This window comes from Streptomyces sp. NPDC111802 (assembly GCF_055634335.1).
In genome coordinates this window covers 1-57,671 of the sequence record NZ_JBVKCZ010000015.1, presented here as the reverse complement: position 1 = coordinate 57,671, position 57,671 = coordinate 1, and the positions used below count along the sequence as shown (strand labels likewise).

At 70.9% G+C, this 57,671-nt stretch carries 42 protein-coding genes and 1 pseudogene (1 of these 43 running past the window's edge); 18 read left to right on the top strand and 25 right to left on the bottom strand.

Features of this window, described 5'->3' with window-relative positions:
* The 7 genes from ACZ7NC_RS18490 to ACZ7NC_RS18460 form a co-directional block, all read right to left on the bottom strand.
* Nucleotides 1-584 carry the 5' end (the start) of a glycoside hydrolase family 2 TIM barrel-domain containing protein gene (locus tag ACZ7NC_RS18490; RefSeq protein WP_471489488.1) on the bottom strand. Its footprint begins 2,314 nt before the window's first position, so 584 of the gene's 2,898 nt are visible here — the first part of the coding sequence; the start codon lies at nucleotides 582-584; the stop codon falls past the left edge of the window.
* Between the two features lie 12 nt (nucleotides 585-596).
* Nucleotides 597-1,490 carry a carbohydrate ABC transporter permease gene (locus tag ACZ7NC_RS18485; RefSeq protein ID WP_471489486.1) on the bottom strand — a complete coding sequence of 298 codons (894 nt, stop codon included), beginning with the start codon at nucleotides 1,488-1,490 and terminating at the stop codon, nucleotides 597-599.
* Entirely contained in the window at nucleotides 1,487-2,452 is a 966-nt protein-coding gene (locus ACZ7NC_RS18480) for a carbohydrate ABC transporter permease (protein ID WP_471489484.1), read from the bottom strand. The genes ACZ7NC_RS18485 and ACZ7NC_RS18480 overlap by 4 nt, the downstream gene beginning before the upstream one ends.
* A gap of 20 nt (nucleotides 2,453-2,472) precedes the next feature.
* Nucleotides 2,473-3,738: an ABC transporter substrate-binding protein gene (locus ACZ7NC_RS18475; RefSeq protein WP_471489482.1), complete on the bottom strand. Its 1,266-nt coding sequence runs from the start codon at nucleotides 3,736-3,738 to the stop codon at nucleotides 2,473-2,475.
* 231 nt (nucleotides 3,739-3,969) lie between these two features.
* Complete coding sequence (locus tag ACZ7NC_RS18470; protein ID WP_471489480.1) at nucleotides 3,970-5,829, bottom strand: glycoside hydrolase; 1,860 nt, start codon at nucleotides 5,827-5,829, stop codon at nucleotides 3,970-3,972.
* A gap of 11 nt (nucleotides 5,830-5,840) precedes the next feature.
* Nucleotides 5,841-7,088 (bottom strand): ROK family transcriptional regulator, encoded by a 1,248-nt coding sequence (locus ACZ7NC_RS18465; protein WP_471489478.1) that lies wholly within the window; start codon nucleotides 7,086-7,088, stop codon nucleotides 5,841-5,843.
* A 179-nt stretch (nucleotides 7,089-7,267) separates the two neighbouring features.
* The gene (locus tag ACZ7NC_RS18460; RefSeq protein ID WP_471489476.1) at nucleotides 7,268-8,521 is read right to left on the bottom strand and encodes an FAD-binding protein; all 1,254 of its coding nucleotides are present in this window, start codon (nucleotides 8,519-8,521) and stop codon (nucleotides 7,268-7,270) included.
* 107 nt (nucleotides 8,522-8,628) lie between these two features.
* Here ACZ7NC_RS18460 and ACZ7NC_RS18455 point away from each other — a divergent pair, with 107 nt between their 5' ends.
* The 6 genes from ACZ7NC_RS18455 (at nucleotide 8,629) to ACZ7NC_RS18430 (ending at nucleotide 16,200) form a co-directional block, all read left to right on the top strand.
* A complete protein-coding gene (locus ACZ7NC_RS18455) occupies nucleotides 8,629-9,636 on the top strand; it encodes a hydroxyacid dehydrogenase (protein WP_471489474.1) in 1,008 nt (335 codons plus the stop codon).
* Nucleotides 9,637-9,819: 183 nt separating this feature from the next.
* Complete coding sequence (locus ACZ7NC_RS18450) at nucleotides 9,820-11,139, top strand: radical SAM protein (protein WP_471489472.1); 1,320 nt, start codon at nucleotides 9,820-9,822, stop codon at nucleotides 11,137-11,139.
* A gap of 201 nt (nucleotides 11,140-11,340) precedes the next feature.
* A complete protein-coding gene (locus ACZ7NC_RS18445) occupies nucleotides 11,341-12,840 on the top strand; it encodes a cellulose binding domain-containing protein (protein ID WP_471489470.1) in 1,500 nt (499 codons plus the stop codon).
* 256 nt (nucleotides 12,841-13,096) lie between these two features.
* The gene (rsgA, locus tag ACZ7NC_RS18440) at nucleotides 13,097-14,188 is read left to right on the top strand and encodes a ribosome small subunit-dependent GTPase A (protein ID WP_471489468.1); all 1,092 of its coding nucleotides are present in this window, start codon (nucleotides 13,097-13,099) and stop codon (nucleotides 14,186-14,188) included.
* Between the two features lie 102 nt (nucleotides 14,189-14,290).
* Nucleotides 14,291-15,691: an AlkA N-terminal domain-containing protein gene (locus tag ACZ7NC_RS18435; RefSeq protein WP_471489720.1), complete on the top strand. Its 1,401-nt coding sequence runs from the start codon at nucleotides 14,291-14,293 to the stop codon at nucleotides 15,689-15,691.
* Between the two features lie 2 nt (nucleotides 15,692-15,693).
* Nucleotides 15,694-16,200 carry a methylated-DNA--[protein]-cysteine S-methyltransferase gene (locus ACZ7NC_RS18430; protein ID WP_471489466.1) on the top strand — a complete coding sequence of 169 codons (507 nt, stop codon included), beginning with the start codon at nucleotides 15,694-15,696 and terminating at the stop codon, nucleotides 16,198-16,200.
* Here ACZ7NC_RS18430 and ACZ7NC_RS18425 read toward each other — a convergent pair.
* The 4 genes and pseudogenes from ACZ7NC_RS18425 to ACZ7NC_RS18410 all read right to left on the bottom strand — a co-directional run.
* Nucleotides 16,197-16,568 (bottom strand): PPOX class F420-dependent oxidoreductase, encoded by a 372-nt coding sequence (locus ACZ7NC_RS18425; protein ID WP_471489464.1) that lies wholly within the window; start codon nucleotides 16,566-16,568, stop codon nucleotides 16,197-16,199. The two genes, ACZ7NC_RS18430 and ACZ7NC_RS18425, sit on opposite strands and share 4 nt — an antisense overlap.
* A gap of 61 nt (nucleotides 16,569-16,629) precedes the next feature.
* Complete coding sequence (locus ACZ7NC_RS18420; RefSeq protein WP_471489462.1) at nucleotides 16,630-18,960, bottom strand: glycosyl hydrolase family 95 catalytic domain-containing protein; 2,331 nt, start codon at nucleotides 18,958-18,960, stop codon at nucleotides 16,630-16,632.
* 133 nt (nucleotides 18,961-19,093) lie between these two features.
* Nucleotides 19,094-19,576, bottom strand: a complete 483-nt coding sequence (locus tag ACZ7NC_RS18415) for a DUF456 domain-containing protein (protein WP_471489460.1) — start codon at nucleotides 19,574-19,576, stop codon at nucleotides 19,094-19,096.
* Between the two features lie 91 nt (nucleotides 19,577-19,667).
* Nucleotides 19,668-20,024: pseudogene (locus tag ACZ7NC_RS18410) on the bottom strand (helix-turn-helix transcriptional regulator); the annotation flags it as partial.
* Between the two features lie 209 nt (nucleotides 20,025-20,233).
* Between ACZ7NC_RS18410 and ACZ7NC_RS18405 the strand changes: the two are divergent.
* Nucleotides 20,234-21,523, top strand: a complete 1,290-nt coding sequence (locus tag ACZ7NC_RS18405) for a PP2C family serine/threonine-protein phosphatase (RefSeq protein ID WP_471489458.1) — start codon at nucleotides 20,234-20,236, stop codon at nucleotides 21,521-21,523.
* Nucleotides 21,524-21,536: 13 nt separating this feature from the next.
* On the opposite strand, the gene ACZ7NC_RS18400 is transcribed toward ACZ7NC_RS18405, so the two are convergent.
* Nucleotides 21,537-22,862: a helix-turn-helix domain-containing protein gene (locus ACZ7NC_RS18400; RefSeq protein WP_471489456.1), complete on the bottom strand. Its 1,326-nt coding sequence runs from the start codon at nucleotides 22,860-22,862 to the stop codon at nucleotides 21,537-21,539.
* A 272-nt stretch (nucleotides 22,863-23,134) separates the two neighbouring features.
* Here ACZ7NC_RS18400 and ACZ7NC_RS18395 point away from each other — a divergent pair, with 272 nt between their 5' ends.
* Nucleotides 23,135-23,752, top strand: coding sequence for a hypothetical protein (locus tag ACZ7NC_RS18395; RefSeq protein WP_471489454.1), 618 nt, complete (start codon nucleotides 23,135-23,137; stop codon nucleotides 23,750-23,752).
* Nucleotides 23,753-24,467: 715 nt separating this feature from the next.
* Nucleotides 24,468-24,890: an ATP-binding protein gene (locus tag ACZ7NC_RS18390; protein WP_471489718.1), complete on the top strand. Its 423-nt coding sequence runs from the start codon at nucleotides 24,468-24,470 to the stop codon at nucleotides 24,888-24,890.
* An 85-nt stretch (nucleotides 24,891-24,975) separates the two neighbouring features.
* On the opposite strand, the gene ACZ7NC_RS18385 is transcribed toward ACZ7NC_RS18390, so the two are convergent.
* On the bottom strand, nucleotides 24,976-26,016 hold the full coding sequence (locus ACZ7NC_RS18385) for a DUF2637 domain-containing protein (protein WP_471489452.1): 1,041 nt from the start codon (nucleotides 26,014-26,016) through the stop codon (nucleotides 24,976-24,978).
* 305 nt (nucleotides 26,017-26,321) lie between these two features.
* The gene (locus ACZ7NC_RS18380; RefSeq protein WP_471489450.1) at nucleotides 26,322-27,173 is read right to left on the bottom strand and encodes a (2Fe-2S)-binding protein; all 852 of its coding nucleotides are present in this window, start codon (nucleotides 27,171-27,173) and stop codon (nucleotides 26,322-26,324) included.
* Between the two features lie 154 nt (nucleotides 27,174-27,327).
* Here ACZ7NC_RS18380 and ACZ7NC_RS18375 point away from each other — a divergent pair, with 154 nt between their 5' ends.
* Nucleotides 27,328-28,164 carry a GntR family transcriptional regulator gene (locus ACZ7NC_RS18375; protein ID WP_471489448.1) on the top strand — a complete coding sequence of 279 codons (837 nt, stop codon included), beginning with the start codon at nucleotides 27,328-27,330 and terminating at the stop codon, nucleotides 28,162-28,164.
* A 45-nt stretch (nucleotides 28,165-28,209) separates the two neighbouring features.
* On the opposite strand, the gene ACZ7NC_RS18370 is transcribed toward ACZ7NC_RS18375, so the two are convergent.
* Both ACZ7NC_RS18370 and ACZ7NC_RS18365 read right to left on the bottom strand, forming a co-directional pair.
* Nucleotides 28,210-29,001, bottom strand: coding sequence for a hypothetical protein (locus ACZ7NC_RS18370; RefSeq protein ID WP_471489446.1), 792 nt, complete (start codon nucleotides 28,999-29,001; stop codon nucleotides 28,210-28,212).
* 153 nt (nucleotides 29,002-29,154) lie between these two features.
* Nucleotides 29,155-30,828, bottom strand: a complete 1,674-nt coding sequence (locus ACZ7NC_RS18365) for a PucR family transcriptional regulator (RefSeq protein WP_471489444.1) — start codon at nucleotides 30,826-30,828, stop codon at nucleotides 29,155-29,157.
* Nucleotides 30,829-31,203: 375 nt separating this feature from the next.
* Here ACZ7NC_RS18365 and ACZ7NC_RS18360 point away from each other — a divergent pair, with 375 nt between their 5' ends.
* From ACZ7NC_RS18360 to ACZ7NC_RS18340, 5 genes are all read left to right on the top strand, one after another.
* On the top strand, nucleotides 31,204-32,094 hold the full coding sequence (locus tag ACZ7NC_RS18360; protein ID WP_471489442.1) for an FAD binding domain-containing protein: 891 nt from the start codon (nucleotides 31,204-31,206) through the stop codon (nucleotides 32,092-32,094).
* Nucleotides 32,094-32,678 (top strand): (2Fe-2S)-binding protein, encoded by a 585-nt coding sequence (locus ACZ7NC_RS18355; RefSeq protein ID WP_471489440.1) that lies wholly within the window; start codon nucleotides 32,094-32,096, stop codon nucleotides 32,676-32,678. Before ACZ7NC_RS18360 ends, ACZ7NC_RS18355 begins: the two co-directional genes overlap by 1 nt.
* 5 nt (nucleotides 32,679-32,683) lie before the next feature.
* Nucleotides 32,684-35,068, top strand: coding sequence for a xanthine dehydrogenase family protein molybdopterin-binding subunit (locus ACZ7NC_RS18350; protein WP_471489438.1), 2,385 nt, complete (start codon nucleotides 32,684-32,686; stop codon nucleotides 35,066-35,068).
* A 260-nt stretch (nucleotides 35,069-35,328) separates the two neighbouring features.
* Nucleotides 35,329-36,786 carry an NCS2 family permease gene (locus ACZ7NC_RS18345; RefSeq protein WP_471489436.1) on the top strand — a complete coding sequence of 486 codons (1,458 nt, stop codon included), beginning with the start codon at nucleotides 35,329-35,331 and terminating at the stop codon, nucleotides 36,784-36,786.
* Between the two features lie 59 nt (nucleotides 36,787-36,845).
* On the top strand, nucleotides 36,846-38,003 hold the full coding sequence (locus tag ACZ7NC_RS18340; RefSeq protein ID WP_471489434.1) for an XdhC family protein: 1,158 nt from the start codon (nucleotides 36,846-36,848) through the stop codon (nucleotides 38,001-38,003).
* A 9-nt stretch (nucleotides 38,004-38,012) separates the two neighbouring features.
* Here the strand turns inward: ACZ7NC_RS18340 and ACZ7NC_RS18335 are convergent, their stop codons facing one another.
* Genes ACZ7NC_RS18335 through ACZ7NC_RS18320 form a run of 4 tightly spaced genes read right to left on the bottom strand, consistent with a single transcriptional unit; the run spans nucleotide 38,013 to nucleotide 42,200 of the window.
* Nucleotides 38,013-39,041: a hypothetical protein gene (locus ACZ7NC_RS18335; RefSeq protein WP_471489432.1), complete on the bottom strand. Its 1,029-nt coding sequence runs from the start codon at nucleotides 39,039-39,041 to the stop codon at nucleotides 38,013-38,015.
* 1 nt (nucleotide 39,042) lies between these two features.
* Nucleotides 39,043-40,014: an AAA family ATPase gene (locus tag ACZ7NC_RS18330; protein WP_471489430.1), complete on the bottom strand. Its 972-nt coding sequence runs from the start codon at nucleotides 40,012-40,014 to the stop codon at nucleotides 39,043-39,045.
* Nucleotides 40,011-41,300: a toll/interleukin-1 receptor domain-containing protein gene (locus ACZ7NC_RS18325; RefSeq protein WP_471489428.1), complete on the bottom strand. Its 1,290-nt coding sequence runs from the start codon at nucleotides 41,298-41,300 to the stop codon at nucleotides 40,011-40,013. The genes ACZ7NC_RS18330 and ACZ7NC_RS18325 overlap by 4 nt, the downstream gene beginning before the upstream one ends.
* A gap of 12 nt (nucleotides 41,301-41,312) precedes the next feature.
* Nucleotides 41,313-42,200: a DUF4231 domain-containing protein gene (locus tag ACZ7NC_RS18320; protein ID WP_471489426.1), complete on the bottom strand. Its 888-nt coding sequence runs from the start codon at nucleotides 42,198-42,200 to the stop codon at nucleotides 41,313-41,315.
* Nucleotides 42,201-42,202: 2 nt separating this feature from the next.
* Here ACZ7NC_RS18320 and ACZ7NC_RS18315 point away from each other — a divergent pair, with 2 nt between their 5' ends.
* Nucleotides 42,203-47,074: a DNA/RNA helicase domain-containing protein gene (locus ACZ7NC_RS18315; protein WP_471489424.1), complete on the top strand. Its 4,872-nt coding sequence runs from the start codon at nucleotides 42,203-42,205 to the stop codon at nucleotides 47,072-47,074.
* A 5-nt stretch (nucleotides 47,075-47,079) separates the two neighbouring features.
* Here ACZ7NC_RS18315 and ACZ7NC_RS18310 read toward each other — a convergent pair whose 3' ends face one another.
* Nucleotides 47,080-47,523 (bottom strand): SRPBCC family protein, encoded by a 444-nt coding sequence (locus ACZ7NC_RS18310; RefSeq protein ID WP_471489422.1) that lies wholly within the window; start codon nucleotides 47,521-47,523, stop codon nucleotides 47,080-47,082.
* A 196-nt stretch (nucleotides 47,524-47,719) separates the two neighbouring features.
* Here ACZ7NC_RS18310 and ACZ7NC_RS18305 point away from each other — a divergent pair, with 196 nt between their 5' ends.
* Nucleotides 47,720-48,730, top strand: a complete 1,011-nt coding sequence (locus ACZ7NC_RS18305; RefSeq protein WP_471489420.1) for a DUF2278 family protein — start codon at nucleotides 47,720-47,722, stop codon at nucleotides 48,728-48,730.
* Between the two features lie 29 nt (nucleotides 48,731-48,759).
* Here ACZ7NC_RS18305 and ACZ7NC_RS18300 read toward each other — a convergent pair whose 3' ends face one another.
* Nucleotides 48,760-50,187: a family 43 glycosylhydrolase gene (locus ACZ7NC_RS18300; RefSeq protein ID WP_471489716.1), complete on the bottom strand. Its 1,428-nt coding sequence runs from the start codon at nucleotides 50,185-50,187 to the stop codon at nucleotides 48,760-48,762.
* 247 nt (nucleotides 50,188-50,434) lie between these two features.
* Here ACZ7NC_RS18300 and ACZ7NC_RS18295 point away from each other — a divergent pair, with 247 nt between their 5' ends.
* Complete coding sequence (locus ACZ7NC_RS18295; protein ID WP_471489418.1) at nucleotides 50,435-52,426, top strand: flavin monoamine oxidase family protein; 1,992 nt, start codon at nucleotides 50,435-50,437, stop codon at nucleotides 52,424-52,426.
* 96 nt (nucleotides 52,427-52,522) lie between these two features.
* Here ACZ7NC_RS18295 and ACZ7NC_RS18290 read toward each other — a convergent pair whose 3' ends face one another.
* From ACZ7NC_RS18290 to ACZ7NC_RS18280, 3 genes are all read right to left on the bottom strand, one after another.
* Nucleotides 52,523-55,216 (bottom strand): SpoIIE family protein phosphatase, encoded by a 2,694-nt coding sequence (locus ACZ7NC_RS18290; RefSeq protein WP_471489416.1) that lies wholly within the window; start codon nucleotides 55,214-55,216, stop codon nucleotides 52,523-52,525.
* Nucleotides 55,217-55,304: 88 nt separating this feature from the next.
* On the bottom strand, nucleotides 55,305-56,453 hold the full coding sequence (locus tag ACZ7NC_RS18285; RefSeq protein WP_471489414.1) for a PP2C family protein-serine/threonine phosphatase: 1,149 nt from the start codon (nucleotides 56,451-56,453) through the stop codon (nucleotides 55,305-55,307).
* Nucleotides 56,454-56,555: 102 nt separating this feature from the next.
* Nucleotides 56,556-57,335, bottom strand: a complete 780-nt coding sequence (locus ACZ7NC_RS18280) for an IclR family transcriptional regulator (protein ID WP_471489412.1) — start codon at nucleotides 57,333-57,335, stop codon at nucleotides 56,556-56,558.
* Between the last annotated feature and the right edge of the window lie 336 nt (nucleotides 57,336-57,671).

Here is a 57,671-nt window from a genome sequence, read left to right as displayed (position 1 = left end):
TCCAGGTAGGAGCCCGCCGACCACTGGTGCACCCGCACGGCGAGCACATTGCCGGACGGCTTCAGCAGCTGCCCGACCGCGAACTCGTGCGGCAGGCGCGAGCCCTTGAACTCACCGAGCTCCGTGCCGTTCAACCAGACACGGGCACAGGACTCGACGCCGTCGAAGCGCAGGACGGCGCCGCCGTCGTCCAGGGCCGGCCAGTCGGTCGGCAGGTCGAAGACCCGCAGGTGGTCGCCGGTCGGATTCTCCGTCGGGACATGCGGCGGGTCCACCGGGAAGGGGTAGAGGTGGTTGGTGTAGATGGGTGAGCCGAACGCGCCGTCGCCCTGGAGGACCCAGTGACCGGGGACCGTGACCTCGGCCCAGTCCCCGGCGTCGTACCCCTGAGCGGCGAACGAGTCGTCCTCGGCATCGGCGCTCGCCGACAGACGGAAGCGCCAGTCACCGTTCAGCGACAGGGACTTCGCGTCCGAGGCGGCGTACCAGGCGCGGGGCGGGAGGGCGCCGGTGCCGGGTGAGACGTCCTCGACGTAGGCGACGTGATCGACGTGATCGACGGAGCGGGTGGTGCGGAAAGACATCGGTCTCCTTGCTCAGCCCTTGATGCCGGTCTGTGCGATCCCCTGTACCAGCCAGCGCTGAAGGAACAGGAACACGAACAACAAGGGCAGGATAGAAATCGCGGTCGCCATGAAGATCTGGTGGAACACGACGGTCTGGCCGGTCGTGTACGAGGAGAGCGCGACCTGGACGGTCCACGCACCGGGGTCCTGGCCGATGACCAGCGGCCACAGGAACGAGTTCCAGCCGTTGATGAAGGTGATGGTGGCGATGGCCGCGAAGAAGTTCAGCGAGTTCGGCACCACGACACGCCAGTACGCGCCCCAGTAACCGAGCCCGTCCACGCGCGCCGCCTCCTCCAGCTCCTTGGGGAACCCCAGGAAGTACTGCCGGAAGAGGAAGCAGGTGAAACCACTGAAGAGGCCCGGGATGATGAGACCTCGGTAACTGTCGACCCAGCCGAGCGACGACACCAGCACGAAGCTGGGGACGAAGGTGACGGCGGTCGGGACCATGAGGGTGCCCAGCACGACGTAGAAGACCTTGTTGGCGTGCTTGTACGGGATGCGGGCCAGGCCGTAGCCGGCCAGGGAGCACACCAGCAGGACGCCGGCGGTGTGCAGGACGGCGACGACCGTGGAGTTCCACATCGACCGGGCGAAGGGGACCGAGGAGTCGTCGAACGGGGAGGTGATGTTGCCCCACTGGATGTCCGTGGGGAAGAGCGTCCAGTTCTCTCCGGTGATCTGCGCGTCCGTGGACAGCGCGTTGCGGACGAGGATGTAGAAGGGCACCAGGAAGAGCAGGGCGGCGATTGCGGTGGCGATGTACAGACCGGTGCTGCCCATCACTCCGCCCCCGCGCCGGGCGCGGTGGGTCCTGCTTGTCGGGGTGGTCTTGTGGATGTCGGGCGTGGTGGTGGTCACTTGGACTCCTCCCCCCTTCCGAAGCCCATGAGCTTGCCCTGGAACAGGGTCACGACACAGATCAGCACGGTCAGGATCACGGCACCCGCGCTGCCGGCGCCGTAGTCCTGGTTCTCGCCCAGGGCCTTGAGGTACAGCTCGACCAGGGGCGGGCGGCCCCAGGTCGTCTTGTCCAGCAGGTTGTAGAACTCGTCGAAGGCCTGGTAGGCGGCGACGAGCAGCAGCAGGATCACCGCGGTCGAGGTGGCCCGCAGCTGCGGCAGCGTGATGTACCGGAAGGTCTGCCAGCCCGACTTGGCGCCGTCGATGGCGGCGGCCTCGTACAGCTCCTGCGGGATGTTCTGCAGCGCCGCAAGGAACAGGATCATGTAGAAGCCGGACTGGAGCCACAGGCGGGCGGTGACGATGACAAGCCAGTACCAGGGCGGGTTGGGGTCGGCCAGCCAGGCGATGTTCTCGATCCCGAACCAGCCGAGGACCGTGTTCATCAGGCCGAAGCGGACGCCGCTGAAGATGGACATCTTCCAGATCAGCGCCGCGGCGACATAGCTGACCGCGGTCGGCAGGAAGAAGACCGAGCGGAAGAACCCCCGCAGGAACCTGAGCCGGTTCACCAGCAGGGCGAGGCCCAGCGACAGCGCCCAGGTGGTGGGCACGATGAACGCGGCGAAGACGGTGAAGGTGCCGAGCGAGCCGACGAAGTCGTCGTTCGTCAGCATGTGCGCGTAGTTGTCGAAGCCGATGAACTTCTCGGGCGTGACCGTGAACCGCGCCTCGAAGAAGCTGAGGTAGACGCTCCAGCCGATCGGGACGTAGATGAAGATCGCCAGCCCGACGAGGAAGGGGCCGGTGAAGAGCCAGAAGTTGAAGGTGCTGCTGCCCCGCAGTCCCCGCCGAGGCTTGGCCGGTGAGGCCTTCGCCGGGGCGGGGCTCGCGAGGTCGAGCTTGGTGGTCGTCGACATGTCGTGGTCCGTCCGCCGGCCTATCCGAAGAGCTTCTTGAGCTCGCGGTTCACCGCCGCGTCCGCCTTGTCGAGCGCCGCCTCCGGGTCACCGCCCTTGCGGACGGAGTTGGCGAAGACATCCTCCAGCGCGGTGATCATGGCCTGAGTCCAGCCGATGTTGTCGAAGTGGCCGAACTCGTTGAAGAGCTTGACGCCCTCGGCCGGCAGGCCCGACTTGAGCTTGTCGGCGCTCTCGGCGATCGAGGTGCGCGGCGGGATGTGGAAGCCGTAGGACGTGGCCCAGTCCTCCTGGTACTGCTTCTGGTCGATCCACAGCCACTTCACGTACTCCTTGGCCGCGTCGACGTTCTTGCCCTTGGCGTTGACGAACATCGACCAGCCGCCGTTGTAGACGGAGGGCTTGCCGTCGTCCGTGACCTTCGGGAACGGGAAGACGCCGATGTCGTCGCCGAGGGTCTGCTGGAACTGCGGCATCGCCCACATGCCGCAGAACTGCATGGCGCACAGGCCCTGGTTGAGCGCGGAGGGGTCCCAGTAGTCGGTCGGTGCGCCGAGGAGCAGGTCGCCGCTCGTGAACAGCGTGCGCATCTTCTTCAGGCCCTCGACTACGCCGTCCGTGTGGTAGGCGATCTGGTTCTTGTCGTCCAGGGTGTCGGCGCCGGCGGACCAGATCATCGGGTTGATGACGGCGTGCAGGTCGTTGCCGAGGTACAGCCCCTTGACCTTGCCGGTGGTGAGCTTCGCGGCCGCCTCGATCAGCTCGTCGAGGGTCTCCGGGACCTTGACGCCCGCCTTCTCGAAGAGCGACGGCCGGTAGAAGAAGAACTGCGGGTCGTCGATCATACGGACGCCGTATATCTTCCCGTCCACCGTGTGCGAGGCGATGTCGGCCGGGTTGAAGTCGTCCTTGACCGGCTCGATGATGTCGGTCAGGTCCGCGACCTGGCCGCTCTTGACCATCTGGATCTGCGGGTGGAACTCGAACAGGTCGGGCGCGTTGTCGGTGAGCAGCGTCGCGAAGAGCTTGTTCTCGAAGTCGGCGGCGGTGATCCACTGCGTGGTCACATTGGCGTCCTTGTACGCCTTGGCGTACTTCTTGACGGCCTGCTCGGTGCCCGCCTCGCCGTACGCGTGGAAGTACTGGTTCAGACCGACCCCCGAACCGGACCCGCCGCCACGGCCGTTGTTGCCGCCGCACGCGGCGAGACCGCCGGCGGCGGCCAGGCCCATCGCGGCTCGCAGTACGGTTCGGCGGTCCCAGTTGCTGTTGCTCAGTGCCGACATGGTGACGTCCTTGTCTCGAGTACGGCTGCGGCGATGCGCCATGGCTGATGCGGCTCAGCGCCAGATGGCTCAAATGAGGGTGCGGTGCGGGACGTTAACCTTCGGCTAAGGCTTCGGCAAGGGGTTGGACGAAGTCTGCACGAAGCGTTGTGCCACGTTCGGCATACCGGACATGAGGGGGTTGCGAGCTGACGCACCAGAGGCCCGCAACCCCCTTGCCGGAGGCGGGAGTTACTGCCGGAACCAGGCCTGGTTGGTGCCGCCGTTGCAGGTGTACACGCTCACCTTGCTGCCGTCGGCGGTGGCCTGCCCGCCGACGTCCAGGCACTTCCCGGAGGCCTCGCTGACGATCTGCCCGTTGGAGTTCAGCAGCCAGCGCTGACCGGCGTCACCGGTGAAGCCGGCGGAAGCCACCAGCCCCGAACCGCCCACCGTCAGATAGCCGTTGGCACCCTTGAGCGCACCCCGCTTGTCGTACGACCACGACTGCTCGACCCCGCCCGTGCAGGCGCCGATCGCCGCACCCGAGGCGTCCGCGGTCAGGCACTTGCCGGACTGCTCGCCCTGCCAGGCGCCGGTCACCGCCGAGGAGCCGCCGAACGGCTTCTGGTCGAGGACGTACGTCGTGATGGAGCGGGCCGGCAGTGACGCGGACACCGTGCCGCCCTTCACCGACGGCTTGGCGACGTTCGCCCAGTTCTCGTCGGCCGAGGTACGCACCGCCTTGGCAGCCCGCAGCGGCGACCTGCTGTTGAAGTGCAGGTTCAGGGCCGTGTCGGTGGTGTTGTGGTTGTTGACCACCACCACCCACTTGCCGTTCCGGTCGTAGGCCGAGGCCTCCACGCCGTCCGGCAGCCCCGTGACGTTGTGCATGACCGCGCCCGGCTTCACGAACTTGCTGTACTGGCCGAGCGCGTAGTACCGCTTGGTGAAGTACAGCGTCTGGTTGCCGTTCGTGGCGTAGTTCGGGTCGTAGTAGATCAGGCCGTCGTTCCAGCCCTGGTCGTTCTTCGCGAGCGGATCGGAGCCGATCATCTCCGACAGGGCGACCCACCAGTGGAACGCCGAGTCGTGCGCGGTCGCGAAGTCCTTGTGGATGATCCGCGACAGGCTCAGTCCGCCGTCGATCGTGGGGTCGTACTCCTGAGCCCAGCCCGTACCGCCCTTGCCGAAACAGCAGATCTCGGTGGACCAGGACGTCTTGCCGACCGACTTCGACGTCTCGTACACCTGCGCCCGGTCGGCGTCGGACGGGTTGTCGTAGGTGTGGTGGGCCAGCTTGTCGACGTACTGGGCGGTGCCCGGCTCGTTGATCCAGCGCGGGACCTCGTCGTTGAACTTCACCGTGCTGGTCGACTCGTCGGCGATGATGCCGGTCTTCTGCTTGCGGGCCTGAAGTTCGGCGCCCAGCGTCCGCACGATGTCGTCGCGCTGCGGCACGTCGACGAGCATGCCCTCCTGACCGCAGGAGTCGAAGCTGTTCGTCGGCTCGTTGAACGGGCTGATGTAGTCGATCTTCACGCCCTGCCCGGCGAAGTGACCGGTGACGTCCGCGACGTACTTCGCGAAGTCCCGCTCGTTCTCCGTCTTCAGATAGCCGCCGCAGCTCTTGCCGTTGGTCGTCCACCGGGCGGGCGCGCTGTTGACGAAGGCGATCAGGTCCTCGACGCCGTACTTGGCGGCGGCGTACAGGAACGTACGGCCCGCCTTGTCCTTGCTCCAGTCGTACGTCCCGTCGGCGCCCAGGAAGTCCTCGGGGGCGCGCGGGGCGTAGGTCACGCCGGTGCCGCCACCGCCGATGTTGTAGCGGTAGGCGCTCAGGTCCAGGCCGCCGGCGGAGAACAGCAGCCCCGCGACCCGGGCCTGGACCTTCGGGTCGAAGTTCTTCAGGTCGTTGACCCACCAGGCGCCGGAGGCCCCGATGTTGTCGATGGCCTGGGCGGCGTGCGGGGAGACCTCGGCCGCCGGGGTGGCGGCGGCGCCCGCGGGCGGGGCGGCTATGAGAGGGCCCGCGACAGCCAGCGCGGCCGCGGCCGTCAGCAGGACCGATCTGCGGGGGTGGGGGTACTTGCGGGGGAGAGTCACGTGCATCCCTTCCGTCGTCATGAAGGTGGTGCGGTACGGCTCCTTGCGGGGGTGGTGCGTTTTGCCGCGGTCCTCTGGCCCACGGACTGGAGCGCCCCTTCGAGCGCGAACGTCGCCGCGCCCAGGCACACCGGGTCCGTGGGGATGGGGGAGAGGACGATCCGGGTGGCGGCGAGCGGCCGCCTGAGCGCGTGCCGGGCGACGGCCTCGCGCACCTCGTGCAGCAGCGGCTCGCCGAGGGTCGCGGCGACCCAACTGCTCAGCACGACGACTTCGGGGTTGAAGAGGTTCACCAGATCGGCGATCCCGGCGCCCAGGTAACGGGCGGTGTCCCGGACCACCTTGAGCGCCACGGGATCGTGCGCCGCGACCCCGCGGGCCAGCGCGTCGATCGTCGCCGTCTGGTCCTCCGGGTGCAACAGGGGGCTGTCGGCGGCCAGTTCCCGCAGGTTCACCATGATCCCGGGCGCGCCGACATACGTCTCGACGCAGCCGTGGTTGCCGCAGTGGCACAGCCGCCCGTCCAGCACGAGCGTCGTATGGCCCCACTCGCCGGCGCTGTTGCTCACGCCCCGGTGCAGCCCGCCGCCGAGCACGAGCCCGGCGCCCACACCGGTGCCGAGGTTGACCACCACGGCGTCCCCGCGGCCGCGTGCGGCACCGAACCACAGCTCGGCCACCGCGCTGGCGCGCAGCGGGTTGTCCATGTAGAGGGGGTAGGCGACGTGCTCGGCGAGCAGGTCGAGCACCGGCACGTCGTGCCAGTCCCAGTTGGGGGCGTACTCGGAGACACCGGTGTCCCGGTCCACCTGACCCGGCACGCTCACGCCCACGCCGAGCACCCGCGCGCCCTCCACACCGGCCTGTGCGACCACCGAGCCGACGGCGGCGGCGACATGGCCGACGACCTGCTCGGGGCGGCTCTCGCCGGGGCGCATGCCCTCGTCGGCGCGGGCCAGGACGTTCAGCGCGAGATCGAAGAGCTCGACCCGGACGTAGGTCTCCGCGATGTCGACGCCGATCAGGGCGCCGCCGGAGGCGTTGACGGCCACGAGCCCGCGGGGGCGGCCGCCGGCCGAGTCCTCGAAGCCGACCTCCGTGATCATCCGGAGGTCGAGCAGCTCGCCCACGAGCGTGGCGACCGTGGCGAGGGAGAGACCGGTGGCGGCCGCCAGCTCCTGCCGGGAGGTGGGTGAGGCGGCGATGATCTGGCGCAGCACCTCGTAGCGGTTCGCTGTGCGGATGTCACGTGAGGTGCGCTTCACCGGAGGTGCCCCCGTCCCTTCAGTCCAGGCCGGGTCGTCGTCGGCACCGGCGCGGCGCAAGGCTATGGTGTGCGCGGACTTTCTACAAGGGGTTAGGAAAGGGGCTGTAGAAAGTCTTTCCGCTGGAAGCGCCTGGTGTGGGGGAACCGGCGGGTATCAGCCGCCGACCCACCGCTGCATCAGCCGCCGAGGATATCCCGCACAAACGCGTTGGCGAACTTCCCGGCCGGGTCCAGCTCCCGCGCCAGCGCCCGGAAGTCGGCCAGTCTCGGATACCGCCCGCGCACGACCTGGGCCGGCAGGGCGAACACCTTGCCCCAGTGCGGCCGTGGCGCGAAGGCGTCCAGCGCGTCCTCCAGCCGCCGCACCACCGGGAGTACGGCGGCGGTGTCCTCGATCCAGGTGAAGTGCAGAGCCACCGTGTCCCGTCCGTGGGCGGGGCTGAGCCACTGCGCGTCGGCCGCGACCAGGCGCACCTCGCAGGTCTGGAGCACCGGGGCGACCGTGCCCCGGATCCCGTCGATCGCGCGCAGCGCCGCCACGGCGTGCTCGCGCGGCAGCAGATACTCCGACTGGAGCTCGGCCCCGCTGCTCGGCGTGAACTCCGCCCGGAAGTGCGGCAGTCGCTCGTGCCACGGCCCCGGCACCCCGAACTGCTCGGTGCAGTTGACCGCGGGCATCCCCGGCACCGGGTGCAGCTTCTCCGTCGCGGGCGCGGCCCACGGGAAACCGGGCAGCGGCCGGTCGGTGCGCCGCTTGAGCCACACCTGCCGGAAGCCCGGCTCGCGCCAGTCGGTGAACAGACTCACGCTGTACGCCGACGACATCACCGTCTCGAACGACGCCAGGTCCAGCCCGTCCAGCGGGAGTTCGGTGAACACGTGCTGCTCGACCTCGAAGGACGGCTCCAGATCGAGGGTGAGCGCGGTGACGACGCCGAGGGCACCCAGCGAGGTGACGGCACCGCCGAACCGCCGGTCGTCCCGGCCGACGGTCACCACTGAACCGTCCGCCGTGACCAGCTCCACCTCCCGCACGGACGTGGCCAGCGAGCCGTTGCCGATCCCCGACCCGTGGGTGCCGGTGGCGACCGAGCCGGCCACCGAAATGTGCGGCAGGGAAGCCATGTTGGGCAGCGCGAGGCCGTGCGCGTACACCGCGCGGGCGAGTTCGGCGTACCGTACGCCGCCCGCGACCCGTACCGTACGGTCCGCGCGGTCCACCTCGATCACCGGCGGCAGGTCGGCGATCGACAGCAGGGCGCCCTCGGGGCCCGGCTCGGCGATCTCGTTGAAGGAATGCCCGCTGCCCAGCACCCGCACCTTCTCGCTGCCCGCGACCAGGGCGCTGATCGCCTCGACCGAGTACGGCCGGTGCAGTTCCTTGGCGGTGTAGGTGATGTTGCCCGCCCAGTTGGTGATCGTCTCGGTCATCCTTGCCGTCCTTCAAGGTGAATGCGTGTGCGTTGACCCTCTCATCCGCGGCGCCTAGCGTGGAGAGCGCTTTCCAATCACTTCTCGTCGGACCGGAGGCCACGTCCTTGACCCAGCGGCCGCTTGCCCTGTTCGCCATGTCCGCCCGGAACGTGCCGCAGGTCTTCCCGCCGGAGGTGCTGGCGAGACTGCGGGAGTCGGTGGACATCGACCCCGCCCTGGTGGCCGAGGACTTCACGGACCCGCGCCTCGCGGACACCCTCGCCCGCACCGAGATCCTCGTCACCGGCTGGGGCTGCCCCCGCCTCGACGCGGCCGCACTCGACGCCGCCCCCAAGCTGCGCGCGGTGCTGCACTCGGCCGGCTCGGTCAAGGGCCTCGCCACGCCCGAGCTGTGGCGGCGGGGCATCACGGTGAGCTCGGCGGCGGTGGCCAACGCCGTGCCGGTCGCCGAGTACACGCTCGCCATGATCCTGCTCGCCGGGAAGGACCTCTTCGCCGCCCGCGACCGCCTCCGCGCCGAACGCGCCTTCCCGGGCTGGGGGCTCGTCCCCGGCATCGGCAACCACGGCCGCCGGGTCGGCCTCATCGGGGCCTCGCGCATCGGACGCAGGGTGATCGAGCTGCTGCGCCCCTTCGACCTGGTCCCCGCCCTCGCCGACCCGTACGTCGACGAAGCGGGCGCCGCCGCTCTCGGCGTACCCCTCCTTCCGCTGGACGAGCTGCTGCGCACGTCGGACGTCGTGTCGATCCACGCCCCCGAGACCCCCGAGACCCGCCACCTCATCGGCGCCCGCGAGCTGGCCCTGATGCCCGACGGTGCGGTCCTGATCAACACCGCGCGCGGCGCCCTGATCGACCACGAGGCCCTGATCGCCGAGCTCCGCACGGCCCGTCTCTCCGCGATCCTCGACGTCACCGACCCCGAGCCCCTGCCCGCCGACTCCCCCCTGTACGACCTGCCGAACGCCTTCATCACACCCCACCTCGCGGGCTCCCAGGGCAACGAGGCGTCCCGCCTGGGCCTGGCGGTGACGGAGGAAGCCGAACGACTGGTGGCGGGCGAGGAACCGGCACACCCGGTCGACCCTGCGGCGCTGGGGCGGGAGGCCTAGGGGCAGGCGTCCTCCGGCGGCGCCCGTACGCCCGGTCGGCGCACCGGGCAGGGTGAATTCCGGCGCCCTGCGATCGTCCGGCGTGCGGCTGACACGGGGGCCCGGAGGGGACCCGATGCGGCTCGGGCTCAGGCAGGGGCATACCGTGAGGAGTCGTACGCCTGAGCCGGGAGGAGATTACGGATGGGCAGCCGCACCGCACTGGTCGAGGATCTGATGGAGCGATTCCCGCACGTTCCGCGGGAAGCCGTCTTCAAGGAGGATCTGCTCCGGGGCGGGGTGGCCTTCGACCCGTCCGCCCTCAGCGACAACGAGAACGGCGAGGTCAAGCCGAAGTCGTACTTCATCTTCTCCTTCGACCACGGCACCCTGCCCGAGCTGGGCGAGGCCGCGCTGCGCCGCCCGCCGGAGGAGATCATCCTCACCGGCGGCCCGTACGACCTGCGGCGCACCGTCGTCTCGGTGCGCGTGAACCCGTCGTCGCCCTATCGCGTGGCGGCCGACGAGGACGGGATGCTCGGCCTCTACCTCGACGGCAAGCGCATCGCCGACGTCGGTGTGCCGCCGATGCCGGAGTACTACCGGCACACCCTCGCGAGCGGGAAGTCGGTCATGGAGGTCGCCCCCACCATCCAGTGGGGCTACCTGATCTACCTCACCGTCTTCCGGGTCTGCCAGTACTTCGGCGCCAAGGAGGAGTGCCAGTACTGCGACATCAACCACAACTGGCGCCAACACAAGGCGGCGGGCCGGCCGTACACCGGAGTGAAGGACGTCGAGGAGGTCCTCGAGGCCCTGGAGATCATCGACCGGTACGACACGGCGAAGGCGTCCACCGCCTACACCCTCACCGGCGGCGCGATCACCAAGACGGTCGCCGGGCGCGACGAGGCCGACTTCTACGGCCACTACGCCAAGGCCATCGAGGAGCGCTTCCCGGGGCGCTGGATCGGCAAGGTCGTCGCCCAGGCGCTGCCGCGCGACGACGTCCAGCGCTTCAAGGACTACGGCGTGCAGATCTACCACCCCAACTACGAGGTGTGGGACCGCCGGCTGTTCGAGCTGTACTGCCCCGGCAAGGAGCGCTACGTCGGCCGCGACGAGTGGCACAAGCGCATCCTGGACTCCGCCGACATCTTCGGCGCCCGCAACGTCATCCCCAACTTCGTGGCGGGCGTGGAGATGGCGGAACCCTTCGGCTTCACGACGGTGGACGAGGCGATCGCCTCGACGACCGAGGGCCTGCGCTTCTTCATGTCCCACGGCATCACGCCGCGCTTCACCACCTGGTGCCCCGAGCCGACGACCCCGCTCGGCAAGGCCAACCCGCAGGGCGCGCCGCTGGAGTACCACATCCGGCTGCTCCAGGCCTATCGCCAGACGATGGAGGACTTCGGCCTGTCCTCGCCCCCCGGCTACGGCCCGCCCGGCCCCGGCCGCGCGGTGTTCTCCGTGAGCTCCTTCATGGACAGCCTGCCGGCCGAGGAGTCCACGACCGTTTAGGCGACGGTACGGGTGAGACAAACGGGCCCCGCGTCCGTACAAGTGACTGCGGTTGTGGGGCGCGTCGGTCTGTCATGACATTTGAATACGGCGCTTGTCAGTTGTGTCGGAAACGTGAAAGGCTCATGTCCTGCCGCGAGGTTCCCCCCAACTCCATTGCCAATATGGCGAGTTGACCTCGCATGTGGATGCAGGAGACTCATGCCCGACCTGCCGACTCCCCAGGACGCCACCGAGGCAGCGCTGTTCTCCGAGTGCTGGGATGCCGTGCTGTCGTACGCCGACCTGTGCACGGCCGGGTCCTCGGCCGCCAACCAGCTGGCCGCTGAGGCGTTTTCCGCCGGTATACGTGAGGCCCGTGAGGCCGAGGCCGGGGCCTTCCGCAGTGCCGGCCGCCGCCCGGCCCGGCTGCCCCGGATCCCCCTCCTCCTGACCGCCGTACGCACCACGGCGGCCGCCTGGGAGGAGAACGGCCAGGGCCACGACCTCGACCCCGACCTGCGCCTGTGGCTCAACTCCGAGAAGGCCGCCCGCTACACCGGACCCCCGCTGCAGCGCCCGCTCGCGCTGCGCGGACTGCGCGACATGCAGGAACCGGACGCCGCGCTGCTGTGGCTGGCCGAGGTGGAGGCGCTGCCACAGACCGTCGTGGCTCGCCGGCTCGGTCTCGACCCGGCCACCGTCACCGACGAACTCACCCAGGTCCGCGGCCTGTTCCGGGACCGCTGCCAGCGCAACCACCTCGACACTCCGATGGACGCGCGGTGCCGCAGCTACGCCCGCCTCCTCGACGCCGTCACCCGCTCGAACGGCGCCGACACCCCCGACGACCTCTCCCGCCACCTCGCCACCTGTGTCCAGTGCGCCGAGGCCGCCGCCTGTCTGCGGCTGTCCGGCGGCGGGCTGCCCGGCGCCCTCGCCGGCGGCGTGATCGGCTGGGGCGGCCTCGCCTATCTGGAGCGCCGCCGCCGGGCCTCCGAAGTGCGCCTCGGAGCCGGGCGCCCCGGCTCGGCGGACGCCGACGCGGGCCCGCCGGACCCCGGCGCGCACAAGGCGCGTGTCGTGCGCAGCGGCCTGCTCGTCGCGGCCGTCCTCGTCTCCGCACTCGCCCTCGCGGTGTCGATGATGCCGGGCGGCTCCACCGGCGAAGGCACCACGGCGGGCGGCGACCCGTCCGACCGTCAGCCGGTCGCCGACCCCGGTTTCTCCCTGCCGGTCACGGCCGCCACGCAGCCGTCCACGAACTCCCCAGCCCCGTCGAAGAGCGCCCCGAAGGGCGACGACTCGCCCGAGCCCGAGAACCCCGAGCCGGGACCCCAGGGCACCACGTCGACCACGGCCCGCGGGGAGGACCCGGAACCCGACCCGTCCACGAGCCAGTCGCCGACCTGCAGCGTCGACTACGACCTCGTCAACGAATGGCCCGACGGCTTCCAGGCCACCATCACCGTCACCTCCGAACAGGCCCTCGACGACTGGCGCGTCGCCTGGTCCTTCCCGGACGGCCAGCAGGTCGGCCAGATGTGGGACGCGAGCTTCGCCCAGAACGGCCCCCGGGTCAGTGCCAAGGCCGCCGACTACAACAGGACGGTCCCCGCGAACGGCACGCTCTCCTTCGGGTTCATCGCCTCCTGGGAGGGTGAGAACTCGGCGGGGTCCGACTTCACGTTGAACGGGCACGACTGCGCGACGGCCGACTGACCCTTGCTCACCGCCCGAAAACCGGTGGCGCGACATGGTGGGCCGACTCTAGAGTGACCGTTGTTCCGACGCGCCGCGTGCCGCGGTCGCCGATCGAGTGTGAAAAGGGAGGTGTCGACCGATGGCTGTCTTTGCGATGAGCACTGCCCGCATCCAGTTCGTCAAGTCCACCTCCGTGGCCGCCGGCTGACCTCACCTGATCTCTCCGCGTCATGTGTACGCGGCTGCCGGGGCCACCCTTGTGAAGGGTCACCCGTTGACTTCCACCTCTGTTTTCCCCGCGTTGGCTCCCTACGGCTGGGACACCGGCTGGGCCGACGCGTTCACCCCGTACGACGCCGAAGGGCTGCTGCCCGGACGGGTCGTGCGGGTCGACCGCGGGCAGTGCGACGTCGTCACCGCCGACGGTCCGGTACGCGCCGACACGGCGTTCGTCACCCCGCACGATCCGATGCGGGTCGTGTGCACCGGTGACTGGGTCGCCGTCGAACCGGCCGGGAACCCGCAGTACGTACGCGCGTATCTGCCGCGCCGTACCGCCTTCGTGCGTTCCACCTCCTCCAAGCGGTCCGAGGGGCAGATCCTCGCCGCCAACGTCGACCACGCCATCGTCGCCGTGTCACTGGCCGTGGAACTCGACCTCGGCCGCATCGAGCGGTTCCTCGCGCTGGCGTGGGAGTCGGGCGCGCAGCCGGTCGTGGTCCTCACCAAGGCCGACCTCGTGCCGGACGCGGTGACGCTCTCGTATCTCGTCCAGGACGTGGAGACCGCGGCGCCGGGTGTGCCGGTGCTGACCGCCAGCGCGACCCTGGGGGAGGGGCTCGATGTCCTCACCGCGGTCGTCGGTGGCGGTACCTCCGTGCTGCTCGGTCAGTCCGGAGCGGGCAAGTCCACACTGGCCAACGCGCTGCTCGGCGAGGAAGTGATGGAGGTCCAGGCCGCGCGCGACGTCGACGGCAAGGGCCGTCACACCACCACCACGCGCAACCTCCTCGTCCTGCCAGGCGGCGGTGTCCTCATCGACACACCGGGGCTGCGCGGCGTCGGGCTGTGGGACGCCGAGGCCGGTGTCGGCCAGGTCTTCGCGGAGATCGAGGAACTGGCCCAGCGGTGCCGCTTCCAAGACTGCGCGCACGAGAGCGAGCCGGGATGCGCGGTACTGGCCGCGATCGACGAGGGTTCGCTGCCACCGCGCCGGCTGGAGAGCTACCGCAAGCTGATGCGGGAGAACCAGTGGATCGTGGCCAAGACGGACGCGCGGCTCAGGGCCGAGATCAAGAAGGACTGGAAGCGGAAGGGGGCGGAGGGAAGGGCGGCGATGGAGGCGAAGCGGGGGCGTTCCAGGTGACGGTCCCATGGAAAGGTGTGGTCCGTGCGGTCCGTGTCGGACAGTGCCATGTCCGTTTTCCGCTAGCCCCACCCCGCGGCACGGCGGACACTGGACACCGTGATGGACGAGGACACCAGGTACGAGGCGGTACGCAGCCGTGATGCCCGTTTCGACGGCGAGTTCTTCTTCGCCGTCGAAACGACCGGCATCTACTGCCGCCCCAGCTGCCCGGCGGTCACCCCGAAGCGGCACAACGTGCGGTTCTTCCCGACGGCCGCCGCCGCGCAGGGCTCGGGTTTCCGGGCCTGCCGGCGGTGCCGGCCGGACGCCGTGCCCGGGTCGGCCGCGTGGAACGTGCGGGCCGACGTGGTCGGCCGTGCCGTGCGGCTGATCGGCGACGGGATCGTCGACCGGGAGGGCGTCGCCGGGCTCGCGACGCGGCTCGGGTACAGCGCCCGGCAGGTGCAGCGGCAGCTCACCGCCGAACTCGGCGCGGGCCCGGTCGCGCTCGCCCGCGCTCAGCGGGCGCATACCGCACGGGTGCTGCTCCAGACCACCGACCTGCCGATCACGGAGATCGCGTTCGCGGCCGGGTTCGCCAGTGTGCGGCAGTTCAACGACACGATCCGGGCGGTGTACGCCTCGACCCCGAGCGAGTTGCGCGCCGCCGCACCACGCGGCGGCCACCCCTCCCGGCGTACCGCCACCCCCTCGGCCGGGATCCCCCTGCGGCTCGCCCACCGCGGGTCCTATGAGGCCGGTGCCGTCTTCGACCTGCTGGAGTACGAGGCCGTACCCGGCATCGAGCAGGTCTCCGGTCCGGCCGGCCGGCGCACCTACCGCCGCACCCTGCGCCTGCCTCACGGAAGCGCCGTCGTCGCGGTCGAGGAGAGCGTGGGTGACATGGGGAAGGACACGCGTGCGGCCCACCCCGGCGGCTGGCTCGACGCCCGGCTTCATCTCACCGATCTGCGTGATCTGACCACCGCCGTACAGCGGCTTCGGCGGCTTTTCGACCTGGACGCCGATCCCTACGCCGTCGACGAGCGGCTGGGTGCCGACGCCCGGCTCGGTCCGCTCGTCGCCGCCCGGCCGGGGCTGCGCTCGCCCGGGGCCGCCGACGCGGAGGAACTCGCCGTACGGGTGCTGGTGGGGCCGGAGACGGCCGAGGAACTGGTGCGACGGTACGGGAAGGCGCTCGACGCGCCCTGCGACGGCCTCACCCATCTGTTCCCCGAGGCCGCCGTCCTCGCCGAGGCCGAGCCGCGCGGGCCCCTCGGCGCGCTCACCGCCGCCCTCGCCGACGGGGCCGTACGGCTGGACCCGGGCGCCGACCGGGACGAGGCACAGGGCGCGCTGCTTGCCCTGCCCGGCCTCGACGCCCGTACGGTCGCCGTCATCCGCACCCGTGCCCTCGGCGACCCGGACGTCGCCCCGCCCGGCGTCGACGCCCCCGACAGCTGGCGCCCCTGGCGCTCCTACGCTTGGCAACACCTGTGTGCAGCAGGGGAGTTGGAGTAATCATGATGGTCACGACCCCCGTCCACTGGACCGAGCTCGACAGCCCGCTCGGCCCCCTCCTCCTCACCGCCGACCCCGCGACCGGCGCCCTGACCTCCGTCTCCGTGCCCGGTCAGAAGGGCGGCCGTACCGTCCAGGACGGCTGGCGGCGCGACCCCGCGCTCTTCCGCGCGGCCGAGGAACAGTTCGCCGCCTACTTCGCCGGTGAACTGAAGGACTTCCAGCTGCCGTTGAGCACGGCCGGCAGTGAGTTCCGGGAGCGGGTCTGGGCCGCCCTCGACGACGTTCCCTACGGGTCCACCACGACGTACGGCGAGATCGCCGCGCGCATCGGCGCCTCCCGCCCGGCCGTGCGGGCCGTCGGCGGCGCCATCGGTGCCAACCCGCTGCTGATCGTGCGCCCCTGCCACCGGGTGATCGGGGCCGGCGGGGCACTGACCGGATACGCGGGCGGCCTCGACCGCAAGGTGCGACTGCTCACGCTGGAGGGCACGCTTCCGGTCGGTTAGCCCTCGTCGAGCCCCCAACTGCGCACCCACCGCGGATGGATGCGGATGACCTCCTCGCTGAAGTGCGGGCCCAGCCCGTGCGGGCCGGTGAGGAGTTCCGCGTCCCCGCGGATCTCGATCCCGCGCACCCGCCACGGCCGTACCCCGACGAGGTCGTCGACGACCAGAGCGACCTTGGGGTTCCCGCGCAGATTGCGCCACTTCTTGGTGGTGCCCATGGCGCGTCCGCCGATCAGGATCGTCCCGTCGTCCTGCGGGAAGAAGCCGACCGGGTTCGCCTGGGGCTGGCCCGCCGGGTCCACGGTGGCCAGCCGTCCCAGTCGCTGTGACGTCAGGTATGCGCGTTCGGCCTCGCTGAAACCGGTCATACGGCAAGCGAAGCACGCCCGCCCCGGCGCCGCATCGGGCGCTCGCCCTACTGCCCTGGGCCTACTCCGCCGGGAGCCCCCAACGCGGAGCCTCCCCGTTCGCCCGTACCGGCGCGATCGTCAGGTCCGGCCGTACGCCGCGGGGCGTGATCAGCGCCGAGTCGCCCTTGCGCAGAGGGATGCGGATCGCTCCGTCCCCGGCGTCCGAGCACCGCAGCGGTCGGCCCCGCCCGTCCCGCACCTCGAACGGCCCCGTGATGCCGTGCCGTACGACGCAGGGCGCGCCTGCCTCGCTGGTCAGCCGTACCCAGCGGGTGACGCCGCCCTCGCGGACCGCCGACAGCAGGAAGGCGCCCTGGGTGCGGAAGTCGTGCACCGTCACGTCCGCCCAGCCGGCCGGGAGAGCGGGGAAGACGCGGATCGTACCTCCCCAGGACTGGCAGACCATGTCGTGCAGGGACTGGGCCGCCGACAGTGGCGTCTCGATGACCGGGCCCGACTCCTTGTACATGGTGTTGGGCTGGACGAAGCGGGACATCAGCTCCCCCAGGTAGCGCAGCGCGTCCTCGCCCTTGCCGAGCAGCGCGGACATCGACGCCGCGCCCGTGAAGGTGTAGCCCTGCAGCGCGCCCTCGAAGCCCACCCAGTGGGCCAACGACCGCTCGATCAGGGCCCGTTCGTCGGGCGTGCGGCCGGTGAGCTCGTACAGCGGGTACACCGCGAGCAGATGCGAGTAGTGGCGGTGGGACTTCGCGAAGGGGATGTCCGCACCGATCATGAAGCCGTTCGAGTCGGTCGGGTAGGCCGCTCTCCGTGCCAGGACCTCGCGCCAGCGCGGCGCCAACGCGTCGTCGATGCCGAGGAGTTCGGCCGAGTCGAGCAGGGTGCGGCAACCCCACGTCAGCAGCATCAGGTCGTAGTTGCAGTCCCGTGAGTCGCCGCCGTACTCCGGGGAGAAGGTGGCCGGCAGATGCAGCTTGCCGTCCGGGCCGGGCTCCAGGAAGTGCAGGTAGTAGTTGATCGCCCTGCGCAGCAAGGGGTACAGGACGTCCCTGAGGATCGACTCGTCCATGGTGTGGCGGTAACTGAGCCAGACGTTGTGCAGCGCCCAGGTGAGGTTGCCGACCTCGGGGGTCGGCGGGTCCTGGCCGGGGACGCCGACGCCGTAGCCGGTCAGCGGGTCGGCGGCGCCGTTGACCAGGGTCGGGTCCGTGGTGCGCGGGATGCCGAGGGAGTCCGTGCGGTACGGGGCCGGAGTCTCCTTGGCCAGGTTGTCCCGGAACGCGCTCAACGACCGGGTGATCGCGTCGAGTTCGAGGTGGTTGGAGCCGTGGATCAGCCAGTACTCCAGCTGGGCGTTGAGGTTCCACCAGGTGTTCGGCCACGGGGTGGGCTCCAGCCAGGGGCCGCTGGTCGCCATCACGGGGGCGTCGCGGCGGGCGGCGGCAGCGGCCTTGTAGAGCTGGATCCAGTAGAAGCGCTGCATCCGGGCGTCGGGCAGGGAGAGGAAGCTCTTGCGGTAGTAGGCGTGCCACCAGGCCCGGTGTGTCGCCGCCAGCGCGGAGTAGGGGAGCGGGCTCGTGCGGCGTACGGCCTTCAGCGCCCGGTCCAGCGCCGTCGTCCCAGGGTGGGAGTGCGCGACATGGACGTACAGCGTCCGTGCCCCGCCCGTGCTCCGCTCCCGCCACGCCGTCACATGCTGCCCGCCCGCCAGCAGGGGCTGGACGGCCGCCGACACACCGTCGTGCTCGGCGACCTCGGCGGGCGGGTTGCCCCGGTAGCCGGCGGGGAGGGGCTTGAAGGCCGCCCGGGGGCTGATCGCCTCCGCGGGGTGGAAGACCCAGCGGAAGTCGCGTTCACCCGCGCTCGGGGTGACCTCGACGGCCAGGACCGAGCGGTCGTTGTGCACGAGGGCGCGCAGTGCGAGGGTGCCCCGGTCCGTGGTGAGGGTGCCGGTGAGCTCCGCGTCGCGCAGGCCGAGCCGCCAGTCCAGGCCGGTGATCGTGCCCACCGGCTCCAGCGTGAAGTGGCCGATGGGGAGGCGGGCCAGCCCGAAGAGCGAGCCGAACTCGGGACGGTGGTCCTGGACCTCGGAGTGCTGGACGTTGAAGCGCACGGCCCGCGTCCCGGCACCCGGCTCGGCGTAGATGCCGGAACCGAGGAATCCGTTGCCGAGGAAGGGGCCCTCGTACCAGGTGGCCGGCATGCGCCGCCAGACGAGGTCGGCGTCGTCGAGGACGGTGCGCCAGGGGTCGGGGCGGGCCGGGGCGTCGGTTTCCGGGGCGGTCGCGCTCGCCTGTGCGGGGAGTCCGCCGGGGAGTCCGCCGGCGAGGAGGGTCCCGCCGAGAGCTGATCCGGTGGCGAGCACGGTACGTCTGGACGGGCTGGGCATGGCGCCTCCCGGCGGCTGATTCAGCTGCGTGGCGATTCCCTGCGATTCATCGGAGCTATCCCGGGACGCAAGGTAGAGAATGCGTCATCGACCGTCAAGGGTGAGGCGAAGAGAAAGAGAGAGGCCCGATGTATCAGCCCCAGATCACCGCCCCCAACCACGCCCCCGCGATCAACTGGCAGGTGAACAGCTCCGCCAGCACGCTCGACCCGCCCGACCGCATCGCCGTCCGCAGCGCGGCCCGCGCCTCGCCGTGGCGGCCGAGGCGGAGGCGTTCCGCCAGGTAGACGCCGGCCAAGAAGCCGGGGATCGAGCCGAGCACGGGGATCAGGAAGAAGCCCAGGAAGGACCCCACACCGGCGTACACCGTCGTACGTCTGCCGGCCCAGTTCGGGCGCAGTCGGCGGGGCGGCAGCGCCCAGCGCACCACCTGGGAGACGAACAGCGCGACGGTGGCCCCCACGAGCACCCACCACGCGACGGGCTGCGGATCCTTCACCGCCCACCACATGACCCCGGCCCACACCAGCCACGACCCCGGCACGCCGGGCACCAGAACTCCGCACAGGCCGAGCAGGAGGACCAGACCGACCAGCAGGAGGTCCCATACTCCCATCTGACCAGACTGCCGGAGCCCGGGGGAACGCGCAGTTCAGCGAGCGCCCGGCAGCAGCGAGAGCGCCTCCAGATCGGTGTCGTCGGGGCCGCCCGCTCGCGTGCACCACCAGCGCGGCCCGACTCCGCGGTGTGCGGGATCAGCGGCACCGGGGCGAGCGTCCGGTCGGCGATCACCAGCCTGGCCGCGACCCGCTCCACCACCCGCACCCGCTCCGCACGGCCGAGGGCGGCGGATAGCGCACACCGCGATCGGCGGCCCGCTCCTCCGCGTCGGTCTCCGCCCCGGTGACGGCGACCGGGCCGCCGGTGACCAACGCGCACTCCTCCTCGCTCGCGTCGAGCTGCGACTGGAGGAAGCGCCGGGACGCCGCGGCCGCGCCGATCACCACCTCGACCAGGTCGTGCACGGCAGGTTCGGCGGCCCCCGTCCGGTACTCCTCGGCGAGCCCGTGCCGCTCCAGCCCAACCGGCCCGCACAACCGGCCCACCCAACCGGTCTCCGCACATCATCGCCGTGTTTTTGCCCGGCGTTCCTCTGGTGTTTCGCAAGGCTGTTCAAGGTGTCACCCGACGAGCCGTCAGAAGGTGGCCTGGCGGGGCCGGATTTTCCTGATGCCCCGTTTTCATCCGGGCCGTGCGGTGGACAATTGGGGGCATGAACCAGCAGGGGGGTAGGCCCACCGGCCGCGAGGACGACTGGTGGGGGCAGCTGTACGGAGACCTCACCGAGGACACGGGCCCGACGACGGCCCCCGACTCTCTGGACGACCGGTTCGCCTCGGCCGCGGGGGCGGTGAACCAGCGCTCGGTGACGGGCCCCCCGGTCCCGTCACCGAGGGCGGGAGCGGATCCCGTGGAGCGTGCGCCGGCGTTTCCGCCCGGTCTGCCGAAGCCGCCGGGATTCACGGTCGAGACACCCCCGGCTCGGGTCCCGGAGCAGCCGACCCCGGCAGCGCCCGCCCCCACACCCGCGACCCGCTCCCTCGACTACGTGGGCGACGGCCCTCCCACCTACGCCGCCGAACCCACCGCCCTGCCGCCCGCCGACCCGGACGACCTCGACGACCTGGTCGCCGACACCGTGCTCGACGGCGCCCACTACGGCACCTGCACCCTGCGGGCCGTCTCCCTGCGCGGCGACTCCGCCCGCTACCGGGGCGAACCGCGCCGCGACTCCCTCCTCACCGCCCGCTTCGGCACCGGCGACCACGCCCTGGTCCTGGTGGCGATGGCGACCGGCGCCCGAGCCACCCCGGGCGCGCACCGCGCCGCCGCCGAGGCCTGCCACTGGATCGGCCGGGCCGTCGGCCGCAGTCACGCGAGGCTCGCGGAGGACATAAGGGCCGCGCGGCGCGGCGACCTCAAGTCGGGCCTGCACCGCCTCACCGACCGCAGCCTCGGCAAACTCCGCGCCAGCGCCGCCGAACAGGGCATCGAACCCGAGGAGTACGCGGCGACCCTGCGCTGCCTCCTGCTCCCGGCCGACCCCGAGTGCCGTACGCGTGTCTTCTTCGGCGTCGGCGAGGGCGGACTCTTCCGCCTGCGGAACGGCGAATGGCAGGACATCGAGCCCCGAGTCACCGATGTCACCGGTGAACCCGTCGTCGGCTTCGGCTCCCTGCCGGCTGAGACCCCCGAGGGTGACCGCCTCACCATGGACCTCGGCATCACCACCCCGCCGAGTCCCTACGAGCCGGCTCCCGAACCGCCCCGCGAACCCTTCCGCTTCCGCGCCTCCGTCGCCCGCCCCGGCGACACCCTGCTGATGTGCACCGGCGGCCTCGCCGACCCCCTGCGCGGCGAACCCGGGCTCGCCGCCCACCTGACCGGCCGGTGGTCCGGCCTCGAACCGCCCGGTCTCGCCGAGTTCCTCGCCGACACCCAGGTCCGGGTGAAGGGGTACGCCGACGACCGTACGGCGGCCGCCGTGTGGGAGGCGCGGTGAGCTGCGAGCCTTCCTATTCCTCCCACGGCACCCAGGCGCGGGCCGAGGTGTCGTACGCGTAGTTCGGCAGGCCCTTGGTGCTCGTCGTACGGAACGGGCGGCCGTGGTCGTCGACGCGGACCGTGCCGCTGCGGCCCTGGGACGACCAGTCAAGTTCCAGGTACCAGGCGCAGTCGCAGGTCACCGTCCGCGCGTCGACCAGCAGCACCTCCGGGTCCTCGGCGGACACCCGGTACGGCAGGCGCATCGCCGGGATCGTGACGCCCGTGTCGTTGCCGTCGACCGGGCGGGCGATGGGCCGGTCCTTGTCGAGGTCGACCTCGAAGTAACGGGGCGTCAGAGCTCCGCCACACCCATGGTCCATGGCGTAGTTGGTGCCCTCCCTGGGCGCCGACCGGCCGACGACGCGCACGCGCAGTGCGTCCAGGACGACGGCCGTGGAGGACCGGCCCTGCACCGTGATCTCCACCAGGGTCTGCCGCCCGTGCACGGCGTTCTGCGTCGCCGCCCAGGTCGCGGCGTCCTGCGGGGCCGGGGGCGGCGGGACCTGCCGCGGCGGCTTGGCGATGACGTAGTCGTGACCGCAGCCGGCCTGCCAGACATGGGAGTCGGTGCTCCAGGTGAGGGGCACACCGGTCGGGGGCTGCTGCTGACCCGCTTCCTTCGAGGGCCGGTCGGCGGTTTCGCCGGGCTTCGCCGAGGACTTCTTCGACGCGCCGGCCGAGGGTGAGGGAGTGGTGGCGGACGGGCTCGGGGACTTGGCTGACTTCGGGCGCGAGGCGCCCGGCTCCGGCTCGGTCGTACGGGGCGGATCGACGGCCTGGACGGAGTCGCCGCCCTTGGGGCGGTCGTCCGGGAGGGCGGAGAGGCTGCCGAGCGTGGCGAGGAGAGCGGTGGCCACGGCCGCGGAGACCAGGAGGCGCCGACGGCGGTACCAGGGGTGACGGGGAGGGTCGGTCGGTGCCGGGTCCTCGACCGGGTTCTCGGCGGATTCCGTGGCCGGGTGCGGGAGGGCCCTGTCGGAGGGGGCGGCGTCGGCCGTGCCGGAGGCGGCCGCAGTGGCAACCGCCGTGCGCGAGCGCTGCCTTGCCGCCACCGCCAGGATCCAGCGGCGGTGCAGCTCCAGTCGCTCCTCCGGCGTCGCCCCGCACAGCGCGGCGAAGCGTTCCAGGCGGGCGAAGTCCACGGGTACCGCGTCGCCGGCGCAGTAGCGGTGCAGCGTGGAGGTGTTCATGTTCAGACGGCGGGCCAGCTGACCGTAGCTGCGGTCGGTGCGTTCCTTCAGGCGTCTGAGTAAGGCCGCGAACTCCTGGACGTCGTCGTCCTGTGCTTCCGACACTGTTCTCCCATGTCCGCCCCGTCCCGGGACGGCATCCCAGGGACTCCATATACCTGCACGTCAGAAGGGCTGGGATGGTTCCACCGTCGCGGATCGGGCGACGGCGCTTGCGGCCGCCCGCTGTGACGGCTGATGCTTCTGGTGTCGCACCGACCGGGGCCGGACGGACCAACCGGCGTCGATGACGGACCGACCGGCGCCGGTGACGGCCCACTTCCGTACGTTCACGCACTGATGCATTCAGGCACTCATCTCATCCACGGGGGACACCCATGCCCAAGCGCACCCGAGCCGGCGTGCTCGCCGCACTCGCCGTCGCAGGCCTCACCGCCGGCACCGCCCTCTGCGCCGCACCGGCCGGCGCCGCTACGAGGACACCCGCGCCGAAGTTCCTCGCGGCGTCCGAACTGCCGCCGCACCCCTCCTCCTCCTGGACCGCCGACAAGGTCACAGACGGCATCCCGGAGGAGATGCAGTACTGCTTCGGCGACGCGCTGCTCGCCCACGACTCCCGGTACCGCACCTTCCGCACCGACCTCGACACCGGCGCCCAGCAGCTCAACATCGTCGTCGGCGACAGCGCCAAGGCCAAGGCCCTCGCCACCCGGCTCGACAAGGAGGTCAAGCGCTGCGTCACGCGGATGGACACCGACCCGGACGTCGAGGCCGACTACAAGGGCTACGGCCGTCTGCCTGTCGAGGAGGGCGCCCGCGTCCACGGCTTCGCGACCCGCGCCTCGTGGGGCGCCATGGACATCCACCTCGTCTCGGTCGGCCGGGACGGCGGCACCGTCACGGTCGTGCAGTGGGGGCAGATGGGCGACTTCACGGACGCGCCGGTGAAGGCCTTCAAGAAGACGACCACCACCGCGGTCGACAAGCTCCACTGACCGACGCGCCTCACGACCACCGCGACAGCGGGGCCGCCCTCCCGCACGGGGGTCGGGCGGGCGGCCCCGCACCCGTCACGGCACCACCTGCCAACGGGAGCAGCACCGCCCAGGCGCCCGCGAGCGCCCTCGACGCCGAGAGCGCGAATTCCGGCCAGTTTCAGAGGTTGCGGGAAGGTGGCCGGAGGCGTGCCGCCGCTTCGCCGCGGGACACACCGGCGTCCAGTCCACGCACCACCCCACCGCTGCGTCCGGTACGGCAGGATCGGCAGCGCGCAATGAGCAGTCGATACGGTCCCCTGCGGTCATGGCGCCCGCAGCGGAGTCGGCCCGATGCCGTGCGGGACCGCACTGGTCGGCCGTCTCCCGCCGGGATCGGATGTTCGCCTCGCGTTCCCTCGCCGAGCGTGGCCCTTCGCTTCCTGAGCCGGGCCGTGGCCGGTGACGGACGCGGACCGGCCGCCGGGTACGGCGGCCTCCGGGCGGCCGGCGGGTGACGTTCCAGGTTTCATCCAACGCCGTGGACCGCCCCAACCGTGGCCGAACACCTGGTCGTTGACGATTCGACATGACTGCCGCCGTTCCTACTGGGAATGGTTCCCGTGAACGTGTTCGAGCCAGGAGGGGAACCGACATCGGCACGCGGGCGGGGGTCATGAAGAGGCATGCGCGAGGAGGCGGTCCCATAGTGGTCGGGGCCTCCTCGGTGGAGACAGTGGAGGACAGGGCCGCGAGCGCCGGGGATCACGCGCAGCCGCCTCAGCTCAGGCGCAGACTCGGGCGGGCGGACCTGCGGGCCGTACCGGAGGCACGCCGGGCACTGCGCGAGCTGTTACGGCACTGGGGGAGGCCCGGACGATCGGACATAGCCGAACTGCTCACCAGCGAGCTCGTCACCAACGCGCTCGTGCACACCGACCGGGAGGCCGTGCTCACGGCGACCGTCGGACCGGAGGGACTCCGGGTGGAGGTGCGGGACTTCGTGGCCCGGCTGCCCCGACCGCGCGTACCGAACGCCGACCACGGTACGAACGGCAGGGGCCTGGCCCTGGTCCAGTCCCTCGCGGACGCCTGGGGCGTGCGGACGCACGGGGTGGGGAAGGCGGTGTGGTTCGAGCTCGACGCGAACGCCGCGTGACGACGTACGCGGACGGCGTGTGACGACGGGAAGGGGCGCGACCCGAGTCCCGGGTCGCGCCCCTTCCCGTCGATGAGATGCGTGCTCAGCCGAACTGCTGCTCAAGGTCCTTGAGCTTGCGCTCCAGCGAGTCGAGCCGGGGCAGCGCCATTGTGTCGTCCTCCGCGGTGAGGTCGACCTTGACCGGGTCAGAACCGGTGCGTACGGGCTGCAACGACGGTCGTGTTCGCACGGGCAGCTGTTCCGCCGTGGATATGGCAGGCTCCGCGGTGACCTGCGCCGAGGCGCGCTCCAGGGCCTGCGGCTCGGCCTGCCGCCCGTTGCCGCGGCCGATGAGGCCGCGGTGGCCCCGGCTGAGGGCCTTCAGCTGGGCGCGCTCCATGCGCTGCTGGTCGCGCCGGCGCAGCCTGCTCTCGTCCTTCTGCCGCTTGTCCTCACGGACCTCGTCGACCGCCTCGTCCAGGCTGCGCACGCCCTCCAGAAGCATCAGCGACCAGGCCTTGTAGGTCTCGCGGGGCGCCCGCAGCCAGCGGACGATCCGGATCTGCGGGAGGGGCCTGGGCACCAGACCCTGCTCGCGCAGGGCGGCCCGGCGGGTCTGCTTCAGCGCCCGGTCGAACAGCACGGCCGCGGAGAGGGACATACCGGCGAAGAAGTGCGGGGCGCCGTCGTGGCCGAGGCCCCTGGGCGCGTGCACCCAGTTGAACCAGGCCGCGGCGGCCGCGAACGTCCATACGAGTATCCGGGAGCCGAGGGCCGCGTCACCGTGGCTGGCCTCGCGCACCGCGAGGACGGAGCAGAACATCGCGGCGCCGTCCAGACCGAACGGCACGAGGTACTGCCAGCCGTTGTGGAGGCCGAGGTTCTGTTCACCGAAGCCGACCAGGCCGTGGAAGGAGAGGGCGGCGGCCACGGCCGCACAGCAGAACAGCAGCACATAGGAGGCGGTGCCGTATATGGCCTCCTTGCGCCTACGGCGCTCTTCGCTGCGCTCCCACGAGTCGTCCGCGCCTGCGTCCTTCCCCGAGGTCTTCCCGCGCCGAAGCACCGCTATCGCCGCCAGCAGGCCCAGGAGCAGGACGGCGCCCGGAAGCAACCAGTTCAGCGATATGTCGGTCAATCTCATCTGGGGGTCCCTTGCATTGGGATAGGGCGTAACGCCCGCCATAGTGGCCCAATCCCGCTGGCCCTCAGGGGGTTTCGGGGCAAGAGGCCGCCAAGGAAGTGCAAGGGGATGCCCAGGGCGGCGTTCTGCTCGAACTGCCGCTTGAGGGGCGGGAGTTGAGTTCGAACAAGACTACCCGAGCGGGTGGTTCCACGGAAAGTTCCTGCGCGAAGTGAGGAATCTGTGAAACGCCTGTAACCGTAACGGGTGTCCCGCTCGCGGGTGATCTTACGGCACCAGGGGTTACGGCCGAGTCTGAGGGGGCCTCAACTCGCGGCGGCCAGAAGCTTGGTGACCCGATCGGCGTCGCAGGTGCGGGGACAGGTGGCGCAGGTGTCCGCGGGGCGCACCGTGTAGAACATGCAGCAGCTCGCCCGGTCCCGGGTGGGCAGCGACTCGCCGTTCGGTCCGGTCAGTTCACGGAAGGCGGCCGAGCCCACGTACGGCTTCGTCGCGCCCGGCAGGAGCAGTTCCAGTTCGCGCCGCGCACGGTCCTGCTCACCGTCGCCGAACAGGTGGGCGACGTACCACAGTCCCTCGATGACCTCGTCGGTCGCCATGCCCCACAGCGCGCGGCCGCGTCGGCGCATGCGCGGACCGAAACCGGTGAGGACGGGTTCGAGGTGCTCGGCGACGGCGCTGCGCACCTCGGCGCGCAGTGCCTCCTCGTCGGGGACCACCCGCGCACCGGGCAGGACGGCGGCGGGGTCGCCGGGAAGGCACGCGAAGCTGGTGGGGCGGGCGGCCAGGCGGCCCATGGCGAGGCCGGGGGCCGTGCGGTCGTACGAGACATGTGTCACGGGGAAGCGGGGGACGCGGCGGAGCAGGAACCACGGCACGGTGATCAGCAGACAGACGGGCCAGGCGTAGCGGTGCAGGCCGAAGCTCGCGACCACGTCCGGGCGGGCGGGGTGCCCGTAGTCGCGTCGTACCTGTGCGTCGTCCCAGTCCAGGAAGGCGTCGAGGCCGGCGCCGCCCTCTGCCAGGGCGGTCGTGGTGATCCATCCGGCGTGCCGGGGGAGCTGTTCCTGAGTGGTCGGCTGGGTGATGTCGAGCCCCGGGAGGACCTCGGTGAGACGGGTGTAGGCGTCGGCGAGGGCTATGGGGGGCACGGACATGTGGACCGCCGATCCGTAAGACTTAAAAGGCAAGGCTTACCTTACCCAAGATCGCTGCGGTTTGAACTGTCGCGTTCTGGGCCTATGGTGCTTGACGGGTGAGTAACAACCCGCCGTAATGACCCCAAGTACCGACACATCCGGAGGAGGACCCGTGAGTCAGGGTGCACAGGGCTCCGCGGTGTCGGGAAATCAGGGCGGCTCGGAGGTGCGCGCGGATGCGCTGCGGGTGCCGCCGCAGGGGCGTGGCGTGGAGGGGGAGCGGGCCGCTGAGGCCGGGCGGGGCCGGGTTGGCTCCTCCTTGCCCACCGCTCGGGGTGAGCACACGCACAGCGAGACGCCCATTCCGCGGCCGCGGCCGCTGGTGCAGCGGGCGTCGGTGCGGGGGCAGATCCTCGACGCGCTGCGGACCGCGCTGGTCACCGGTGAGCTGACGCCCGGGGCGGTGTATTCGGCGCCCGCGCTCGGGGAGCGGTTCGGGGTTTCCGCGACGCCGGTGCGTGAGGCGATGCAGCAGCTCGCGCTCGAGGGGGCCGTCGAGGTCGTGCCCAATCGGGGGTTCCGGGTGGTCGAGCGTGGAGCTCGGGAGCTGGCGGAGCTGGTCGAGGTCCGGGCGCTGATCGAGGTGCCGGTGATGTTGCGGCTCGCGCGTACGGTGGCTTCCGAACGGTGGGTGGAGATGCGGCCGTTGGCCGACGCGACGGTACGGGCGGCGTCGACCGGGTGCCGGGCGACGTACGCGGAATCGGACCGCACCTTCCATCGTGCGGTGCTGTCCCTCTGCGGCAACGAACAACTCGTCCAGATCGCCGACGATCTGCATCGCCGGGCGCAGTGGCCGCTGGTGAGCCCCGTGCGGGCGTCGGGGCGGGGGCATGCCGACCTGATCGCCGACGCGGCGGAGCACACGGCGCTGTTGGATGCGTTGATCGCCCGGGATCTGGATGTGGTGCGGTCGTTGGTGGGGGAGCACTTCGCCGGCGCGCACTGAGGCCCGTACGAGGGGCGGAGCCCCTGGGGCGAACCCTCCCCCCCGCTACGCCGTCGCTGCTCCCGCCGCCGGTGGCGTCGGTGTCAGTTGGCGGGCCAGCCAGGTGGGGACGCCGCCCAGGAGGCGGAACAGGCGGCGGGCCTCCTCGCGGAGGCGGGCCGCTTCCGGTTCGGTCTCCGCGTCGGCCAGGGACGCCAGCGCGGGGGCCGTACCCACCAGGTAGCCGAGTTCCTCCCGGATGCGCAGGGACTCGGCGAAACCATGGCGCGCCTCCGCCAACTCGCCGTCACGCAGAGCCAGTCCGGCCAGATGGCGCCAGGTGAAGGAGAGCAGGAGCGGGTCCGCATGGGCCGTCGCGCCCGCGTGAGCCCGACGGTAGGCCGCCCGGGCGGCCTGGGGAGAGCGGGCCAGGTTCTCCGCCAGGAGGCCCCGGCGGAAGTCGAGGAGGGCCCTGCCCGCCGCTCCCGGAGGGATCAGCGCCGCCGCCCGCCCCAGCGCCGCACGCGCCTCGTCGGCCCGGTCGCGCACTCCGTGCAGTGTGGCGGCGTAGGCAAGTTGCCCTCGTTCACAAGCGGCCGCGCCCCGCTCGTCGTCACCGTGGGCGAGCGCCTCGGCCGTGCGGAGGGCGTCCTCTGCCTCCTCCCAGCCCTGTTCGGTGTAGAGACAGCGCTCCACCAGCAGTGACGCCCGTTGCAGCGCGGCCGGTGCGGTGGTGACCGGCTGGAGCAGGGCCGCCGCGTCCGCCCAGCAGGCGCGTGAGCGCAGCCGCCATACCGCGGTCTGGAGTGGATCGTCACCGGCGGTCGTTCCGTTACCAGACATGGCGGTATACGCCACCTCGCCCTCCCCGAGCACGCCATCGAGCTGTTGAGTGGTTGCGGCATCTCAGCACGAATCGTCGCGCTCGGCCAAGAGGGTGGGTGAAGGATTTCACAAAGTCGTGGGACAGCGGCGGCACTTGGTGTCACCGGAGGCGGGGCCCCGATGAGGTCAACTCATCCGCAATGCCAAGAAGAAATCCAGCTTGTCCTCCAGCCGGGAGAGGTCCCGGCTCGTCAACTGCTCGATCCGCCCCACTCGGTAGCGCAGTGTGTTGACGTGCAGATGGAGCCGGGTCGCGCAGCGGGTCCAGGAGCCGTCGCAGTCCAGGAAAGCCTCAAGGGTGGGGATCAGCTCGGCCCGGTGGCGGCGGTCGTAGTCGCGAAGAGGGTCGAGGAGGCGGGCGGTGAAGGCGCGCCGCACGTCGTCGGGGACGAACGGCAGGAGCAGGACATGGGACGCCAGCTCCTGGTGGCCCGCCGCGCAGACCCTCCCCGGCCGCGCCGCCGCCACCCGGCGGGCATGCCGGGCCTCCTCCAGGGCACCGCGCAGCCCCTCCGCCGAGTGCACCGCCGCGCTGACGCCGACCGTCACCCGGCCGTCGCCGTCCAGTCCCGCGGCGAGCGGCTCGCGGACCGACTCCAGGAGCGCGTCGGCGAGGATGCCGGCCTCCGAGCCGTCGTGCTCCGCCGAGACCGCCGGCAACGGGACCAGGGCGATGGCCTCGTCGCCGGTGTGCGCCACCGCGATGCGGTCGGACGGCTCCGGGCCCGTCGCCAGCGGGTCGACGAGAATCTCCTCCAGCAGGGCCTGGGCGACCGGGCCCGCCTCGATGTCCCCCTCCTCCCATTCGACCCGGGCCACCACGACCTGCCAGTGCGGGGCCGCGCCCAGACCGGGCAGCAGGACCGGTGCGGCGACCCTCAGACGCGCGGCGATCTCGGCGGGTGCCGCGCCCGTCTGGACCAGTTCGAGGACCTCCTGCGCGAGACGGCGGCGCACCGTGCGCGCCGCGTCCCGGCGGTCCCGCTCCACGGCGATCAGCTGTGTGACGCCCTGGAGGAGGTCGAGCCGCTCCTCGGGCCAGTCGCTCGCGTCCGCCGCCACCGCGAGCAGCCAGTCCGACAGCACCGTCTCGCGCACATCCCGCGAGGCCTGCGGGGACCGGCCGCTGCTGCGGATCGGGAAGAGGGAGTACGTCGTGCCGCCGAGGGCCATCCGGTGCGGGCCGCGGCGGCCCGTCCGGGCGGCCGTCAGATGCTCCGCCGCCAGCTTCGCGTACACCTCGGCGGGCAGCGCCGGGCCACCCACCTTCGAGCCCGCGATGAGCCGGCCCGCCGGCGACAGCACCCACGCGCGCAGGTCCAGGTCCGAGCCCAGGAGGTCCAGGACCACGTCCGGGCCGCCGCCCGCGGGGCCCGAGGTCATCATCCGGCGGTGCCGGTCGACGACGGCCGCGAGGTCCCCGGCCCGCTCCCCGCTCACCTGCCGTACGACATGCTCGGTCACCGTCGCGAACGCCACCGACTCATGCACGGCGAACAGCGGCAGGCGGTGCCGGGCGCAGGCCACGACCAGATCCTCGGGGATGTCGCCCAGCTCGGCCTCACCGGCCGCCAGGGCCGCCACACCGGCCTGCGCGAGGATGCGCACGAAAGGGTCGGAGTCCGACGCGTTACGACGCCAGGCCAGTCCCGTGAGCACCAGCTCACCGCCCGAGAGGTAGCGGCTGGGGTCCCTGAGGTCGGTGGTCATCACACCACGCACGGTGCGATCCAGCTCGTCCTCGCCGCCGAGCAGCTTGAGGCCCAGCGCGTCCGTGTCCAGCAGTGCGCGCAGCCGCATTTCGTCGCCGCCGTTCTTTGTCTCGAAACCTACGATGAATCTTGAAGGGTCTGTCGGTGCGGCCCGTTCTGCGGGCCGATGAGCGGCGCCGGGGGCGGTGCTCGTCGTCTTTCGGACGGTGTCCCAGGTCACAGGGCCGTGCCCGAAGTTTCCAGAGAAAGACGTGGAGGTTACTGGTGACCTCCGTTCATACGAATCTACAAGATGCCCACCCTGGCCAGCCAACTCCTTCATGGTTTCCGTGACTGACCCTGGTGGAGCACAGCGCTGTGTACTGACGTCAATGCGCGTTAACAGCACATGAACGAGCCGGGCCCGCCGCACCTGATCTGGCTCAAACCGTACGACCCCACGAGACGAAGAAGAGAGCCGGTCATGGACTTCCTTCGCCCCGCCAGCTGGGAGGAGGCGCTCGCCGCGAAGGCCGAGCACCCCACCGCTGTGCCGATTGCGGGTGGCACCGATGTGATGGTCGAGATCAACTTCGACCACCGTCGGCCCGAGTACCTTCTCGACCTGAACCGCATCGGCGACCTCTACGAGTGGGAGGTCGGCGAGGAGACGGTGCGGCTCGGCGCCTCCGTCCCGTACACGAAGATCATGGAGAGCCTGCGCGCCGAGCTGCCCGGCCTCGCCCTCGCGTCGCACACGGTCGCCTCCCCGCAGATCCGCAACCGCGGCGGCGTCGGCGGCAACCTCGGTACCGCCTCCCCGGCCGGCGACGCCCACCCCGCCCTCCTCGCGGCCGGCGCCGAGGTCGAGGTCGAGTCGGTGCGCGGCAGCCGCCGTATCCCGATCGACGAGTTCTACACCGGCGTGAAGCGCAACGCGCTCGCCGCCGACGAGCTCATCAGGGCCGTACACATCAAGAAGGCCGACGGGCCGCAGCAGTACTCCAAGGTCGGCACACGGAACGCGATGGTCATCGCCGTGTGCGCCTTCGGGCTCGCGCTGCACCCCGAGACCCGGACCGTGCGGACCGGGATCGGCTCGGCCGCGCCCACACCCGTGCGGGCCAAGACCGCCGAGGAGTTCCTGAACGCGGCGCTCGAAGAGGGCGGCTTCTGGGACAACGGAAAGATCATCACCCCGTCGGTCGCCAAGCAGTTCGCCGAGCTGTGCTCGGGTGCCTGCAACCCGATCGACGACGTCCGGGGCACGGCGAGCTACCGCCGGCACGCGGTCGGCGTCATGGCCCGCCGCACGCTGACCTGGACCTGGGAGTCGTACCGCGGCGACCGCCGCCTCACGGAGGGAGTCGCGTAATGCGTGTCAACTTCACTGTCAACGGACGTCCGCAGGAAGCCGACGACGTGTGGGAGGGCGAGTCCCTGCTGTACGTGCTGAGGGAGCGCATGGGCCTGCCCGGCTCCAAGAACGCCTGTGAGCAGGGCGAGTGCGGTTCCTGCACCGTCCGGCTCGACGGGGTTCCGGTGTGTTCGTGTCTGGTCGCCGCCGGCCAGGTCGAGGGCCGCGAGGTCGTCACCGTCGAGGGCCTCGCGGACTTCGCCAAGCAGCGCGCGGAGCACGGCGGTTGCGCCTCCGGTGCCTGCGGTACCTCGCTGCAGGACGCCCAGCAGTGGGCGGCCAAGGGGCAGGACTCGCACACCGGCGAGGGCACCGAACTCTCCCCGATCCAGCAGGCGTTCATCGACGCCGGCGCCGTCCAGTGCGGCTTCTGCACACCGGGTCTGCTGGTCGCCGCCGACGAGATGCTGGAGAACAACCCCAACCCGACCGACGCGGACATCCGCGAGGCCCTGTCGGGCAACCTGTGCCGCTGCACGGGCTACGAGAAGATCATGGACGCGGTCCGCCTCGCGGCCGCCCGGCAGGGAGAGGCGGTCTGAGCAGCATGCCCACCAATGGCGCTCCTACGAAGATCACCCAGGGTTCCCAGACCAAGGGCGGCATCGGCGAGTCCACGCTCCGCCCGGACGGCACCCTCAAGGTCACCGGCGAGTTCGCGTACTCGTCCGACATGTGGCACGAGGACATGCTCTGGGGCCAGATCCTCCGGTCGACCGTCGCGCACGCCGAGATCGTGTCCATCGACACGAGCGAGGCGCTGGCCATGGCGGGTGTCTACGCCGTGATGACGTACGACGACCTGCCGACCGACGTGAAGAACTACGGCCTGGAGATCCAGGACACCCCGGTCCTCGCGCACGGCAAGGTACGGCACCACGGCGAGCCGGTCGCCATCGTCGCCGCCGACCACCCGGAGACCGCGCGCCGCGCCGCCGCCAAGATCAAGGTCGACTACCGCGAGCTGCCCGTCATCACCGACGAGGCCTCCGCGACCGCCCCGGACGCGATCCTCATCCACGAGGGCCGCGACGACCACCACAGCGGCCACGTCCCGCACCCGAACATCGTCCACCGCCAGCCGATCTTCCGCGGCGACGCGGCCGAGGCGGCGAAGCGGGCCGACGTCGTCGTCAAGGGCGAGTACACCTTCGGCATGCAGGACCAGGCCTTCCTCGGCCCGGAGTCCGGCCTCGCCGTGCCGGACGAGGACGGCGGCGTCCACCTCTACATCGCCACCCAGTGGCTGCACAGCGACCTGCGGCAGATCGCCCCGGTCCTCGGCCTGCCCGAGCGCAAGGTCCGGATGACGCTCTCCGGCGTCGGCGGTGCCTTCGGCGGCCGCGAGGACCTGTCGATGCAGATCCACGCCTGTCTGCTGGCGATGCGGACCGGGAAGCCGGTCAAGATCGTCTACAACCGCTTCGAGTCCTTCTTCGGACACGTCCACCGCCACCCGGCCAAGCTCTACTACGAGCACGGCGCCACCAAGGACGGCAAGCTCACCCATGTGAAGTGCCGCATCGTGCTGGACGGCGGCGCCTACGCCTCCGCGTCCCCCGCGGTCGTCGGCAACGCCTCCTCGCTCGCGATCGGCCCGTACGTGGTCGAGGACGTCGACATCGAGGCCATCGCCCTCTACACCAACAACCCGCCCTGCGGCGCCATGCGCGGCTTCGGCGCGGTCCAGGCGTGCTTCGCGTACGAGGCACAGATGGACAAGGTGGCGAAGCAACTGGGCATGGACCCGGTCGAGTTCCGGCAGCGCAACGCCATGGAGCAGGGCACCATCATGCCGACCGGGCAGCCGGTCGACTCCCCGGCGCCGGTCGCCGAACTGCTGCGCCGCGTCAAGGCGATGCCGATGCCGCCGGAGCGCCAGTGGGAGTCCAGCGAGGGCGCGGACGTACGGCAGCTGCCCGGCGGTCTGTCCAACACCACGCACGGTGAAGGCGTCGTGCGCGGTGTCGGCTACGCGGTCGGCATCAAGAACGTCGGCTTCTCCGAGGGCTTCGACGACTACTCCACCGCCAAGGTGCGCATGGAGGTCGTCGGCGGCGAGCCCGTCGCCACCGTGCACACGGCCATGGCGGAGGTCGGCCAGGGCGGTGTCACCGTCCACGCGCAGATCGCCCGCACCGAGCTGGGCGTCACACAGGTGACGATCCGCCCGGCGGACACCCAGGTGGGCAGCGCCGGTTCGACGTCCGCGTCGCGTCAGACGTACGTCACCGGCGGCGCCGTCAAGAACTCCTGCGAGCTGGTCCGGGAGAAGGTCCTGGAGATCGGGCGCCGCAAGTTCGGCTCCTACCACCCGGCCTGGGCCACCGCCGAGCTGATCCTGGAGGGCGGCAAGGTCGTCACCGACGGCGGCGAGGTGCTCGCCGGCCTGGTGGACGTGCTCGAGGGCGAGGCGGTCGAGATCGAGGCCGAGTGGCGGCACCGTCCGACCGAGGCCTTCGACCTGCGCACCGGCCAGGGCAACGGCCACGTCCAGTACTCCTTCGCCGCGCACCGCGCCGTCGTCGAGGTGGACACCGAGCTCGGCCTGGTGAAGGTGATCGAGCTGGCCTGCGCCCAGGACGTCGGCAAGGCGCTCAACCCGCTGTCCGTCATCGGCCAGATCCAGGGCGGTACGACCCAGGGTCTCGGTGTGGCGGTCATGGAGGAGATCATCGTCGACCCCAAGACCGCGAAGGTGCGCAACCCCTCCTTCACGGACTACCTCATCCCCACCATCCTCGACACGCCGACCATCCCCGTCGATGTGCTCGAACTCGCCGACGACCACGCCCCGTACGGGCTGCGGGGCATCGGCGAGGCCCCCACCCTGTCGTCGACCCCGGCCGTCCTCGCGGCGATCCGGAACGCGACCGGGCTGGAGCTGAACCGGACGCCGGTACGGCCGGAACACCTCACCGGCACGGCGTAAGGAATCCCGCAAGACCCTCCGGGCGGTGTGAGGGAACGTCACACACTCCACCGCACCGCCCGGAGTACTCGACGCGCCGCACCGCTCGCGGCAGGTCGGGACTCGCAAGTACCAGCAGCACAGATCCTGTTCGTTCGTCTCGGGCCGTCCCCCGGGTCGTGCGGCCGAAGCACCTTCCCAAATCCCGCAGCCGCGCACGTGGTTGACGACCGTCAGGTGGTCGAGGCGGGTGCCCCTATGAACCTTGGGAGTAGGCCCACATGACCCAGCAGTCACTGGAGCCGACGACCGCCGCAGAGGACGCGGGTCAAGGAACCCGCGTCCCGGCCGGCAGGTCGTGGCTCGACCGGTACTTCCACATATCCCATCGAGGCTCCACAGTCGCGCGCGAGGTGCGCGGCGGCGTCACGACCTTCATGGCGATGGCGTACATCCTTCTGCTCAACCCGCTGATCCTGTCCGGCAAGGACGCGGCGGGCGACACGGTCGCCCAGAAGGCGCTGATCACCGCGACCGCGTTCGCGGCGGCCTTCACCACGCTGCTGATGGGCTTCTTCGGCAAGGTGCCGCTCGCCCTCGCCGCCGGCCTCTCCGTCTCCGGCGTCCTCGCCTCGCAGGTCGCCCCGCAGATGACCTGGCCGCAGGCCATGGGCATGTGCGTGATGTACGGCGTGATCATCATGCTGCTGGTCGTCACCGGCCTGCGCGAGATGATCATGAACGCGATCCCGCTCGCGCTGAAGCACGCGATCACCATGGGCATCGGCCTGTTCGTCGCCCTGATCGGCTTCTACAAGGCCGGTTTCGTGCACCAGGGCGAGGCGACCCCGGTCACCCTCGGCCCGGCCGGCGAACTGGCCGGCTGGCCGGTGCTGCTCTTCGCGGTCACGCTCCTGGCGATCTTCATGCTCCAGGCGCGCGGCGTCCCCGGCGCGATCCTGATCGGCATCGTCGGCGGCACCGTACTCGCCGTCGCCCTGAACACGTTCGACGTCATCAACCCCAAGCAGTGGGCCAGTGGCGCTCCCGAACTGCACGGCAGCGCGGTGTCCATGCCCGACTTCTCGATCTTCGGCAACGTCGAGTTCGGCGGCTGGGGCGAGGTCGGCGCGATGACGGTCGGCATGATCGTGTTCACCCTGGTGCTCGCCGGGTTCTTCGACGCGATGGCGACGATCATCGGCGTCGGCACCGAGGCCAAGCTCGCCGACGACCAGGGCCGGATGCCGGGCCTGTCCAAGGCGCTGTTCATCGACGGCGCGGGCGGTGCGATCGGCGGAGTGTCCGGCGCGTCCGGCCAGACGGTGTTCGTCGAATCCGCGACCGGCGTCGGCGAGGGTGCCCGTACCGGTCTCTCCTCGGTCGTCACCGGCCTGTTCTTCGCGGCCTGTCTGTTCTTCACGCCGCTGACGGCGATCGTGCCGGGCGAGGTCGCGGCGGCGGCCCTGGTGGTGATCGGCGCCATGATGATGATGAACGCGCGGCACGTGGACTGGTCCGACCGGGCCACCGCGATCCCGGTGTTCCTCACCGTCGTGATCATGCCGTTCACGTACTCCATCACGGCCGGTGTCGCGGCCGGTGTCATCTCGTACGTCGCCATCAAGATCGCTCAGGGCAAGGCACGGGAGATCGGGGCGTTCATGTGGGCCCTGACAGGCATCTTCCTGGTCTATTTCGCCCTCAATCCCATTGAGAGCTGGATGGGCGTGCACTAGCCGGTGCGCCGGTCAGTGTGAACCGCCCTCCGCACAACCGCTGTTAAGGAGACCGACAGATGCTGGACATCGCCGAAGAGCTGCACCGGTGGGTCGAGCAGGGCCGTGACTTCGCCGTGGCCACCGTGGTGGCGGTCGGCGGCAGCGCACCCCGCCAGCCCGGCGCCGCGCTCGCGGTGGACGCCGACGGCACGGCGATCGGGTCGGTCTCCGGCGGCTGTGTGGAGGGCGCGGTGTACGAGCTGTGCCAACAGGCGCTCCAGGACGGCGAGACGGTCCTCGAACGCTTCGGGTACAGCGACGAGGACGCCTTCGCCGTCGGCCTGACGTGCGGGGGTGTCATCGACATCCTGGTCACCCCGGTACGTTCCACCGACCCGGCATGCCCCGTGCTCGCGTCCGCGCTGCGGGCGGCCGCGAGCGGGGAGGCGGCGGCGGTGGCACGGATCGTGTCGGGGCCGCCGGAGCTGATGGGGCGGACGCTGCTGGTCCGCCCCGACGGCACGTACGACGGTGGCTTCGGCGCCCACCCCGAACTGGACCGCACGGTCGCCGCGGAGGCGGGCGCGTTCCTGGACGCGGGCCGTACGGGCACGCTGGAGATAGGCGAGCAGGGCTCGCGCTGCGGAGCCCCGCTCACCGTCCTGGTCGAGTCCTCCGTCCCCGCCCCCCGGATGATCGTCTTCGGCGCGATCGACTTCGCGTCGGCGCTGGTACGGATCGGCAAGTTCCTGAACTACCACGTGACCGTGTGCGACGCCCGCCCGGTCTTCGCGACGAAGGCCCGCTTCCCGGACGCCGACGAGATCGTCGTCGAGTGGCCGCACAAGTACCTGGAGCGCACGGACGTGGACGGCAGGACCGTCCTGTGCGTGCTCACCCACGACGCGAAGTTCGACGTACCGCTGTTGCGGACGGCGCTTCGGCTGCCGGTGGCCTACGTAGGGGCGATGGGCTCGCGCCGCACACACCTGGACCGCAATGAGAGACTGCGCGAAGTCGGCGTCACCGAGCTGGAGTTGGCGCGGCTGCGCTCCCCGATCGGCCTTGACCTGGGCGCCCGTACGCCCGAGGAGACGGCCCTGTCGATCGCGTCGGAGATCGTCGCCAACCGGCGGGGCGGCAGCGGGGTCTCACTGACCGGCGCGCACACGCCGATCCATCACGACACGACGTCCACGTCCACGCCGACGGGACGAATCGGGTCGGTGGCCTGATCCTGCCGGTCAGTTCGTCTTGGCACCGGTGCTGTGAAGGTCACCGGTGCTGTGCCGGACAGCGGGAGCGTGGTGCGTCCGGACCCAGCCGACCGTGGTTCTGCGGTCCCAGGGCACCATGCGGACGAGGTCGGCGGCCCAGTCGGGCCAGCGCCGTTGAGGATAGGGGACGAACACGACGGCCGCGCACCTCGCCCGGGCGAGCAGTGCGAAGAAGCGCTCCCACGCCACGCGGCCGCCTCGCCGTGCGTGGGGAGGCCCACCGAGGCCGAGGTCGGTGAGGATCAGTACCCGGGTCCCGGTGGGCGGCGGTTCGTACGCGCACCATGTCCACCGTGCCTCGAGACCGGTCCCGTCGAGCGGGGAGTCCTCGAAGTAGAGCACCTCTGTAGCGTCGTGCCCGACGGTGTTCCTGACGAGGGTCGCGAGGTCGTCCTGGTCCCGGTGGAAGGGCTGCATGCCGATGCCGCGGTCCACCAGCACCTGTGCTCCGAAGCGCAGAGTGGCTGCGGGCAGCCGGGGCAGCGTGGGCAACGGCAAGCCCTTGGCCAGCCGGGCCACGGCCTGCTCGATGTCCACGTCCCGGTCGGCCTCCTGGCGCGACACCGCGGCCTGGACGATCGCGGACGCGGACCGGGGCGCCAGGAGGGGGCGGCGGGGCGCCGGGCGTGCGGCACGTGAGGCGGGCGGCAGCGAGGGGGTGGCCCACACGGTCGGTGTACGGGGCTCGCGGTAGACCGGCGTGAGAAGCCGTGGGCCCTCACCGGACGGGGGCACAGGTACGGTCGGGGCCGTGCGAGGGGGGAGCGCGAGGTCGGACGTGCCCATCTCGCCGGACGCCGAGGTGGGGGGTGGCAGCCAGAGCGGCTGATCGTCGGCCTGGTGTCCCGGCGGGGCGGTTCGGATTCTCTCCCCGGCGGGCGTGATGCCGAGCAGGTCGGCGACGGCACGTAGGGCCTGAGGGTCCGAGGCCCCGACGGCTGTGACCGCCCGGGCGAGATCGCCGAGCCAGATGCCGGGGGAACGCATCGACGGCATGTCAGGCCTCCGGTTGCTGCGACTTCAGGAGGGTGAGCTCCTTGAGCTGCGGCCAGAGCCGGTCCCTGGTGTCGATGCCCAGTTGCTTGCAGGCGTGCAGCGCGTCCAGGTACTCGGCGGTGTTGGGCGGGCGCAGACCCTTCTCCCGGGCCTGGGCGCGGGTGTCCAGCAGAGCGGCGGCGAGCTCTGCGGCGAGCGTTTCGTCCCCGGGTGTGAACGCCCCGTAGGACACGTGGAAGTGGGCCGCGGCGATTGCCACCAGACGCGGTTCGTCCGGTGCCTCGAGCGAGAGAACCACACAGCGGCGCAGGAACGCCTGGGGAAGTTCCCGCTCCTCGTTGGTGGTGATGATGACGAGCAGACCGTCTCCGTCACCGGCGCCGGTCCGGCGCTGGTGGATCATCTGCCCGGTCTCCTGCACCAGGAACCACCGTGAACCCAGCGGAACCAGAAGGCTGTTCGGCATGTCCGGGTCCGCCTTGTCGATCTCGTCGATCAGCACGACCGAACTGTCGGGCGAACGGCGCTCGTTGAGTGCCTGCCAGGGATCGATGCGCCGGAGCCGAGCGTAGTTCCCGTCGCCAGCAGCCGACTGAGGATCGAACGCCCACCACAGCGGGCCCGGAGTCACGTAGTCCTCGTCGTGGAGCTCAGCGTCTGTTCCCGCTCCGGCACCGCGCACCTGCGCGTCACTGAGCCGGCGCACATGGTCGTACGTCCACAGCAGGTCCTTGCCTGCCGTGCGCGAGGTGACCACGTGCTCGTAGTAGCGCCAGCCCCGTTGACGGGCGATGTACGGTGCCAGCGACGACTTGCCCGAGCCGGGCTCCCCGCGCAGAAGCAGCGGCCGACCTGTGGCCAGGGCGACCTTCACCGCGAGCTCGATGCGCTCGGACATGATGTAGACGGAGTCGCTCCGGAGATCGGGAGCGTCAAGGCTGCGCGGTTCGCGGACCGGTTCTTCCCCGCTCATGCACTTACCTCCAGGCCGTTCAGGCGATCGGGCAGGCCACGGAGCTCGTGGGTGAGCCGGTAGCCGAATGCTTCCTCGTCCTCGGTGAGGTCGGGCAGGATCACGAGATCCTTCAGCAGCGGGGCGAGCCGGGCCCGGCTCGGATCGCACTCGTCGCACAAGAGCACGATCAGCAGCCAGGGGAACAGTTCATGCAGCCGGGCGACGAGCTGCTCGACCAACTGCGGGCGTACCTCGCGCACGTTGAGGATCAGGCAGTGCAGGAAGTCGGGTTCCGGGCGGAACTTGCGGTGGTCCTGCCAGGGCGGAGCGTGCAGGACCTGGCGTACCGCCTCCACGCACTCGTCGGCAAGCTCTTCGAGAGCGTCCTCGCCCACCGGGATACCGCCTGCGGTACGGAACCGGTAGTACATGATCTGCCGGCACATGGCGCGGTCCACATACTGCCCGGCCGTGTCAGCTCCCCGCGCGTTCAGCGCCACGAGACGCTTGGCGGACAGCCCGTCGGGAGGCAGCAGCCGTCGGGCCGCGTCGCCGTCGATCCAGGTGGGCGTGAGCAGAGTGATGAGAGAGGCGAGGTCGTCGCTGCTCAGCCGCCGCCTGCGCGCGATCTCGTGCACTGCCGTTCTGAGCCCCGTTGCGGGGGCCGTGGCCAGCATGTGGTGGGCGAGGAACTCCCCGGCGCCGACGTGCGCGTCCAACAGGTGGAGGTCATGGTCGTCGATGCCCAGCGCCCGGCCCGCGGCCCGTAACGCCCCTGGGGCGTCTGACATGTCCAGCAGCGTCGCGACGTCCTCGATCCAGTGGCGCATGTGATCGGCTTCGGCTCTCACCGCTGGCAGATCGGCGAACTCGGCGAGTACGGCCGCGGTGAGCTTCCGGGCGTACTCCTCCTCGTCCTCGCCGTCCTCGTGCGGCAGGCGAACACACTCCAGCGCAAGAAGGTCGCCGAAGCCGGCCTCCTTGAGCCGACTGGTCGTCACATCTCCTACCAGCACGGGGAAGACGCGCAGCGACGGCCACAGGGCCCGTCTCCACATCAGGATGTTGACCTCACGGCGCACCCAGTGGGAGCTGAGGGCCGCTTCGTTCAGCAGGACGACGGCGGCACCGCAGTCGGCCATCCACCGCATCAGTTGGAGACACCATTCGCGGCCCCGTTTCAGGGCCTTGGTGTCCACCTTGACCCCGTAGTTCATGGCGGCGAGCCCGCCGACGATGCATGTGCGCACCGTCCGGGCCAGCGGATCGCCCTTCGAGCTGTGACTGATGAACACGTCGATCATGCCGGGTGCGCCTTACGCCGTCGTCCATTTGACCATCCAGGCGTCGTTCTGCACCGAGATGATGTCCTCGCATGCGGCGACGAACGCGTCCTCCTCGGCCTCCGTGAGCGCCGACGGGCCCGTACGAGTCATCAGCAGCGCCCTCAACTCGTGGGCAGTACGGGTGTATTCGAGTTCCTGGTACCCGTATTTCGAGGCCGCCCCATGAGCGGTCACGGCGGTGGCGATCGTCGCGCAGACCGCGACCCACACGCCGGCCCGGTCGATCTCGAAGGCGCCTGCTGTCGCGCCGAGGGCGGCGCCGCACAGGCTGAAGAACACCTCGAGACGGCGGATCATGGTGACCCGGCCGCGCATGCGCAGGGCCCGGGGGAGGTAGTACTCGCGTATCTGCTGCTCGGGGCGCCGGTCGACGTAGCCTGCGACGTCTTTCACGTCGGGAAGCGGGCGGTCGGCGGCCGTTGTTCCGGGGGTGTGGTGGACCAGGTCGGCAGCGTCGCGTTCGAGTTCGACAAGGCGGTTTTGGATCACTGCGTCACGGTCCGGGCCACGATACGGGGCGACACCGGCGAGGTAGCAGTAGGTCTCCGACTTCAGCGATTCCGAAATGGCCCGCAGACGGATCCAGTCCGCGGCGGGCCCCGGACCGGAACGCGTAGCCACCAGGGGAGTCAGGGCACCGGCCAACGCGGCGACGAACGCGAGCGTGCGGCCCAGCGGGGCCCAAGCGTCCATCGTCTGGGCGGCGGCGGTACCGGAGACAGCCGCGAGGATGCCGAGGGCCAGAGCTTGGAGCCGGGCGCGCTCGACGGACTTCTTCTGCCGTGTCGCGGCCTGCGACCAGACATGCTGCCGCTGCCAGACCACCGATATGGGCGTGTTCCCCCCGAGAGCCTCCACGGATGGATTCTGACGGATCGGCATGGTTGCAGGCAAAGGACTCGGACATACTCGGGTGCGTGGAGCGGAGTCCGGGGGAACTGGTGGCGGCGGAGGACGTCCTGCCGTATCTGCAGGCCGCTTTCAGGGACGCTGCCACGGTTGACGAAGGCCTAGCGCGCGATTGTGCCTCCCGCATGGTGCTGCGTGCCGGGTCGCATGGCCAACTGGAAGGTCCCGCAAGCGAGTCGCATGCCCTCACCGACAAGCTGCGGGATGCTCTCGTGCTGCTCGCCCAGAAGCAGGACGAGGTCCGGGACTGGGATGCGAGTCCTGACGAACTGGCCTTTCAGATCTTGGCCGAGGTGCGGGCCGGCTCGCTGAGCTCGTCGACGGAACAGGATTGTCGAAGGCTTTTCGGGTCGCTGTGCTCGCGAGCGTTGGATTTCACCGGACGGCGCGACTCGGCATTCGAGGCGCGGTACAAAGCCTATGTCGTCGCCAGACATGGGAAGTTGGCCGTCTACGGTCTCAATGCGGACTATACGCCGGATCTGCTGCCGCTCGAGGTCGCACATGTGGCTTCAATCGACAGAGTGTTCGATGGTGGGCCTCGGGTCGTCCTGCGCGGTGAGGCGGGCTCGGGCAAGACGACCTCACTCCAGTGGCTTGCGGTTCGAACTGCGCAGTTGGACCTGGAGATGGGAGTCACTCGGCTCTCCGTGGTGCCGTTCTTCTTCCCTCTGCGTTCGGTGATCCGGCGTGGGGCCATGCCGTTCCCGAGCCAGTTTCTCTCGGCGGTCCAATGCCCGCTCAATTTCGAGCAACCCGAAGACTGGGTCGCTCGCGTCCTCACCGAAGGACGGGGGCTTGTGCTGCTCGACGGGCTGGACGAGGTGAACGCCTCCGACAAGCGACTGGTACTCGCATGGCTCGCCGACATGTGCGACGCGTACCCCGGCAACCGATGGATCGTGAGCAGCCGCTCCCCAGCGATTCCAGAGGGTGGCCTCGAAGGCTTCGCCGACGTGGTCCTGCCGCCCCTGGCGGCGCACGACAGGGAGACCTTCGTGCGCGGGTGGTACCGTGCGAGGCTTGCGACAGGGGCCGACGAAGCGGAGAACCGGGCGTACGAGAAGTCGCTCCTCCAACTCCTGCGCACCCGGGCGGATTTCTCGGCCCTGGCGAGCAATCCCCTGATGTGCGCGATGCTGTGCGCCCTTTACGTGAACCGTCGAGGCTTACTGCCCGGGGATCGGACGGCTCTTTACTCGGCTTTCCTTGAGATGTTGGTCCGGCACGACGCGGAGCGAGGTATCGAGTCGCCGGTGAGCGGCCTGGCCGAGGGGGACCAGTACGCGTTGCTGGGGCGCTTGGCCTGCTGGATGCTTCGCAACGGCACGACCGAGATGTCGATCGAAGCCGCGGTCAGGCAGCTTGCCTTCGCGTTGCCGAGCATGCCGTCTCTGGCCGACCGCGTTCCGGAGGAGATCCTCTCTCACTTCCTCGAGCGCTCGGGTGTGCTGCAAAGTCCTGCCCCTGGGGCTGTCGCGTTCATCCACCGCGCGTTCCAGGACTTCCTCGCGGCGAGAACCCTGGTGGCCGACGACTACCTCCCCGAGCTGTTGCAGCACGCGGACGACGACAGGTGGCGGGACACCCTGCTGAGCGCCGTGGGGCTGGCCAGGCCACGGGAACGGGCGCAGATCATGGCGGAACTCGTCGAGCGCGGCGACGCCGAGCACGAACGCTCTGCCGCGCTGCGTCTCTACCTGCTCGCCACCTCCTGCCTGGCCGAGGCGCGCGAGGTGGAACCGTCCGTGCGCCAAGCGGTCATGGACCGCATCGCCGGCCACCTCCCGCCCCGCACCGCCGACGAGGCAGCGGCCTTCGCGGCCCTCGGCCCCGCCGTCCTCCCCCTCATTCCCGACCCCGCGGCTCTGAGCCGAGCCCAGAACCGCGCCTTCCTCGACGTGCTCGTCAGGATCCCCGGACCGCAGGCCGAGGCCGCCGCGCGCCGCCACGTCCTGCGGTCCCGCCCGCCCTTTCCGGCGGCGCTGCGCGGACTCCCCGAACCAGCGCCGGGTGCCCGCGAGTTGGCTGCCGCCCTGAGTGTCGCCACGCGTATCGAACCGGAATTGATCCGAGCCGTACGGCTCCAGGTGTTCCCACTCCTGGACGCGGGTGACGAGGCGGATCTCTGGTTCAGTGCCTGGGTAGCCGCGCGGACACCGTATGCGATGGCCCTGCGTCCCGAGCTGCTGCCCGTGCTGAGGGCAGAGCTCGTGGAACGGGTGGCGACCGCCGACCCCGGTGACCCCATCCTGCGCCTCGGAGAGGTCGTGGCGGAGGTACACAAGCACATCTCGCCCGCACTCTACGTGGAGGAACGGCTCAACTGGCTTGACGTGACAGGGCGGTTGGCTTTCCGCGATGGCGAGGAGATCGTCGGCAAGCTGCTGTCGCCCGCCCTGCGCGCCCTCGTCGAGGAGCGGCGCGAGGGCGTCGCCGACTGGCTGTCCGGAGCCTGGTCCCGGCTGCCCGAGGCCGCGCGGGAAAGTGTGCGGGCCTGGCAGCTGGTCACGGCCGCGGCGCAGCAAGTTCCCGACGCAGGCCTGGAGCAGGCGCTCCCCCCGCCCGACGTGACCGCTGCCGATGTCGCTCTCATCGTCGAGTCGATCGGGGACGCGGTGCTGACCGTGGCCCGGGGCCGGGGCACCCTGACCCTGAGCGCCGGCGCCGGAACCATGCAGGACACCGGCATCCTCGTACCGGACACGGATCCCCGGGTGGTCGAGGTGCTGGCCGACGAGGGCGGTACGGAACATGCCACGCGCACGGTGACGGTGCCCGTGGGCGAGGCCCGTACCGTGACCGTTGGGGACGGACCGGTACGGCTGCGCACACCCCGCGGGGACGTCTATGAGCTCGCGTCCGCTCTCGAGCCCGAGTCGTCCGCCTCCGAGAGTGCGTCTGAGCTGGACGCACTCGTAAATGAGGAGACCTGGGTCGGCCGGGTCTTCCGCGCCCCGGCCGGGACGCTGGCCGTTCCGGACGCGCTGGGATGGATCGAGCGAGAGGTGCGGGCCGCGCGGGCCTCGTCGCCGGAGGGCCCGTTGCGGCGCGGAGAGCTGGGTCAGTGGCGGCGCGGAGTGAGCGAGCTGGCGGAGCTGCTCGTCGAGGCGGGTCTCCGGGACGTCGAGGTGATCATCGGCCGATATGCGGGGCCGGGGGACGAGTCCACGGATGTCACGCTCGCGGGAGAGGATCCGGAGAGTGGTGAACCGTCGTACCTGGTCGTCGAGTTGAGGGGATGGCGGGGTCTGGCCTTCCATCAGGGGGATCCGCGACTGTGCAGGCCCGGCCGCAAGGCGGTCCGCCAGGAGGTCAATCCGGTCGAGCGCGCCCGGAGCCGCTGGGAGCAGCTCGTCGCCACGCACGCCGTCCTGAACCGGACCCACGAACGCCTGGAGGCATTGGTCTTCCTGCCTCAGGCGAGCGAAACGGAGGTCGACCGGATGGTGCCCCCGGTCGACGAGCCCCGCGTTTGGCTATTCACGGCCGACCAGCGGGCCGAGATGAGGGAGTATCTGAAGTCACGCCTGGGATCCGGGCCGGGGGCGCCGGCAGCGGACGCGTTGCTGTCCGGGCATCTGCTTCCGCGGCGGACCGTACTGCAGGCCGCCGCCGACTTGGACATACGGCCCCCCTTCTACGCCCTCGGTGGACAGTCGGCCGTCCTGGCCCACGCGAGGTCGGCCCTGCGCCGTGGCGAACGGCTGGTCGTCGTGGTGAGCGGCGCAGCGGGCACGGGGAAGACCGCCGCCGCTCTGATGCTGCTCTCCGAAGCCCGGCGCACGCATCCCGACACGATGTACGTCTCCGGACTGCGCGACTTGACAGAGCGCCTGCGAGTGGCCTTGCGCGGAGGCCGGACGGAGAAGCCCGACTGGGTCCGCTTCCCCTTCCACGTGCCCTCCCCGGACACGCGAGGCTCCCGGGTACCCGCCAGGCTCCCGCTGCTGGTCTGCGATGACGCCCAGCTAACCCGTCCCAGGTCGGACGGCCGCTACATCCCCAAGGCCGAGAGGTCGGCTCAGCCGGAGATCGAGCGATTGCTGAACGCCGCGGACGTCACCGTCTTCCTCGTCGACGAGGGCATGACCTGGAGCCACGACCACGTCGGCTCCGCCGAGCGGATTCTGCAGTCCGCGCGTGACAAGGGCCTGCCTACCGTGCACGTCGACCTGCGCAACCCCCTCCGCTTCGGCGGCAGTCTCACCTACCCGCGGTGGGTCTCCGCCCTTCTGGGCGACGACGGCGCGGACGCCGTCTCCTGGCAGCAGGACGGCCGTTACCACGTGTTGGCGGTTTCTGATCCGGAGGAGATGGAGACGTTCCTGCGGGGGCGACTGGCCGAGGGCGAGTCGGCGAGAATGACGGCCGGTCTGTGCTGGCCTTGGTCCGTGCCCGCCTCCGAGGAGGAGGGGCAGGTCAGGGGCGAGGTCGTCGTCGGCGATTGGCGTCGCCCCTGGCATGCGCCGACCCCACCGGGGCGCTGGGCCGGGGACGCCTCCGGATTCGAGCAGGTCGGCACCATCCATGGTGCCGCGGGCTTCGAGTTCGACTGGTGCGGTGTGGTGCTGGGGCCCGACTTCGTGCATCGCGAGGGACGCTGGACGACGGTGCGGCAGGAGAGCGACTCCACAACGCTCGCGAGTAAGTGGGTATCGGACGCGGAAGCCGACCGACTGATCAGGAACGCCTACCGCATCCTGCTCACCCGTGCGGCGAAAGGCGTCCTACTCTGCTCGGCCGACCCGGAGTCCCGACAGGCCCTGCGGCGGCTCCTGCCCGACTCGGCCTTCGGCCCGACCCGTCGCGTCGGCGGATAGCTCCGTCACGGCCGTCGCAGCAGACGGTTCAGTGCCCGCCCGAACACAAACCGAGCCGCACGCTCGACCACCCCGTCCAAGGCCCCCGGCACGAACCGCACCCGAATCTCCTCCCGCCACACCACCCGCGCCCGCCCACCCGGCCCGGGCCGCACCTCGATCTCGGCCCACCCCGTCATGACCCTGCCCCGCTTCTCCAACCGGCACAGGCCCGGCGTGTCGTCGTCCCCCGGCGGCTGCCACACCGTCACCTCCATCGGGTCGTCGAAGGAGAGCGGGCCGATTCCGGAGCGGGCGACGAAGAGCGTGCCCTCGTGGGTCGGCTCGGGGGTCGTGATGCGGACGCGGGTCAGGGGGACCACGTCGGCGTGGCGGGGCCACTCCGTCAGGCGGCGCCACGCCTCGGGGAGGGGGAGCGGGACGGTCCGTTCGAGGAGGAAGTTCGCCACGGAGGTGATCCTACGGGCCGGTCCTGTGGGATCCGCGCTGGTCAGAGCGCGGGCGTAGACGGGTCGTGCAGTCGGTCCAGCCCGTGTAGGCGCGCAGACGTACGTGAGGTGAACTCGCCTTCGGATGCCGCACCCACCCCGTACCCTTCCTCCCAAGAGCGGGCAATCCGCCCGCCTGCAGGGGGAGTTGGTCGTCATGCCGCTGAAGGCCTACGGCGTACTGATCGGACGAGCCGTCGACACCCGGCGCGAGGGTGGCGGCGACTCGCCGCACTACCAGATCCACATCACCGACGATCAGGGCACCGACTACCGTGCCGCCGTCAATGTCCTGTCCCAGCAGCAGCCCTCCGAGCTGCTCTACTTCGTCAGCGAGGACTTCCGGCACCCGATCACGGCCCGCCTGGAGGGACTCGCGAGCGGCTGGAACTCCCTGCCGCCCGGCCCCGGCGGCCCGAACCTCGACTTCGTGCGCGGCAACCTCTTCGACCCGGCCCTGATGCGGAAGCTGCCACCGGACCTCGCGGGCCCCGACAACGACCTCGCCGACCTCCTCGACCACTCCGTGCGCCGCGCGGTCGCGGACCAGGAGGCCCGTGTCCATCTGTTCGGCGAGCGCTGGGGGCCCGAGGCCAGGGTCAAGGACAAGATCTTCGGCTTTCTGCCCGGCAACGGCGTCCACGACATCCATATGAACCAGGGCAACAGCGGCCGCTTCCGCGGCGACGACGGCGTCTGGCAGGACGGCGGACTGCTCATCCACTTCCCGGCGCAGTCCCGCTGGGTCGGGATCTTCCTCGCCTTCCAGAGCCAGTCCTGGAAGACGGACGACGTCACCGGCCACCCCATCGAGGGCGTCGACGGTTCACGCCCGGTGCCGGGCACCCGGCCCGTCCGGATCATCGCGGCGCTCGTCAACCCGCGCGGCCCCGCCCCCGAGGCCGAGACCGTGACCCTCCTCAACGCCTCACCCGACCCCGTCGACCTGACCGGCTGGCAGCTCCAGGACCGGCTGGGCCGGCGCTCAGCCGTACCGGCGGGCCCGCTCGCGGCCGGCGCCAGTCTCACCGTCCGGCTCGGCGGCGGCGCCCAACTCGGCAACCACGGCGGCGAGATCAGCCTCCTCGACGCCGACAGGCTCAAGGTGGACGGCGTTTCGTACACCGCCGAGCAGGCCGGCCGGGAAGGCTGGTCCGTCGTCTTCTGATTCCCTCGTCTTCTGATTCCCTTGCCCTCTCACTGGGCGTAGAACGTGGCGTCCGCCCTGTCCGTGGCCGTGCTCAGTGCCTGCACCTGCAACAGGTAGTTGTAGTGCCGGACATAGCGCCCGGCGAAGCTGTACGACTCGTAGGACACCCCCGCCGGGTCCGACAGCCCGGCTCGCTTGTGGAGGCTGGCGTCGGACGCGAACGCCGCCGTGCCGTCGTTCTTCTCCACCCACACCTCGGAGTTCTTGTGCCGCAGGTAGTAGCCGGGGAAGTTGGTGGACTCCAGGGAGACCGTGCCGCTGCCTGCCAGGCCGGTGACCACGCGGAACTGCGAGTCCGCGAGCGGGGAGACGTTGGCCTCGATACGGGCCCGGTACTCCCAGTGCCGGATGAAGCGGTCGGCGAAGTTGTACGACGAGAAGCGCTGCGGCGTGACCCCGTCGGCGACCGGGATGCCGAAGTCGGGGGTGCCGTCGGCCTTCCAGTACAGCTTCTGGACGCGGGTGCGGCGGTTGGGGTCGTTGAGCGGGTCGCCGGTGATGTCCTTGTAGCCGCGGTCGTGGTAGACGAGGATGTCGGACTTGCCGTCCTCGGAGACGGTGAAGGAGTTGTGGCCCGGCCCGTACTGGCTGGTGCTCGCGTTGCTGGTGAAGACCGGCGACGAACTCTTGCTCCAGTTCGCCGAGTTGAGCAGGTCGGCGGTCGCGGACGCGGTCAGCATGCCCAGGCAGTAGTTGCTGTCGGTGGCGCTGGCGGAGTACGTCAGGAAGACCTTGCCGCCGTGCTGGATCACCGCCGGGCCCTCGTTGACCTTGTAGCCGACGGTCTCCCAGGAGTAGGTGGGCCGTGACAGCATCACCGGAGTGCCGGTGATGGTCCAGGGGTTGGCCATCCTCGCGAAGTAGATGTCCGTGTTGTTGTTCACGGACGGGTCGCGCTGGGCCCAGGCCAGATATCTGACCCCGTTCACGACGAAGGTCGTGGCGTCCAGGGAGAAGCTCTCCCACTGGGTCCTGATCTGCCCCTTCTCCGCCCAGGTGGCGGTCAGCGGATTGGCGCCGGTGCCTTCCAGGACGTACATCCGTATCGCCCAGATGTCGTTGGTGGCGCCGGCGGCGAAGTAGACGTACCACTTCCCGTCGATGAAGTGGATCTCCGGCGCCCAGATGTGCGCGCCCATCACTCCGCTTGAGTGCTTGGTCCAGATGGTGACCTCCTGGGCCGTCGACAGGCCCTGGATGGTGGTCGCCCGGCGCAGCACGATGCGGTCGTACTCGGGGACGGTCGCGGTGAAGTAGTAGTAGCCGTCGGTGTGCTTGAAGATGTGCGGGTCGGCCCGCTTCTCCGCGATCGGGTTGGTGTAGGTCACGGCGGGGGAGCCGGGGACGGCGGCCTGGGCGGGGGAGCAGGGGGCGACGAGGCAGGCGGCGAGCGCGACCAGCATCGCCAGAAACATTCGAGACATCCGAGGCATGCGAGACCGTCCCTGTCCGTAATTTCGAACGAAGTTCGTGATTCCGATCGTGATCGGGTCAGAAGATAAAAGTGGCCCGTCTCGCCGTCAACGGTTTCGTCATGCGCGCTCCACAAACCCGCGCGCGGACGCACACCCGGCACCGCCGCGTGATGGTGCGCTTGCCCGTTCAGGTGATGAACCGACGGAATGGCCTCCGGTCACCCAACTGCCTCCGTATCCAAGGCACATGGACAATCACCGTGCCCCTGCCGGCCCGACTTCCCTGTCCCGGCGGCACTTCACGACGGCATCCGCCACGACGGCCGCCCTGGCCGCCTTGACCCCCACATCGGCGGCTGCCGCACCCGCCGCCCTCCGGCGACCGAAGTCCACCGCCGACTGGGACACCTGCCTGGCCGTCGCGCGTGCCCTGCTGCTGGTCGACGACCACGACCGGCCGCTCGCACCGGCGTACCGGAAGATCCTCGACTCCGGGCTGCCGCGCGCGACGACGAAGACGGCCAGGAAGATCCTCGTCGTCGGCGCCGGGCCCGCCGGACTGGTGGCCGCCTGGCTGCTGAAGCGGGCCGGGCACCAGGTCACGCTCGTCGAGGCCAACGGCAACCGCGTCGGCGGCCGCATCAAGACCTTCCGCACGGGCGGGCACGAGCACGCGGCACAGGCGTTCGCCGACCCGGCCCAGTACGCGGAGGCCGGTGCGATGCGCATCCCCGGCAGCCATCCGCTGGTGATGCAGCTGATCGACCAACTCGGCGTCGAGCGCCGCCGGTTCCACCTCGTCGACGTCGACGCGGACGGCAAGCCCGTCAACAACGCCTGGCTGCACGTCAACGGCATCCGCGTGCGCCGCTCCGAGTACGCCAGAGCACCCCGTCGGATCAACCGCTCCTTCGGCGTCCCGCGCGAGTACTGGGACACGCCGTCCTCGACCATTCTGCGCCGCGCACTGGACCCCGTACGCGACGAGTTCAGCACCGTCGGCGCCGACGGCAAGCGCGTCGACAAGCCGATGCCCGAGCGGGTCAAGGGCTGGGCGCGGGTCGTGCAGAAGTACGGCGACTGGTCGATGTACCGGTTCCTGACCGAGGAGGCGGGCTTCGACGAACGGACCGTCGACCTGATCGGCACGCTGGAGAACCTCACCTCGCGGCTGCCGCTCTCCTTCATCCACAGCTTCATCAGCCAGTCGCTGATCAGCCCCGACACCGCGTTCTGGGAGCTGGTCGGCGGCACGGCGACCCTCCCGGACGCGCTGCTGAAGGAAGTCGCCGACATCCTGCGCCTCGACCGGCGCGCGACCCACGTCGAGTACTGGGCCCCCGGCCGGCCCGGCGCCACCGACACCTCGCACGTCAGCGCCGACGGCCCGCACGTCTGGATCGACACCGTCTCCGAGGGACGCGACGGCAAGGTCGTGCGCGAGCAGTTCACCGCCGACCTCGCGATCGTCACGGTGCCGTTCTCGGGGCTCAGGCAGGTGCAGATCAGCCCGCTGATGTCGTACCGGAAGCGGCGCGCGGTCGCCGAGCTGCACTACGACAGCGCGACCAAGGTGCTGCTCGAATTCGGCCTGCGCTGGTGGGAGTTCAGCGAGGCCGACTGGAAGCGGGAGCTGGATGCCGTACGGCCCGGGCTCTACGACGACTACCGCAAGGGCAAGGCACCCGCCGACGGCAGCCTCCTCGGCGCCCACCCCTCCGTCCCGGCCGGCCACATCAGCGACGCGCAGCGCGTGCACTACGCCGCCAACCGCTGGGCCACCCGTGATCAGCCCGAGGCGGCGCACATCGTCGGCGGCGGCTCGGTCTCCGACAACTCCAACCGCTTCATGATCAACCCCTCCCACCCGGTCGAGGGCAGCAAGGGCGGCGTCGTCCTCGCCTCCTACAGCTGGGCGGACGACGCCTCCCGCTGGGACTCCCTCGACGAGGACGCCCGGTACCCGCACGCGCTGCGGGGCCTGCAACAGGTCTACGGCCAGCGCGTCGAGGTCTTCTACACCGGGGCCGGGCGCACCCAGAGCTGGCTGCGCGATCCGTACGCGTACGGCGAGGCGTCCGTGCTCCTTCCCGGCCAGCACACGGAACTGTTGGAAGCCATCCGCACCCCTGAGGGGCCGCTGTACTTCGCCGGGGACCACACGTCGGTGAAACCGTCGTGGATCGAGGGCGCCCTCGAGTCGGGCGTGCGTGCGGCGCTGGAGGCGCACGGCGACTGAGACGCCGCGCTGGGAGGATTCTGTGGGCCGGTCCCGCTGATGCCGGACACGGGAGGTGCCGCGCGCCGTCCCCTCCCGTGTCGCGCGTCGCACGCGTTACGGCGCCGTCGGCCCGTTCGACGTACCCAGCAGCGGCTGTTCCGTCCAGATCACCTTGCCGTGCGCCGTGTACCGCGTGCCCCACCGGTCGGCGAACTGGGCCACCAGGAACAGGCCTCGGCCGCCCTCGTCCGTCGTGGCCGCGCTGCGCAGGTGCGGGGCGGTGCTGCTGCCGTCGGAGACCTCGCAGATCAGGGCGCGGTCGCGGATCAGGCGGACGCCGATCGGGCCGGTGGCGTGCCGCAGGGCGTTGGTGACCAGCTCGCTGAGGATCAGCTCGGTCGTGAACGCCTCTTCCGCCAGCCCCCAGTCCGCCAGCGTCCGCGTTGCCGCCGCCCGCACCCGGGCCACGGCCGAGGGGTCGTCCGGGACGTCCCAGGACTGTGTGCGGTCGGCCGGGAGCAGCCGTGTCCGGGCGACGACGAGGGCGATGTCGTCGCGCGGACGCTCGGGCAGCAGTTCCTCAAGGACCGCCTTGCACGTCTCGTCCGGCGTCCGGCCCTCGGTGGGCGGTGCCGCGGCGAGCGCCCGGCGCAGCCGCTGGAGGCCGTCGTCGATGTCCATCCCCTGGTCCTCGACCAGCCCGTCCGTGTACAGCACCAGTCCGCTGCCCTCCGGCAGCCGCAGCTCGGTCGCCTCGAAGGGCAGGCTGCCGCCCAGGCCCAGCGGCGCCCCGCCGGGGACGGTCAGGAACTCGACGCTGCCGTCGGGGTGCACGACGGCCGGTTCGAGGTGGCCGGCGCGGGAGAGGGCGCACTGTCCGGAGGACGGGTCGTACACCGCGTACAGACAGGTCGCCCCCGTGATCGGCGCTGTCTCGCCGCCGCCCTCGTCCTGGTCGATACGGGCCACCAACTCGTCCAGGTGGCCGAGGAGTTCGTCGGGCGGCAGATCCAGGGTGGAGAAGTTGTGCACCGCCGTACGCAGCCGTCCCATCGTGGCCGCCGCGTGCAGTCCGTGCCCCACCACGTCCCCCACGACCAGCGCCACCCGCGCGCCCGGCAGCGGGATGACGTCGAACCAGTCACCGCCGACCCCGCCCTGTGCCGCGTGCGCGGGCAGATAGCGGTAGGCGACGTCGAGGGCGCTCTGCTCGGGCAGGGCCCGGGGCAGCAGGCTGCGCTGGAGCGTGACCGACAGAGTGTGCTCGCGGGTGTAGCGGCGGGCGTTGTCGATACTGACCGCGGCACGCGCCACCAGCTCCTCGGCGAGGGATATCTCCTCCTGCTCGAACGGCTCGGGCCGCTCGGCGCGCCAGAAGGTGGCCATGCCCATGATCACGCCACGGGCCCGCAGGGGGACCGTGAGCATCGCGTGGATCCCGAAGTCCACGAGTCTGCGGGCGTTGGCGGGATCCTGTTTCTGCCAGCCGGAGAAGGCGGGCATGTCCGCCTCCAGCACCGACTCGCCCGAGCCGAAGCCGAAGGCCTGCGGTGTGTTCGGGCCGAAGCTGATCAGCTTGCCGACCGGATAGAGCGGGCTGCCCTCGCGCACACCCTGGAAGGCGACACGGCGCATGTCGGTGCGGCCCTCCTTCGGCTCCTCGCCCCGCAGCACCGGATCCGCCAGGTCGACGGAGACGAAGTCGGCGAACCTCGGCACCGCGAAGTCGGCCAGCTCCTGCGAGGTGCGTGTGACGTCGAGGGTGGTGCCGATCTCCAGGCCCGCGTCGTACAGCAGCTTCAGCCGCTCGCGTGCCACGTCCGCCCGGCCGGTCATGGTCCGCAGCTCCGTGGTGTCCCGCAGCGTCGCCACACTGCCGGGCGGGCCGCCGTCCCGGTCGGTGGAACGCTGGCTGACCGCCAGCAGTCGGCCCTGCGCGAGGTGCACCTCGTCGGTGGCGTCCCGCCCCGAGGCGAACAGCCGGGCGAGGTCGCTGCCGATGCCCAGGGCGAGGCAGGGCCGCCCCTCCGCGTCGGCGGACAGCGCGAGCAGCCGGTGCGCCTCGTCGTTGGCCAGCGCCAGCCGGCGCCGGCCGTCCATGATCAGCACGCCTTCCCGTACGGAGTGCAGGACCGCGTCGTGATGCTCGTACATCCGGGTCATCTCGGCGGGCCCCAGCCCGTGCGTCTGCCGCAGCAGCCGCCGGCTGACCAGCGCGGTGCCGCCGGTGGCGAGGGCGAGCGCGGCGGCAGCGGCGCCGAGCACCCACGGAAGCTGGTGGTCCACCACCCCGCCCACGCTGTCCAGCGTCACCCCGGCGGCCACCAGGCCGACGACCTTGCCGCCCGCGTCGGTCACGGGGACCACGGCCCGCACGGACCGCCCCAGGGTTCCGGTGTACGTCTCCCGTACGATCCCGCCCGCCGCGGCCGGGGCGATGGTGCCGATGAAGTGCTTGCCGATCTGCTCGGGGTTGGGGTGCGTGTAGCGGATGCCGTCCGGCGCCATGACGACGATGAAGTCCACGTCGGTGGCCGCACGCGCCGCCTCGGCACGCGGCTGGAGTTCCGCGCTTGGATCGGGGTCCGCCAGGGCGTCGACGACACCCGGAGAGTTCGCGAAGGACTCGGCGACGGCGAGGGAGCGATTGCCGGCCTCCCGCCTGCTGTCGGCGCGCACCTGGAGCACCAGGGCCACCACCGCGGCGACGACGAGAAGCATGACGATCGCCGCCTGGAGCACGAAGACCTGCCGGGCGACGGTACGCGCGCTCAACAGGGAGCGCAGGCGGCCGAGGAATCCGGCCATGCTTCATTTCTAGCACGGGGTGCGCCACCGGGAGATCCGGGCGGGAGGCGGGGCGCACCCCTTCGGGGCGCTGAGGGGGACGGTGGGTCTACGAGGCGCACGATCCGACGCGGCCGGACTCGGGCGCCTCGCTGGTCGCGGGGGTTTCGGCGGTGGCCGGCATACGGAGCAGCAGCAGGGCCGCGTCGTCGTGGAGCCGCCCGCCCACATGGGCCTGCAGCTCGGCGTGCAGCGCGGTGACGGTGTCGACCGGCTCGTCGCAGGTGTGCCGGGCCAGACCCTCCGCCAGCGGGTAGAACTCGCGGTCGCGGTTGCGGGCCTCGGTGACGCCGTCGGTGTACAGCAGCAGCTGGTCCCCGTCGGTGAACGGGAGCACATGCAGCGCCGGGGTCTCGCCGGACAGGCTGCGCAGGCCGAGCGGCGGCGCGGGACGGTCCGGATCCACCGGCTCGACCACGGAGTCACGCACCAGCAGCGGTGCCGCGTGACCGCAGTTGACCACCTCCAGCTGGCCCTCCCGCGGATATCCGGCGACCACGGCGGTCACGAAGTCGTCGCTGCCCAGGTTGCGCGCCAGGCTCCGCTCGATGCGTGCGACGACGTCGAGCAGATCGGGCTCGTCATGGGCGGCCTCGCGGAACACGCCGAGCACCAGGGCCGCGGTCCCCACCGCCGGCAGCCCCTTGCCGCGCACATCGCCGACGATCAGCCGGACTCCGTACGGCGTGGACACCAGGGCGTAGAGATCACCGCCGATCCGGGCCTCGGCCGCGGCGGCGCTGTAGCGGACGGCCACCTGGAACGGCCCGACCGTCGACGGTACGGGCTGCAGCAGCGCGTGCTGGGCGGCCTCGGCGACCGAACGGACGGCGGCCAGCACGCGCTCGCGCCGCTCGCGCAGCGCGCTGGCCACGCCGCACGCCAGCGTGACGACCAGCAGCGCGGCCAGCGTGATCGCCAGCTCGCTGCCGGGGGCGCCGCCGCGGAGGCCGAGGGTCACGTCCAGGACGGCGGCCACCAGTCCCACGCACAGGACGCCGCGCGGCCCGCTGGTGGTGGCGGCCAGCGCGGGTCCCGTGGCGAGCAGCGGTACCCAGGTCGTCCCGGACCCGCCGACGAGATCGACGAGTACGAGACAGGAGACGAGCAGCATGGGCAGTACGGGCATGGCGGCGACCAGTCGCCTCGGCCAGTGGTCGGGTCCGTGATCGGGTCCGTGATCGGGGGCCTGACTCATTGCTTGTCCGTTGTCCTCACTGTGCGTGGGGGCACACTCCCGGGGAAATGTCTGCTTTATTCAGGAAATAGGTTCAACCCCGATGGGACAAGGACAGCGATTTCAGATAGTGAGCGACAGACCCCGGGTCACACGGTTCGCGGTGGGGAGCAGCCGAGCCCTGACCTCCTCCAGCCGGGCGCGGGTCTCCTCCAGCCGGGAGCGCCGGTCGGCCCGCAGCGAGACGCCGAGCGAGCCGAGGGTGGTTCCGCTGTAGACGGGCACGGCGACACAGACCGTGCCGAGGGCGTACTCCTCCATGTCCGTGACCGCCGGGGCCATCGGGGAGGAGTCGAGCCGTCGTAGCAGCTCCGGGGGGTTGGTGATGGTCCTGGGGGTGAGGTCGGCGAGCGGGTGCCGGGACAGATACTCCTTGCGCGCCTCGTCGTCCAGCTCGCGCAGCACGGACTTGCCCAGCGCCGTGGCATGCCCCGCGTCCTCGAACCCCACCCACAGGTCGACCCGGGGAGCGCGCGGACCGTCGACGATCTCGGCCACCCGGATCTCGCCCTCCTCGTAGAAGGTGAGGTACGCGGCGCTCGACAACTCGTCCCGCAGCGCGCTGAGGGTCGGCCGGATCCGGCTGAGCAGGGCCTGCGTCCGGCCCGCCGTGTGCAGAGTCTGCAGCCGCTCACCGAGGATGAATCCGCCGTCGTCGAGCTTGCGGACATAGCCGTCGTGGACCAGCGTGCGCAGCAGGTGGTACGCCGTGGCCAGGGGAAGGCCCGTCTCCCGTGCCAGTTGCTTCGCCGGCGCGCCGTTCTCGTGCGCGCTCACCACCTCCAGCAGGCGGAAGGCGCGCTGAACCGAGCCGATGAGCGTAGGGCCGTCGTTGGCACCCATAGGAACAGGGTGCGCCGGGCGCACGGTGTGGGCAAGGCCGTTCCGGTACGGCGGCGAGGGCCTGTCCGGCGGATCAGGTCGGCTCAGGGCAACGGCGCCTTCCAGCCGACCCGAGCGGGGTCTGGTGCGTGCAGCTGCAAGGCGGAGGACGGAGTCGACGCGGAGCGTCGGCGACCGACGACAACGCCGCAGATGTGCGTGCCAGGCCACGCGACGCCGGCATGATCCGCCGGACAGGCCTTAGTAGTGCTTCGTTAGGTTGCGGGTTGTCTGCGGCTGCTCCGAGGGCTGGGCAGGGGGCGTCCGCAGGTGGTGCAGGTGCCGGTCCAGCACCTC

What these genes read in the sequence shown, in the direction of transcription:
- ACZ7NC_RS18325 (WP_471489428.1), bottom strand. Translation starts at nt 41,300, where the DNA reads ATGATCGACGTGTTCATCAGTCACAGCTCGAAGGGCGATCCGCTGGCC.
- ACZ7NC_RS18385 (WP_471489452.1), bottom strand. Translation starts at nt 26,016, where the DNA reads ATGAGATTGACCGACATATCGCTGAACTGGTTGCTTCCGGGCGCCGTC.
- ACZ7NC_RS18420 (WP_471489462.1), bottom strand. Translation starts at nt 18,960, where the DNA reads ATGCCCAGCCCGTCCAGACGTACCGTGCTCGCCACCGGATCAGCTCTC.
- ACZ7NC_RS18435 (WP_471489720.1), top strand. Translation starts at nt 14,291, where the DNA reads ATGGACGAGGACACCAGGTACGAGGCGGTACGCAGCCGTGATGCCCGT.
- ACZ7NC_RS18295 (WP_471489418.1), top strand. Translation starts at nt 50,435, where the DNA reads ATGGACAATCACCGTGCCCCTGCCGGCCCGACTTCCCTGTCCCGGCGG.
- ACZ7NC_RS18380 (WP_471489450.1), bottom strand. Translation starts at nt 27,173, where the DNA reads ATGTCCGTGCCCCCCATAGCCCTCGCCGACGCCTACACCCGTCTCACC.
- ACZ7NC_RS18460 (WP_471489476.1), bottom strand. Translation starts at nt 8,521, where the DNA reads ATGACCGAGACGATCACCAACTGGGCGGGCAACATCACCTACACCGCC.
- ACZ7NC_RS18360 (WP_471489442.1), top strand. Translation starts at nt 31,204, where the DNA reads ATGGACTTCCTTCGCCCCGCCAGCTGGGAGGAGGCGCTCGCCGCGAAG.
- ACZ7NC_RS18300 (WP_471489716.1), bottom strand. Translation starts at nt 50,187, where the DNA reads ATGTTTCTGGCGATGCTGGTCGCGCTCGCCGCCTGCCTCGTCGCCCCC.
- ACZ7NC_RS18415 (WP_471489460.1), bottom strand. Translation starts at nt 19,576, where the DNA reads ATGGGAGTATGGGACCTCCTGCTGGTCGGTCTGGTCCTCCTGCTCGGC.
- ACZ7NC_RS18450 (WP_471489472.1), top strand. Translation starts at nt 9,820, where the DNA reads ATGGGCAGCCGCACCGCACTGGTCGAGGATCTGATGGAGCGATTCCCG.
- ACZ7NC_RS18480 (WP_471489484.1), bottom strand. Translation starts at nt 2,452, where the DNA reads ATGTCGACGACCACCAAGCTCGACCTCGCGAGCCCCGCCCCGGCGAAG.
- ACZ7NC_RS18350 (WP_471489438.1), top strand. Translation starts at nt 32,684, where the DNA reads ATGCCCACCAATGGCGCTCCTACGAAGATCACCCAGGGTTCCCAGACC.
- ACZ7NC_RS18425 (WP_471489464.1), bottom strand. Translation starts at nt 16,568, where the DNA reads ATGACCGGTTTCAGCGAGGCCGAACGCGCATACCTGACGTCACAGCGA.
- ACZ7NC_RS18395 (WP_471489454.1), top strand. Translation starts at nt 23,135, where the DNA reads ATGCCCAAGCGCACCCGAGCCGGCGTGCTCGCCGCACTCGCCGTCGCA.
- ACZ7NC_RS18305 (WP_471489420.1), top strand. Translation starts at nt 47,720, where the DNA reads ATGCCGCTGAAGGCCTACGGCGTACTGATCGGACGAGCCGTCGACACC.
- ACZ7NC_RS18280 (WP_471489412.1), bottom strand. Translation starts at nt 57,335, where the DNA reads ATGGGTGCCAACGACGGCCCTACGCTCATCGGCTCGGTTCAGCGCGCC.
- ACZ7NC_RS18475 (WP_471489482.1), bottom strand. Translation starts at nt 3,738, where the DNA reads ATGTCGGCACTGAGCAACAGCAACTGGGACCGCCGAACCGTACTGCGA.
- ACZ7NC_RS18345 (WP_471489436.1), top strand. Translation starts at nt 35,329, where the DNA reads ATGACCCAGCAGTCACTGGAGCCGACGACCGCCGCAGAGGACGCGGGT.
- ACZ7NC_RS18430 (WP_471489466.1), top strand. Translation starts at nt 15,694, where the DNA reads ATGATGGTCACGACCCCCGTCCACTGGACCGAGCTCGACAGCCCGCTC.
- ACZ7NC_RS18335 (WP_471489432.1), bottom strand. Translation starts at nt 39,041, where the DNA reads ATGCCGTCGATGCGTTCCCCCGGCATCTGGCTCGGCGATCTCGCCCGG.
- ACZ7NC_RS18330 (WP_471489430.1), bottom strand. Translation starts at nt 40,014, where the DNA reads ATGAGCGGGGAAGAACCGGTCCGCGAACCGCGCAGCCTTGACGCTCCC.
- ACZ7NC_RS18285 (WP_471489414.1), bottom strand. Translation starts at nt 56,453, where the DNA reads ATGAGTCAGGCCCCCGATCACGGACCCGATCACGGACCCGACCACTGG.
- ACZ7NC_RS18340 (WP_471489434.1), top strand. Translation starts at nt 36,846, where the DNA reads ATGCTGGACATCGCCGAAGAGCTGCACCGGTGGGTCGAGCAGGGCCGT.
- ACZ7NC_RS18290 (WP_471489416.1), bottom strand. Translation starts at nt 55,216, where the DNA reads ATGGCCGGATTCCTCGGCCGCCTGCGCTCCCTGTTGAGCGCGCGTACC.
- ACZ7NC_RS18470 (WP_471489480.1), bottom strand. Translation starts at nt 5,829, where the DNA reads ATGCACGTGACTCTCCCCCGCAAGTACCCCCACCCCCGCAGATCGGTC.
- ACZ7NC_RS18405 (WP_471489458.1), top strand. Translation starts at nt 20,234, where the DNA reads ATGAACCAGCAGGGGGGTAGGCCCACCGGCCGCGAGGACGACTGGTGG.
- ACZ7NC_RS18355 (WP_471489440.1), top strand. Translation starts at nt 32,094, where the DNA reads ATGCGTGTCAACTTCACTGTCAACGGACGTCCGCAGGAAGCCGACGAC.
- ACZ7NC_RS18365 (WP_471489444.1), bottom strand. Translation starts at nt 30,828, where the DNA reads ATGCGGCTGCGCGCACTGCTGGACACGGACGCGCTGGGCCTCAAGCTG.
- ACZ7NC_RS18315 (WP_471489424.1), top strand. Translation starts at nt 42,203, where the DNA reads ATGGATTCTGACGGATCGGCATGGTTGCAGGCAAAGGACTCGGACATA.
- ACZ7NC_RS18445 (WP_471489470.1), top strand. Translation starts at nt 11,341, where the DNA reads ATGCCCGACCTGCCGACTCCCCAGGACGCCACCGAGGCAGCGCTGTTC.